The sequence below is a fragment of the Enterobacter sp. BIDMC93 genome (assembly GCF_001037805.1).
Taxonomy (GTDB): Bacteria; Pseudomonadota; Gammaproteobacteria; order Enterobacterales; family Enterobacteriaceae; genus Enterobacter; species Enterobacter hormaechei_C.
On sequence record NZ_KQ089962.1, the window covers coordinates 1,931,305 to 1,988,419 of the forward strand.

The 57,115-nt window shown below is 57.4% G+C and carries 53 protein-coding genes (2 of these 53 running past the window's edge); 39 read left to right on the top strand and 14 right to left on the bottom strand.

The features are described from left to right. A protein-coding gene (gene yfcG, locus SK58_RS09200) for a GSH-dependent disulfide bond oxidoreductase (protein ID WP_045338082.1) crosses the window boundary here: on the bottom strand, positions 1-539 show its 5' portion. The gene continues 91 nt to the left of window position 1, outside the view; the window shows 539 of its 630 coding nt (coding positions 1-539); it begins with the start codon at positions 537-539; its stop codon lies beyond the left edge, outside the window. Between the two features lie 140 nt (positions 540-679). On the opposite strand from yfcG, the gene yfcF reads away from it, so the two are divergent. From yfcF to yfcD, 3 genes are read left to right on the top strand one after another with little or no spacing between them, the layout of a single operon-like run. Then, positions 680-1,324: a glutathione transferase gene (gene yfcF, locus SK58_RS09205; protein ID WP_017692996.1), complete on the top strand. Its 645-nt coding sequence runs from the start codon at positions 680-682 to the stop codon at positions 1,322-1,324. A 56-nt stretch (positions 1,325-1,380) separates the two neighbouring features. Continuing rightward, on the top strand, positions 1,381-1,932 hold the full coding sequence (gene yfcE / locus SK58_RS09210) for a phosphodiesterase (protein WP_003861437.1): 552 nt from the start codon (positions 1,381-1,383) through the stop codon (positions 1,930-1,932). 55 nt (positions 1,933-1,987) lie between these two features. Next, entirely contained in the window at positions 1,988-2,554 is a 567-nt protein-coding gene (gene yfcD / locus SK58_RS09215) for an NUDIX hydrolase YfcD (RefSeq protein ID WP_006811396.1), read from the top strand. 3 nt (positions 2,555-2,557) lie between these two features. Here yfcD and SK58_RS09220 read toward each other — a convergent pair whose 3' ends face one another. Then, entirely contained in the window at positions 2,558-3,577 is a 1,020-nt protein-coding gene (locus SK58_RS09220; RefSeq protein ID WP_017692998.1) for a LacI family DNA-binding transcriptional regulator, read from the bottom strand. A 236-nt stretch (positions 3,578-3,813) separates the two neighbouring features. On the opposite strand from SK58_RS09220, the gene SK58_RS09225 reads away from it, so the two are divergent. The 5 genes from SK58_RS09225 (at position 3,814) to SK58_RS09245 (ending at position 7,795) form a co-directional block, all read left to right on the top strand. Next, positions 3,814-4,257 carry a PTS sugar transporter subunit IIA gene (locus SK58_RS09225; protein WP_017383438.1) on the top strand — a complete coding sequence of 148 codons (444 nt, stop codon included), beginning with the start codon at positions 3,814-3,816 and terminating at the stop codon, positions 4,255-4,257. A 79-nt stretch (positions 4,258-4,336) separates the two neighbouring features. Next, the gene (locus tag SK58_RS09230) at positions 4,337-4,609 is read left to right on the top strand and encodes a PTS sugar transporter subunit IIB (RefSeq protein WP_003861447.1); all 273 of its coding nucleotides are present in this window, start codon (positions 4,337-4,339) and stop codon (positions 4,607-4,609) included. A gap of 21 nt (positions 4,610-4,630) precedes the next feature. Then, positions 4,631-6,022 carry a PTS ascorbate transporter subunit IIC gene (locus SK58_RS09235; protein ID WP_048219727.1) on the top strand — a complete coding sequence of 464 codons (1,392 nt, stop codon included), beginning with the start codon at positions 4,631-4,633 and terminating at the stop codon, positions 6,020-6,022. Then, positions 6,019-6,849 carry a transketolase gene (locus SK58_RS09240; protein ID WP_048219729.1) on the top strand — a complete coding sequence of 277 codons (831 nt, stop codon included), beginning with the start codon at positions 6,019-6,021 and terminating at the stop codon, positions 6,847-6,849. The genes SK58_RS09235 and SK58_RS09240 overlap by 4 nt, the downstream gene beginning before the upstream one ends. Further along, complete coding sequence (locus SK58_RS09245; protein WP_015572265.1) at positions 6,842-7,795, top strand: transketolase family protein; 954 nt, start codon at positions 6,842-6,844, stop codon at positions 7,793-7,795. Before SK58_RS09240 ends, SK58_RS09245 begins: the two co-directional genes overlap by 8 nt. Positions 7,796-7,903: 108 nt before the next feature. Here the strand turns inward: SK58_RS09245 and pta are convergent, their stop codons facing one another. Beyond that, positions 7,904-10,045, bottom strand: a complete 2,142-nt coding sequence (pta, locus tag SK58_RS09250; RefSeq protein WP_045327763.1) for a phosphate acetyltransferase — start codon at positions 10,043-10,045, stop codon at positions 7,904-7,906. A gap of 75 nt (positions 10,046-10,120) precedes the next feature. Continuing rightward, on the bottom strand, positions 10,121-11,323 hold the full coding sequence (ackA, locus tag SK58_RS09255) for an acetate kinase (RefSeq protein WP_015572267.1): 1,203 nt from the start codon (positions 11,321-11,323) through the stop codon (positions 10,121-10,123). A 337-nt stretch (positions 11,324-11,660) separates the two neighbouring features. Between ackA and yfbV the strand changes: the two genes are divergently transcribed. From yfbV to SK58_RS09275, 4 genes are all read left to right on the top strand, one after another. Further along, positions 11,661-12,116: a terminus macrodomain insulation protein YfbV gene (yfbV, locus tag SK58_RS09260; protein ID WP_017383434.1), complete on the top strand. Its 456-nt coding sequence runs from the start codon at positions 11,661-11,663 to the stop codon at positions 12,114-12,116. A 92-nt stretch (positions 12,117-12,208) separates the two neighbouring features. After that, positions 12,209-12,703, top strand: a complete 495-nt coding sequence (locus tag SK58_RS09265; protein ID WP_003861461.1) for a YfbU family protein — start codon at positions 12,209-12,211, stop codon at positions 12,701-12,703. An 11-nt stretch (positions 12,704-12,714) separates the two neighbouring features. Next, positions 12,715-13,374, top strand: a complete 660-nt coding sequence (locus tag SK58_RS09270) for a sugar phosphatase (RefSeq protein ID WP_003861463.1) — start codon at positions 12,715-12,717, stop codon at positions 13,372-13,374. A 75-nt stretch (positions 13,375-13,449) separates the two neighbouring features. After that, positions 13,450-15,282, top strand: a complete 1,833-nt coding sequence (locus SK58_RS09275) for an SLC13 family permease (RefSeq protein ID WP_048219731.1) — start codon at positions 13,450-13,452, stop codon at positions 15,280-15,282. Positions 15,283-15,362: 80 nt separating this feature from the next. Here SK58_RS09275 and yfbR read toward each other — a convergent pair whose 3' ends face one another. Both yfbR and alaA read right to left on the bottom strand, forming a co-directional pair. After that, complete coding sequence (gene yfbR, locus SK58_RS09280) at positions 15,363-15,962, bottom strand: 5'-deoxynucleotidase (protein ID WP_003861468.1); 600 nt, start codon at positions 15,960-15,962, stop codon at positions 15,363-15,365. Positions 15,963-16,079: 117 nt separating this feature from the next. Further along, entirely contained in the window at positions 16,080-17,294 is a 1,215-nt protein-coding gene (alaA, locus tag SK58_RS09285) for an alanine transaminase AlaA (protein WP_003861471.1), read from the bottom strand. Between the two features lie 937 nt (positions 17,295-18,231). Between alaA and lrhA the strand changes: the two genes are divergently transcribed. The 14 genes from lrhA to nuoN all read left to right on the top strand — a co-directional run bounded on the left by lrhA (position 18,232) and on the right by nuoN (position 34,836). After that, entirely contained in the window at positions 18,232-19,170 is a 939-nt protein-coding gene (gene lrhA / locus SK58_RS09290; protein WP_017693002.1) for a transcriptional regulator LrhA, read from the top strand. A 631-nt stretch (positions 19,171-19,801) separates the two neighbouring features. After that, positions 19,802-20,242, top strand: coding sequence for an NADH-quinone oxidoreductase subunit NuoA (nuoA, locus tag SK58_RS09295; protein ID WP_003861475.1), 441 nt, complete (start codon positions 19,802-19,804; stop codon positions 20,240-20,242). 15 nt (positions 20,243-20,257) lie between these two features. Next, positions 20,258-20,932 carry an NADH-quinone oxidoreductase subunit NuoB gene (gene nuoB, locus SK58_RS09300; protein WP_003861482.1) on the top strand — a complete coding sequence of 225 codons (675 nt, stop codon included), beginning with the start codon at positions 20,258-20,260 and terminating at the stop codon, positions 20,930-20,932. Between the two features lie 89 nt (positions 20,933-21,021). After that, positions 21,022-22,824 (top strand): NADH-quinone oxidoreductase subunit C/D, encoded by a 1,803-nt coding sequence (gene nuoC / locus SK58_RS09305; protein ID WP_003861484.1) that lies wholly within the window; start codon positions 21,022-21,024, stop codon positions 22,822-22,824. Positions 22,825-22,826: 2 nt separating this feature from the next. Further along, a complete protein-coding gene (gene nuoE, locus SK58_RS09310; RefSeq protein ID WP_006176513.1) occupies positions 22,827-23,327 on the top strand; it encodes an NADH-quinone oxidoreductase subunit NuoE in 501 nt (166 codons plus the stop codon). Further along, positions 23,324-24,661 carry an NADH-quinone oxidoreductase subunit NuoF gene (nuoF, locus tag SK58_RS09315; RefSeq protein ID WP_003861487.1) on the top strand — a complete coding sequence of 446 codons (1,338 nt, stop codon included), beginning with the start codon at positions 23,324-23,326 and terminating at the stop codon, positions 24,659-24,661. The genes nuoE and nuoF overlap by 4 nt, the downstream gene beginning before the upstream one ends. Before the next feature lie 54 nt (positions 24,662-24,715). After that, positions 24,716-27,439: an NADH-quinone oxidoreductase subunit NuoG gene (nuoG, locus tag SK58_RS09320; RefSeq protein ID WP_048219733.1), complete on the top strand. Its 2,724-nt coding sequence runs from the start codon at positions 24,716-24,718 to the stop codon at positions 27,437-27,439. Then, positions 27,436-28,413 carry an NADH-quinone oxidoreductase subunit NuoH gene (nuoH, locus tag SK58_RS09325; RefSeq protein ID WP_048219735.1) on the top strand — a complete coding sequence of 326 codons (978 nt, stop codon included), beginning with the start codon at positions 27,436-27,438 and terminating at the stop codon, positions 28,411-28,413. The genes nuoG and nuoH overlap by 4 nt, the downstream gene beginning before the upstream one ends. Positions 28,414-28,427: 14 nt before the next feature. Continuing rightward, complete coding sequence (gene nuoI, locus SK58_RS09330; protein ID WP_003861491.1) at positions 28,428-28,970, top strand: NADH-quinone oxidoreductase subunit NuoI; 543 nt, start codon at positions 28,428-28,430, stop codon at positions 28,968-28,970. A 10-nt stretch (positions 28,971-28,980) separates the two neighbouring features. Continuing rightward, positions 28,981-29,535: an NADH-quinone oxidoreductase subunit J gene (gene nuoJ, locus SK58_RS09335; protein WP_006811379.1), complete on the top strand. Its 555-nt coding sequence runs from the start codon at positions 28,981-28,983 to the stop codon at positions 29,533-29,535. Next, a complete protein-coding gene (nuoK, locus tag SK58_RS09340; RefSeq protein WP_003861496.1) occupies positions 29,532-29,834 on the top strand; it encodes an NADH-quinone oxidoreductase subunit NuoK in 303 nt (100 codons plus the stop codon). Before nuoJ ends, nuoK begins: the two co-directional genes overlap by 4 nt. Further along, positions 29,831-31,672, top strand: a complete 1,842-nt coding sequence (gene nuoL / locus SK58_RS09345) for an NADH-quinone oxidoreductase subunit L (protein ID WP_003861497.1) — start codon at positions 29,831-29,833, stop codon at positions 31,670-31,672. The genes nuoK and nuoL overlap by 4 nt, the downstream gene beginning before the upstream one ends. 170 nt (positions 31,673-31,842) lie before the next feature. Continuing rightward, positions 31,843-33,372 carry an NADH-quinone oxidoreductase subunit M gene (nuoM, locus tag SK58_RS09350; RefSeq protein WP_017383429.1) on the top strand — a complete coding sequence of 510 codons (1,530 nt, stop codon included), beginning with the start codon at positions 31,843-31,845 and terminating at the stop codon, positions 33,370-33,372. Between the two features lie 6 nt (positions 33,373-33,378). Beyond that, positions 33,379-34,836: an NADH-quinone oxidoreductase subunit NuoN gene (nuoN, locus tag SK58_RS09355; protein WP_015572273.1), complete on the top strand. Its 1,458-nt coding sequence runs from the start codon at positions 33,379-33,381 to the stop codon at positions 34,834-34,836. Positions 34,837-34,941: 105 nt separating this feature from the next. On the opposite strand, the gene SK58_RS09360 is transcribed toward nuoN, so the two are convergent. Together SK58_RS09360 and rbn are read right to left on the bottom strand one after the other, a co-directional pair. Further along, positions 34,942-35,946, bottom strand: coding sequence for a chemotaxis protein (locus SK58_RS09360; RefSeq protein WP_015572274.1), 1,005 nt, complete (start codon positions 35,944-35,946; stop codon positions 34,942-34,944). Between the two features lie 64 nt (positions 35,947-36,010). After that, positions 36,011-36,928 (bottom strand): ribonuclease BN, encoded by a 918-nt coding sequence (rbn, locus tag SK58_RS09365; protein ID WP_015572275.1) that lies wholly within the window; start codon positions 36,926-36,928, stop codon positions 36,011-36,013. 71 nt (positions 36,929-36,999) lie between these two features. Between rbn and SK58_RS09370 the strand changes: the two genes are divergently transcribed. The 8 genes from SK58_RS09370 (at position 37,000) to menE (ending at position 44,911) form a co-directional block, all read left to right on the top strand. Next, on the top strand, positions 37,000-37,464 hold the full coding sequence (locus SK58_RS09370; protein WP_017693005.1) for a GNAT family N-acetyltransferase: 465 nt from the start codon (positions 37,000-37,002) through the stop codon (positions 37,462-37,464). Between the two features lie 50 nt (positions 37,465-37,514). After that, complete coding sequence (elaB, locus tag SK58_RS09375; protein WP_040117899.1) at positions 37,515-37,820, top strand: stress response protein ElaB; 306 nt, start codon at positions 37,515-37,517, stop codon at positions 37,818-37,820. Positions 37,821-37,906: 86 nt separating this feature from the next. Continuing rightward, positions 37,907-39,202, top strand: a complete 1,296-nt coding sequence (gene menF, locus SK58_RS09380) for an isochorismate synthase MenF (RefSeq protein ID WP_017693007.1) — start codon at positions 37,907-37,909, stop codon at positions 39,200-39,202. 88 nt (positions 39,203-39,290) lie between these two features. Then, positions 39,291-40,961, top strand: a complete 1,671-nt coding sequence (gene menD / locus SK58_RS09385; protein ID WP_048219737.1) for a 2-succinyl-5-enolpyruvyl-6-hydroxy-3-cyclohexene-1-carboxylic-acid synthase — start codon at positions 39,291-39,293, stop codon at positions 40,959-40,961. Beyond that, on the top strand, positions 40,958-41,734 hold the full coding sequence (gene menH, locus SK58_RS09390) for a 2-succinyl-6-hydroxy-2,4-cyclohexadiene-1-carboxylate synthase (RefSeq protein ID WP_048219739.1): 777 nt from the start codon (positions 40,958-40,960) through the stop codon (positions 41,732-41,734). Before menD ends, menH begins: the two co-directional genes overlap by 4 nt. Continuing rightward, a complete protein-coding gene (menB, locus tag SK58_RS09395) occupies positions 41,731-42,588 on the top strand; it encodes a 1,4-dihydroxy-2-naphthoyl-CoA synthase (protein ID WP_003859452.1) in 858 nt (285 codons plus the stop codon). The genes menH and menB overlap by 4 nt, the downstream gene beginning before the upstream one ends. Beyond that, positions 42,588-43,553 carry an o-succinylbenzoate synthase gene (gene menC, locus SK58_RS09400; protein ID WP_032102727.1) on the top strand — a complete coding sequence of 322 codons (966 nt, stop codon included), beginning with the start codon at positions 42,588-42,590 and terminating at the stop codon, positions 43,551-43,553. The genes menB and menC overlap by 1 nt, the downstream gene beginning before the upstream one ends. Continuing rightward, positions 43,550-44,911 (top strand): o-succinylbenzoate--CoA ligase, encoded by a 1,362-nt coding sequence (menE, locus tag SK58_RS09405; protein WP_048219740.1) that lies wholly within the window; start codon positions 43,550-43,552, stop codon positions 44,909-44,911. The genes menC and menE overlap by 4 nt, the downstream gene beginning before the upstream one ends. Here menE and SK58_RS09410 read toward each other — a convergent pair whose 3' ends face one another. The 3 genes from SK58_RS09410 to SK58_RS09420 are packed head-to-tail and all read right to left on the bottom strand — an operon-like array spanning position 44,912 to position 47,861. Next, positions 44,912-46,426, bottom strand: a complete 1,515-nt coding sequence (locus tag SK58_RS09410) for a tripartite tricarboxylate transporter permease (protein WP_015572280.1) — start codon at positions 46,424-46,426, stop codon at positions 44,912-44,914. A gap of 11 nt (positions 46,427-46,437) precedes the next feature. Further along, on the bottom strand, positions 46,438-46,869 hold the full coding sequence (locus tag SK58_RS09415; RefSeq protein WP_003859443.1) for a tripartite tricarboxylate transporter TctB family protein: 432 nt from the start codon (positions 46,867-46,869) through the stop codon (positions 46,438-46,440). Between the two features lie 11 nt (positions 46,870-46,880). Next, a complete protein-coding gene (locus tag SK58_RS09420) occupies positions 46,881-47,861 on the bottom strand; it encodes a Bug family tripartite tricarboxylate transporter substrate binding protein (protein ID WP_048219743.1) in 981 nt (326 codons plus the stop codon). Positions 47,862-48,013: 152 nt separating this feature from the next. Here SK58_RS09420 and tctD point away from each other — a divergent pair, with 152 nt between their 5' ends. The 4 genes from tctD (at position 48,014) to SK58_RS09440 (ending at position 52,050) form a co-directional block, all read left to right on the top strand. After that, the gene (tctD, locus tag SK58_RS09425) at positions 48,014-48,688 is read left to right on the top strand and encodes a transcriptional regulator TctD (protein ID WP_006811361.1); all 675 of its coding nucleotides are present in this window, start codon (positions 48,014-48,016) and stop codon (positions 48,686-48,688) included. Then, entirely contained in the window at positions 48,675-50,084 is a 1,410-nt protein-coding gene (locus SK58_RS09430; protein WP_015572281.1) for a sensor histidine kinase, read from the top strand. Before tctD ends, SK58_RS09430 begins: the two co-directional genes overlap by 14 nt. Positions 50,085-50,213: 129 nt before the next feature. Continuing rightward, positions 50,214-50,756: a YfaZ family outer membrane protein gene (locus SK58_RS09435; protein WP_003859436.1), complete on the top strand. Its 543-nt coding sequence runs from the start codon at positions 50,214-50,216 to the stop codon at positions 50,754-50,756. A gap of 94 nt (positions 50,757-50,850) precedes the next feature. Further along, entirely contained in the window at positions 50,851-52,050 is a 1,200-nt protein-coding gene (locus SK58_RS09440) for a nicotinamide mononucleotide deamidase-related protein YfaY (RefSeq protein WP_015572282.1), read from the top strand. Positions 52,051-52,081: 31 nt separating this feature from the next. Here the strand turns inward: SK58_RS09440 and glpC are convergent, their stop codons facing one another. From glpC to glpA, 3 genes are read right to left on the bottom strand one after another with little or no spacing between them, the layout of a single operon-like run. Next, a complete protein-coding gene (gene glpC / locus SK58_RS09445; RefSeq protein WP_015572283.1) occupies positions 52,082-53,272 on the bottom strand; it encodes an anaerobic glycerol-3-phosphate dehydrogenase subunit GlpC in 1,191 nt (396 codons plus the stop codon). Continuing rightward, positions 53,269-54,486, bottom strand: coding sequence for a glycerol-3-phosphate dehydrogenase subunit GlpB (gene glpB, locus SK58_RS09450; RefSeq protein ID WP_015572284.1), 1,218 nt, complete (start codon positions 54,484-54,486; stop codon positions 53,269-53,271). Before glpB ends, glpC begins: the two co-directional genes overlap by 4 nt. Further along, positions 54,476-56,104: an anaerobic glycerol-3-phosphate dehydrogenase subunit A gene (glpA, locus tag SK58_RS09455; RefSeq protein ID WP_015572285.1), complete on the bottom strand. Its 1,629-nt coding sequence runs from the start codon at positions 56,102-56,104 to the stop codon at positions 54,476-54,478. The genes glpB and glpA overlap by 11 nt, the downstream gene beginning before the upstream one ends. Before the next feature lie 250 nt (positions 56,105-56,354). On the opposite strand from glpA, the gene glpT reads away from it, so the two are divergent. Next, positions 56,355-57,115, top strand: the 5' portion of a protein-coding gene (gene glpT / locus SK58_RS09460; protein ID WP_003859423.1) for a glycerol-3-phosphate transporter. It continues 592 nt past the right edge of the window; 761 of the gene's 1,353 nt are visible here — the first part of the coding sequence; the start codon lies at positions 56,355-56,357; its stop codon lies off the right edge, out of view.

Genomic DNA, 57,115 nt, shown 5'->3' on the forward strand with positions numbered 1-57,115 from the left:
AGATCGATCCGGTGGCGTTCATGGGTGTTGATCCACGGCCAGCAGGCGATATCTGCAATGCTGTAATGCTCACCTCCCAGCCACGGTGATTTTTCCAGCCGACGGTTCAGGACACCGTACAGGCGCTGGGTTTCGACCTGATATCGCTCAATGGCGTAAGGGATCGTCTGCGGCGCATAGGCAGTAAAGTGATGATTCTGCCCCAGCATCGGCCCCAGGCCGCTCGACTGCCAGAATAACCATTGCAGCGTGTGATGACGCTCGCGCAACTCCCCGCTCAGGAGCTTGCCGGTTTTCTCTGCCAGATAGAGCAAAATCTCTCCAGACTCAAACAGGCTTAACGGTTTGCCGCCGTCAGAGGGCAGGTTATCAATGATGGCCGGAATTTTATTGTTGGGCGATATGGCCAGAAAAACGGGGCGGAACTGGTCGCCTTTACTGATATCCACGCGAATGATCCGGTAGTCCACTTCGGCTTCTTCAAGAAAGAGGGTGATCTTATGGCCATTAGGGGTGGGGGCATAATAGAGATCTATCATTCTCAACTCCTGTCAGTGCGAATAGTGTTGCCATGAAAAATCAGTATAGGTGCTTGTTGTAAATCGTGAGTTTTCATCAAGTGACAGCGAGGCAAAGAGATTATATGTTGAGTGAAAACCGATCAGCCGATGAGGATGTTATGAGCCAGCCTGTAATAACGTTGTGGTCCGATGCGAACTTTTTTTCTCCTTATGTCATGAGCGTTTATGTGGCGCTGGCAGAAAAGGGGCTTACTTTTAGTCTGAAAACCGTTGACCTGGACAGCGGCGAACATCTGAAGCCTCAGTGGCAGGGCTACGCGCTCACCCGCCGTGTCCCTGTGCTGGAGATCGACGGTTTTGAGTTGAGTGAATCCTCGGCGATTGACGAGTATCTTGAGGACCGCTTTGCCCCGCCAGAGTGGGAACGCATCTATCCTCACGATCTGCAAAAGCGCGCCCGCGCCCGCCAGATCCAGGCATGGCTGCGTAGCGACCTGGTGCCGATTCGCACAGAACGCTCTACGGATGTGGTGTTCGCTGGCGTCAAAAAGCCCGCCCTCAGCGAGGAAGGCTTATCCAGCGCCCGGAAGCTGATCGAAACTGCCTCATCGCTGCTGGCGCAGGGTAACCCCAACCTGTTTGGCGAGTGGTGTATTGCCGACACCGATCTGGCGCTGATGCTCAATCGCTTGATCCTTAATGGCGATGACGTCCCACAGCTGCTGGTGGATTACGCCACATTCCAGTGGCAACGCGCGTCGGTACAGCGCTATCTGGCACTCTCTGCTAAGCGCGCGGGCTGATAAGACGGGGCGCTTGAGGTATGATAGGGGCAGTCTGAATTCCTGAGGAGTAACTGATGAAACTGATGTTTGCGTCGGATATTCATGGATCGCTGCCCGCGACCGAACGCGTGCTTTCTCTGTTCGCCCAAAGCGGAGCGCAATGGCTGGTGATCCTGGGCGACGTGTTAAACCACGGCCCACGCAATGCGTTGCCGGAAGGCTACGCTCCCGCGCAGGTGGCGGAAAAACTTAATCATTTTGCCTCGCGCATTATCGCCGTTCGCGGCAACTGTGACAGCGAAGTTGACCAGATGCTGCTGAATTTTCCCATCACCGCTCCCTGGCAACAGGTGTTGATGGAAAACAGCCGTTTGTTCCTGACCCACGGGCACCTGTTCGGCCCGGATAACCTGCCGTCACTCGCCGCTGGCGATGTCCTGGTTTATGGTCATACTCATATTCCGGTGGCGGAAAAACGCGGGGCGTTTTATCACTTTAATCCCGGGTCTGTCAGCATTCCTAAAGGCGGCAATCCGGCAAGCTACGGCATGTATGAAGACGGGACATTAAGCGTTATCGCACTTAATGATCAGCAAGTTATTGCGCAGATAGCGATTAATCCGTAAGTTACACCACAACTGCAAACGCGCCAAAAGAGCGCTTAGACGAGAAGGTTTCCCGATGGTGGAGCAGAATCATTTGGCAAGTACTGAGTGGGTTGACATTGTCAGCGAAGAGAATGAAGTGATCGCGCAGGCCAGCCGCGAACAAATGCGTGCGGAGCGTCTGCGTCACCGCGCGACGTACATCGTTGTTCATGATGGCATGGGCAAGATTCTGGTCCAGCGTCGCACCGACACCAAAGATTTTCTTCCTGGTATGCTGGATGCCACAGCAGGTGGCGTTGTGCAGGCCGATGAAGTATTGCTGGATTCCGCGCGTCGTGAAGCGGAAGAAGAGTTAGGTATCGCTGGCGTGCCGTTTGCCGAGCACGGGCAATTTTATTTCGAAGATGAACATTGTCGCGTCTGGGGCGGGCTGTTTAGCTGCGTTTCCCACGGACCTTTCGCCTTGCAGGAAGAGGAAGTGAGCGAAGTGTGCTGGATGACGCCGGAAGAGATCACCGCGCGTTGCGACGAGTTCACGCCAGATTCCCTTAAAGCACTGGCGCTGTGGATGACCCGCAACGCCAAAAACGAATCCGCTAAACCGGAAAATAAGGCGGAAAAAGAGGAAGAGGCTGAGTAAGCCTTAACAGCTTTCCCGCATACACAGGCTGGACGCGATGGGTTTATGATCGCGCCAGTCTCCGTCATTCAGACGTTCCAGTAACGCTTTCCCGGCTTCAATCCCAATCTTGCGATGCGGTACTGCCATCGTTGTCAGCGGCGGCTGACAGACGCGGCTGACGTCGCTGTCACCAAAGCCCACGACCGCTAAATCGTCCGGCACTTTGATGCGTCGACGCTGGCACTCATACAGCGCGCCGCAGGCCAGTTCATCTGATACGCACACCAGCGCATCCAGTTCCGGCCACGCCAGCAGGAACTCTGGCAGTTGTGCCGCGCCGGTGGAGAAGTTCGGCGGCATGGCGGCATTAATCACTCTGTTCGGCGACAGGTGGTGGCGCAGCATCGCCTTGTACCAGCCCTGCAAATGCTGCTGAAAAATCCACTGCTCCTGGTTAGCGCACAGCAGGCCGATATTCTGGTAGCCACGCTGAATCACCATCTCGGTAAGTTCATACATGGCGGCGACGTTATCAATCCCGATATTCATATCAATCGGATCGGCACGCATTGCACCCATTTCCATCACCGGGATAGAGGCGTTTTTCAGCCAGTGGCGTACGGTATCGGAGTGCTCGACGCTGAGCAGTATCGCCGCGGCGATATTCGAGGCCAGCAGCGTTTCGAGCAGTTTCTCTTCCTGTTCAAGACGATGCTGAGATTCCGCCAGCATGATCTGATATCCGGCTGGCTGGAGCACCTGCTGTAGCCCGGCGAACATCTCGGAACAGCCAGCTTCGGAAAGATTGGGAACTACCATCGCGATCGTCCATGACGACGCCGATGCCAGTGCGCTGGCGGCAAGATTGGGCATATAACCCAGCTCCTGCACCGCGGCTTCAATTTTTTCACGCAGTTTATCGGAAACCTGTTCGGGCGTGCGGAGGGCACGGGAAACAGTCATCGTGCCTACGCCGGCAAGCTGTGCGACATCCGCGAGCGTTACTTTTCCGGTACTGCGCCGTTTTCGGGTTAAAGACATACATCTTCCTGCTGACAGGACGCGATTCAGTTTCATCCTTCATTTTACGTGACAGGCAGTATACGCCTTAAATCCCTTTTTTTGCTGTGATTTCGCACCATGATAGCAATTTGATAGCGCTATCACAGTTCTGCATGTTAGTCGTTGGTAGCGCTATCTTTGTGATCGCGATCGCAGTCATTGATTGATGGGTTGAATAGAGTTTGCCCATGTCTGGTCTTTAGCGGGAGTGAAAAATGCTCAAAAAGTGGATATATGATACAACCATCATCCTACAGGATAGCGTTGAAAGCTGGCCCCAGGCGCTGGAACTGTGCGCGAAACCGCTGCTGGATTTGCAGGTCATTGCGCCGGAATATGTCACGGCTATCATCGAGCAGCACCAGACGTTAGGTCCCTACTATGTGCTGGCTCCAGGGCTGGCAATGCCACATGCGCGACCGGAAGAAGGGGCGAAAGGACTTGGCCTGTCATTATTAAAACTAAAACAGGGCGTCTCTTTTGGTGCCGGTGAGTTTGACCCCGTCGATGTGATTGTGATGCTGGCGGCGCCGGACAAGCATAGCCATATCGAAATGATCTCAGCCTTAGCGGAATTATTTTCCAGCGACGAAGATATGGCTGAATTACATCGGGCGAATACGCTGGAGGAGATAAAAACCGTTATCGATCGCTTCTGATTTAATTATTTAATCCGATTCATCTCAACATTACGCGTCAGCGTGATGGGACGTACTCTACTCAAAAAAGGGGATAACAATGAAAATCATGGCTATTTGCGGCTCCGGCCTGGGCAGCAGTTTTATGGTCGAAATGAATATTAAAAAGGTGCTCAAAAAACTGGAAATTGAGGCCGAGGTTGAACACTCCGATCTCTCCTCGGCCACGCCGGGCGCGGCGGACCTGTTTGTAATGGCGAAAGACATTGCCGCCAGCGCCAGCGTGCCGGAAAGCCAGCTGGTGGTAATCAACAATATCATCGATATCAACGAACTCGAAGCGCAGCTGCGCGCCTGGTTCGAAAGACAATAATCCTGATAAGGCGAGGTGGATATGTTTATCCTTGAAACGCTGAATTTCGTTGTTGATATTTTAAAAGTCCCTTCAGTGCTGGTCGGGTTAATTGCTCTGTTTGGTCTTGTGGCGCAGAAAAAAGCCTTTTCGGATGTGGTAAAAGGCACAATTAAAACCATTCTCGGCTTTATTGTACTGGGCGGCGGCGCAACTGTGCTGGTGGGCTCTTTAAATCCGCTCGGCGGTATGTTTGAGCACGCCTTTAATATTCAGGGCATTATTCCCAACAATGAAGCTATTGTATCGATTGCCCTGGAGAAATATGGCGCTTCCACCGCGCTCATTATGGCCTTCGGGATGGTGGCGAATATTATTGTTGCGCGCTTTACCCGCCTGAAATACATCTTCCTCACCGGGCATCACACCTTCTACATGGCATGCATGATCGGCGTGATCCTGACGGTTGCAGGCTTCGAGGGGGTCGGGCTGGTCTTTACCGGTTCGTTGATCCTCGGCCTGATTATGGCCTTCTTCCCGGCGATTGCGCAGCGCTATATGAAGCGTATTACCGGCAACGATGAGATCGCCTTCGGTCATTTCGGCACGCTGGGCTACGTGCTGTCCGGCTGGATTGGCAGCAAGGTCGGGAAAGGCTCGCGCTCCACCGAAGAGATGAACCTGCCGAAGAACCTTAGCTTCCTGCGTGACAGTTCAATCTCCATCTCCCTGACCATGATGATTATCTACCTGATCATGGCGGTGAGCGCCGGACGTGAGTACGTGGAGGCCACCTTCAGCGGCGGCCAAAACTACCTGGTATACGCCATCATTATGGCCATCACCTTCGCGGCAGGCGTGTTCATCATCTTGCAGGGCGTGCGCCTGATTCTGGCGGAAATCGTCCCGGCCTTTACCGGCTTCTCGGAAAAACTGGTGCCCAATGCGCGGCCTGCGCTGGACTGCCCGGTAGTCTACCCGTATGCGCCAAACGCGGTGCTGATTGGCTTCCTGTTTAGCTTCCTCGGCGGGATTGTTGGGTTGTTCATCTGCGGTCAGTTTAGCTGGGTGCTGATCCTCCCGGGCGTTGTGCCGCACTTCTTCACCGGCGCAACGGCGGGCGTGTTCGGTAACGCCACCGGTGGACGCCGCGGGGCAATGATTGGCGCCTTTGCTAACGGCCTGCTGATCACCTTCCTGCCGGTCCTGCTGCTGCCTGTTCTGGGCGCAATTGGCTTTGCGAATACGACCTTCTCGGACGCTGATTTTGGTGCGGTCGGGATTGTGCTGGGCAACCTGGCACGCTTCCTGTCGCCGCTTGCCATCACCGGACTGGTTGTTGTGTTGTTCGCGCTGCTGGTGGCCTACAACGTCTTCGCTAAAAACAAACCTGCCAGCGGTAACGCGCAGGAAAACCCCGGAGCCAAATCATGAATGAGAATGAAATAACCGACCTGGCGCGTCAGATCCGCCTTGAGACGCTGAAATCCCTTACGCAGCTGGGTTTTGGTCACTACGGTGGCAGCATGTCAGTCGTTGAAACGCTGGCCGTTCTGTACGGCGCGGTGATGAAAATTGACCCGGCCGATCCGGACTGGCCAGAGCGCGATTACTTTGTGCTGTCGAAAGGCCATGCGGGGCCGGCGCTGTACAGCACGCTGGCGATTAAGGGCTACTTCCCGATTGAAGAGCTGAGCACGCTGAACCAGAACGGGACGCGTCTGCCAAGTCACCCGGATCGCCTGAAAACACGCGGCGTGGATGCCACCACCGGTTCACTGGGGCAGGGGATCTCCATCGCTGGCGGCATGGCGCTGTCGCACAAGCTGGCAGGAAGGCCAAACCGGGTGTTTTGCATCGTTGGCGACGGAGAACTGAATGAAGGACAGTGCTGGGAAGCCTTCCAGTTTATCGCTCACCATCGACTGAACAATCTGACGGTATTCGTGGACTGGAACAAACAGCAGCTCGACGGCGAGCTGGACGAAATCATCAGCGCCTTCGACCTGGAAGGCAAATTCCGCGCCTTTGGTTTTGACGTGGTGACGGTGAAAGGGGATGACATTCCGGCGCTGCTGGAGGTGACCGCGCCGATCCCTGCGGCCGATGCGCGTCCGCGGGTGGTGATCCTCGACAGCATCAAAGGGCAGGGGGTGCCATACCTGGAACAGCTCAGCAACTCGCACCACCTGCGATTAACCGAGGAGAGCAAAGCGGCGCTCAACGAGACGATTCGCCAACTGGAGACTTCACATGATTAAGGTTGCACCGACAGGACAGAAAGATGCCGTTGAGATGCGTAAGGTCTACGCGGGTTTTGTGGCAAAACAGATTGAGGCCGGGAGCGAGATCATTGCGCTCGAAGCGGATCTGATGAGTTCGATGGCGATGGACGGCGTAGCGCGTGATTATCCACAGCACGTCATCAACTGCGGCATTATGGAGGCCAACGTGATTGGGACGGCCGCCGGGCTGTCGCTCACCGGACGGAAGCCGTTCGTTCATACCTTTACCGCCTTTGCCAGCCGTCGCTGCTTTGACCAGCTGTTTATGTCCCTGGACTACCAGCGCAATAACGTGAAGGTGATTGCCTCGGATGCGGGCGTGACGGCCTGCCACAACGGTGGGACACATATGTCGTTCGAGGACATGGGCATCGTGCGCGGTCTGGCGCATTCAGTGGTGCTGGAGGTGACCGATGCGGTGATGTTCGAAGATGTGCTGCGTCAGCTCATCGACCTGGAAGGCTTCTACTGGGTAAGAACCATCCGTAAACAGGCCCCGAGCGTGTATGCCCCGGGGTCAACCTTCACCATCGGCAAGGGCAACGTGCTGCGCGAGGGAACCGATATTACCCTGATTGCTAACGGCATTATGGTGGCGGAAGCGCTGGAGGCGGCGCGCCAGCTGGAGCAGGAGGGGGTAAGCGCAGCGGTCATCGACATGTTTACCCTGAAGCCTATCGATCGGATGCTGGTGAAAAACTATGCCGAGAAAACCGGGCGTATTGTGACCTGCGAAAACCACAGCATTCACAACGGGCTGGGGTCGGCGGTGGCGGAAGTGCTGGTGGAAACCTGTCCGGTGCCTATGCGGCGGGTGGGGGTGAAGGAACGATATGGTCAGGTGGGCACGCAGGACTTCTTGCAAAAGGAGTATGGCCTGACGGCACATGACATTGTGTCGGCGGCGCGAGAGTTGCTGTAATAAAAAAGGCGACCATTTGTGGTCGCCTCTCTTGCCGGATGGCGCTTCGCTTATCCGGCCTACAAAACCGTAGGCCCGGTAAGCGCTAGCGCCACCGGGCTTTTTAGCTTACTGCTGCTGCGAAGACTGGATCGCGGTCAGCGCGATGGTGTAGACGATATCGTCAACCAGCGCACCACGGGACAGGTCGTTCACAGGTTTGCGCATGCCTTGCAGCATTGGCCCGATGGAGATCAGGTCTGCTGAACGCTGTACCGCTTTATAGGTAGTGTTACCGGTGTTCAGATCCGGGAAGATGAACACGGTAGCGCGACCTGCAACCGGCGAGTTCGGCGCTTTGGATTTCGCCACGTCAGCCATTACCGCGGCATCGTACTGGAGCGGGCCGTCGATCATCAGATCCGGACGTTTTTCCTGTGCAATGCGGGTTGCTTCACGGACTTTCTCTACGTCACTACCTGCACCAGAGGTACCGGTGGAGTAGGAGAGCATCGCGACGCGTGGTTCAATACCGAAGGCAGTTGCGGAGTCCGCAGACTGGATAGCGATTTCTGCCAGCTGCTCTGCGGTTGGGTCCGGGTTGATCGCGCAGTCGCCGTAAACGTAAACCTGTTCAGGCAGCAGCATGAAGAACACGGAGGAGACCAGAGAGCTGCCCGGTGCGGTTTTGATCAGCTGCAACGGTGGGCGGATGGTGTTCGCGGTGGTGTGAACCGCACCGGAAACCAGACCGTCAACTTCGTCCTGCTCCAGCATCAGCGTACCCAGCACCACGTTGTCTTCCAGCTGCTCACGCGCAACGGCTTCGGTCATGCCTTTGTTCTTACGCAGCTCAACCAGACGGGCAACGTAGCTTTCGCGGACCACGTCAGGATCAACGATTTCGATGCCCGCGCCAAGCTCAACGCCCTGCGACGCCGCAACGCGGTTGATCTCATCCGGGTTACCCAGCAGCACACAGGTCGCGATACCGCGCTCTGCACAGATGGCCGCCGCTTTAACGGTACGTGGTTCGTCGCCTTCTGGCAGAACCACGCGTTTGCCCGCTTTACGCGCCAGCTCGGTCAGCTGGTAACGGAAGGCTGGAGGAGACAGACGACGGCTGCGCTCGGAAGTCGCCGTCAGGGATTCGATCCAGTCTGCGTTGATGTAGCCCGCAACGTATTCCTGAACTTTCTCGATACGCTCGTGGTCATCAACCGGCACTTCGAGGTTGAAGCTTTGCAGGCTCAGGGAGGTCTGCCAGGTGTTGGTGTTCACCATGAAGACTGGCAGGCCAGTGGCGAACGCACGTTCGCACAGCTTGCTGATACGCGCGTCCATTTCGTAGCCGCCGGTCAGCAGAATGGCACCGATTTCCACGCCGTTCATCGCCGCCAGGCAGGCAGCGACCAGCACGTCCGGACGGTCTGCGGAGGTCACCAGCAGGGAACCTGCGCGGAAGTGCTCCAGCATGTGCGGAATGCTGCGCGCACAGAAGGTCACGGACTTCACGCGGCGGGTGTTGATATCGCCTTCGTTGATCACGGTGGCGTTCAGGTGACGCGCCATATCGATTGCACGGGTGGCAATCAGATCGAAGCTCCATGGCACCGCGCCCAGAACAGGCAGCGGGCTGGAATCCTGCAACTTAGCCGGGTCAACTTTGATGACTTTCGCTTTGGAAGAGTCGTCAAAAATTTCGGACAGGTCAGGACGCGTACGGCCCTGCTCATCTACTGGCGCGTTCAGCTTGTTAACAATCACGCCGGTGATGCTGGTGTTTTTCGCACCGCCGAAGCTGCTGCGCGTCAGTTCGATACGCTCTTTCAGCTGCTCTGGGGTATCCGTGCCCTGAGACATCACGAAAACGATCTCTGCGTTCAGGGTTTTCGCGATTTCAAAGTTCAGAGACTGGGCAAACTGGTGTTTACGGGTCGGGACCAGGCCTTCAACCAGCACCACTTCCGCGTCCTGCGCGTTTGCGTGGTAGTTGGCAATGATCTCTTCCATCAGCACGTCTTTCTGGTTGCTGGAGAGCAGAGATTCAACGTGGCTCATCTTCAGCGGTTCAGCCGCTGGCAGATTGGAGTTCTTGCGAACGATGGTGGTGGTCTGGTCTGGCGCATCGCCACCGGCACGTGGCTGGGCGATAGGCTTAAAGACGCTCAGACGAACGCCTTTGCGTTCCATAGCGCGGATCACGCCGAGGCTGACGCTGGTCAGGCCGACGCTGGTTCCGGTAGGGATCAGCATAATAGTACGGGACACGGTTTATCCTCTTTCGTTACCGCCGCGTTGGGCGGGTTACAAAACAGCACCGCCAGCATTGCTGGCGGTGTGGAATCAGGCAGTCAGGCGGTGCGCGTCTTGCGCGATGACCAGCTCTTCGTTAGTTGGGATAACGATAGCAGGGCGGGTGCCTTCTTTGTTGATGAAGCCAGACTTGCCGAAGCGGGCAGCCAGGTTACGCTCATGATCAACTTCGAAGCCCAGAACGCCCAGTTTGCCCAGGGACAGTTCACGTACCATTGCCGCGTTCTCACCGATACCGCCGGTGAAGATAACAGCATCCAGACGGCCTTCCATCAGCGCGGTGTAAGAACCGATGTACTTCGCCAGACGGTGGCAATAAACGTCCATTGCACGTTTAGCGTCAGCTTTTTCTGCGTAGTTGTCTTCAACGTAACGGCAGTCGCTGGTGACCTCGGTCAGGCCCAGCAGGCCAGACTCTTTGGTCAGCATTTTGTTGATGTCGTCAACGCTCATGCCCAGGGTGTCGTGCAGGTGGAAGATGATCGCCGGGTCGATATCACCGGAACGGGTACCCATCACCAGACCTTCCAGCGGGGTCAGACCCATAGAGGTGTCAACACACTTACCGTTGCGGATAGCGGAAACAGAACCACCGTTGCCCAGGTGGCAGGTGATAATGTTGACTTCTTCAACCGGCTTGTTCAGCACTTTTGCGGCTTCCTGAGTCACATAGAAGTGGCTGGTGCCGTGTGCGCCGTAACGACGGACGCCGTGCTCTTTGTACAGGCTGTATGGCAGGGCATAGAGGTAAGACTCTTCCGGCATGGTCTGATGGAACGCGGTATCGAACACGGCCACGTTTTTGTCTTTCAGACTCGGGAAGGATTTCAGTGCTTCAGCGATACCGATCAGGTGCGCCGGGTTATGCAGCGGTGCGAAAGACGCAGAGTCTTTGATACCCTGGATCACGGAGTCGTCGATTACCACGGAACTGGTGTATTTTTCGCCGCCGTGGACGATACGGTGACCAATTGCGGTCAGCTGAGCAGACAGTTCTGGTTTTTGTGCCAGAATAGTGTTAACGATAAAGTTCAGCGCTTCACTGTGAGCGGCGCCTGCACCTAAAGCCGCTTCTTGTTTGCTGCCGTCCATCTTCCACTTGATACGTGCTTCAGGCAGATGGAAACATTCGGCCAAACCAGAGAGGTACTCGTCACCGTTGAGCGCATCGATGATGGCGAATTTCAGTGAGGAGCTACCGCAGTTCAGAACCAGTACTAACTTACTCGACATGGAAGTACCTATTATTGATACGTGGCTAAAAAAACGTCAGTGAGTCTAAAAGCGTAACGCATGCTGACCCAGACATTTATGATTAACATCATGCCAAACAAACATTCTGGCAGGATGGAAGAAATACCTATGATTTTAAGCCATTTTGAACATTTTTCAGACAATGGCATAATATGCGATAATTTGACGAGTTAACGCTTATCGTCTACGGCCCTATCAGGCTGGCACAGGATACCCGATACGGGGTAGCGATGACAAAATATTTTGAACGTTGTCATAGCCTGTTGTGGTTTTGCACGAAAATTTTAATTTTTATATGTGAAGTTGAGGTACAGCCATGTCGACACCCGAAATCCCGTCCGTGAACTTTTTTAGTCTGTTTCGTCGGGGACAGCATTACGCAAAGACATGGCCGATGGAAAAGCGCCTCGCGCCCATGTTTATTGAAAATCGCACTATTCGCGCCACGCGCTATGCGATTCGCTTTATGCCCCCGATTGCCGTTTTTACCCTGTGCTGGCAGATAGCGTTAGGTGGACAGCTTGGCCCTGCCGTCGCGACGGCGCTTTTTGCGTTAAGCCTGCCGATGCAGGGGCTATGGTGGTTAGGCAAACGTTCCGTCACGCCACTTCCGCCTTCTGTTTTACACTGGTTTTATGAAGTGCGTGGAAAACTGGAGGAGGCGGGCCAGGCGCTGGCACCGGTTGAAGGCAAGCCAGACTATCAGGCGCTGGCGGATACCCTCAAGCGTGCGTTTAAACAGCTTGATAAAACATTCCTCGATGACTTGTGATTGATCATCGAAACGACGACCAAAAGAAGGCACAGTAACAATCAGTTACCGTGTCTTTTTTTTACAGTGCAATGCGCTACAGGAGTCGAAAGATGGAAATGACCCATGCTCAACGTCTGATTTTGTCTAACCAGTACAAGATGATGACTATGCTTGATCCCGATAACGCTGCGCGCTACAGCCGCCTGCAAACCATTGTTGAACGTGGTTTTGGCTTGCAGATGCGCGAACTGGATCGCGAATTTGGCGAACTGAAAGAGGAAACCTGCCGTATCGTTATCGACATCATGGAGATGTACCATGCGCTGCATGTGTCCTGGACCAATCTGAAGGACCAGCAGACCATTGACGAGCGCCGCGTGACGTTCCTGGGCTTTGATGCTGCGACGGAAGCGCGCTATCTGAGCTATGTACGCTTTATGGTGAATACCGAAGGGCGTTACACCCATTTTGATGCGGGTACGCACGGCTTCAACGCCCAGACCCCGATGTGGGATAAGTATCAACGTATGCTGAGCGCGTGGCACGCCTGTCCGCGTCAGTACCATTTAAGCAGCAACGAAATTCAACAAATCATTAATGCCTGACGGAGGTGTGTGTGCAGTGTAAAGGTTTTCTGTTTGATCTGGACGGTACGCTGGTGGATTCGCTACCGGTGGTGGAGCGCTCGTGGTGCCACTGGGCCGACCGGCATGGCATCGACCATCAGGACGTACTGAATTTCATCCATGGCAAACAGGCCATTACCTCATTGCGGCACTTCCTTGCGGGACGTTCTGAGGAAGAGATTCAGGCGGAGTTCCGCTATCTTGAGCAGATTGAAGCTACCGATACCGAAGGCATCACCGCGCTGCCCGGTGCGCGTGAACTGCTTGAGCACCTGAATGAAGCGCAGATCCCGTGGGCTATCGTCACCTCCGGCTCGGTTCCCGTCGCGCATGCCCGTCATAAGGCGGCAGGTTTACCGACGCCGGACGTCTTCATTACCGCTGAGCGCGTGAAGCGCGGCAAGCCTGAACCGGATGCGTTTCTGCTCGGCGCAGAACTGCTTGGCCTTGCGCCAGCGGAGTGCGTGGTGGTGGAAGACGCGGCGGCAGGCGTGCTGGCCGGGCTGAACGCCGGAAGCCACGTCATTGCCGTTAACGTCCCGGCGGGTTCCCCCCGGCTGGAAGAGGCGGATTTCGTGCTTAACACCCTGACCGCCATCGACGTCTCGAAGGCGTCAGACGGAGTTGTAACCGTCTCGCTAAAAATGTAATCCCATGATATAGCCCCGCATTACCGGGGCTTTTTTATGGCAGAATTGCTTCTCCTCCACTGACAAGGACATGTTGTGAACGGTGAACTGATTTGGGTCCTGAGCCTGCTGTTAATCGCCATCATTCTTTTTGCCACGGGCAAGGTGCGCATGGATGCCGTCGCCCTGTTTGTGATTGTCGCATTCGTTCTGAGCGGTACCCTTTCCCTGCCGGAAGCCTTTTCCGGGTTTAGCGATCCCAACGTTATTTTGATTGCCGCCCTGTTTATTATTGGCGACGGGCTGGTACGCACCGGCGTGGCGACGATGATGGGGTCGTGGTTGGTTAAGGTGGCGGGCAGCAGCGAAACCAAAATGCTGATTTACCTGATGCTGACGGTCGCCGGGCTGGGCGCGTTTATGAGCTCTACGGGCGTCGTGGCCATCTTTATTCCGGTCGTGCTGAGCGTCTGCATGAGGATGCAGATCTCCCCGTCGCGGCTGATGATGCCGTTGAGCTTCGCCGGGCTCATCAGCGGCATGATGACGCTGGTCGCAACGCCGCCGAACCTCGTCGTGAACAGCGAACTGATCCGTGAGGGGCTTGAGGGGGTTAGCTTTTTCAGCGTTACGCCGATCGGGCTGGTGGTACTGGTGATGGGCATTATCTATATGCTATTGACCCGTTTCGCGCTGAAAGGGGAGAAGCAGGATAAAGCCAAAGAGGGCTGGAAGCGGCGCTCTTTCCGCGATCTGATTAAAGAGTATCGTCTGACCGGGCGTGCCCGACGTCTGGCTATCCGCCCGGGATCGCCTATGGTGGGGCAGCGGCTGGATGACCTTAAGCTACGCGAACGCTATGGCGCGAACGTCATCGGGGTTGAGCGCTGGCGTCGTTTTCGCCGGGTGATCGTTAACGTGAACGGGGTGTCAGAGTTTCGCGCGCGTGACGTCCTGCTGATTGATATGTCCACCGCGGACGTGGATCTGCGCGAGTTTTGTAGCGAACAGCTGCTGGAGCCGATGGTGCTGCGCGGTGAGTATTTCTCCGACCAGGCGCTGGATGTGGGAATGGCCGAGGTGTCCCTGATCCCGGAATCGGAGTTATTGGGTAAAACCGTGCGTGAAATCGGCTTTCGTACCCGCTATGGCCTCAACGTGGTGGGCCTGAAGCGCGATGGCGTAGCCCTTGAAGGGGCGGTGGTGGATGAGCCGATCCTGCTGGGGGATATCTTCCTCGTGGTCGGCAACTGGAAACTGATTAGCCAGCTCGGGCAGAAAGGCCGCGATTTTGTGGTGCTGAATATGCCGATTGAAGAGAACGATGCATCACCGGCGCACAGCCAGGCGCCCCATGCGATTTTTTGCCTGGTATTGATGGTCGCGCTGATGCTGACGGACGAGATCCCTAACCCGGTGGCGGCGATAATCGCCTGTCTGTTAATGGGCAAATTCCGCTGTATTGACGCCGAAAGCGCTTACAAAGCGATTCACTGGCCGAGCATCATTCTCATCGTCGGGATGATGCCCTTCGCCCTGGCGCTACAGAAAACCGGCGGGGTGGATTTGATCGTGAAAGGCCTAATGGACGCGGGCGGGGGATATGGTCCGTACCTGATGATGGTTTGCCTGTTCGTCATGTGTGCCACCATCGGTTTGTTCATCTCCAATACCGCAACGGCGGTGCTGATGGCGCCCATTGCGCTGGCGATGGCAAAATCGATGGGCGTTTCGCCGTATCCGTTTGCGATGATCGTTGCGATGGCGGCGTCCGCGGCATTTATGACGCCGGTCTCTTCCCCGGTCAATACGCTGGTGCTGGGGCCCGGGAATTATAGGTTCAGTGATTTCGTGAAGCTGGGTGTGCCGTTCACCGTGCTGGTGATGGTGGTGTGCGTGGTATTGATACCGGTCCTGTTTCCGTTCTGAGCATTTTGCCGGGTGGCGGCTACGCCTTACCCGGCCTACAACCCCGTAGGCCCTGCAAGCGCAGCGCCGCTGGGCGAAAATCAGAGTGGCGAATCCTGGCTAATCTCATCCAGCGACAAATGGAAGCTCGGCACAAACACGCGCATAAAGTAGTCCATCTCTTCGCTGCGACGAGATTCCAGCGTTTTTTCCAGACGCGTTTTTGCCAGTAAAAATTCGTTATTCCCGGCGGACAGTTCTTCCAGACACTTCAGGTAGGCGCACAGCGCATCGGCCTGCTTAACCAGGGATTTCTCCTCTTCCGTATACTGATGCTCATCGATCAGCGGCCCGAAGATATCGCGCAGCTCTTCAGGCACCATATCGATCAGCTTCTGCTGGGCAATCTTCTCAATGGCCTTATATTCCTGGGCAATCTGCGAGTTGAAATATTTCACCGGCGTAGGCAGATCCCCGGTCAGCACTTCCGATGCATCGTGATACATCGCCAGCAGGGCGATACGTTCGGCATTCACCTGCCCGTTGAATTTGCGGTTTTTAATCGCGGCCAGCGCGTGCGCGACCATGGCAACCTGCAAACTGTGCTCAGACACATTTTCAGTACGCACATTGCGCATCAGCGGCCAGCGGTTGATGAGTTTCAGGCGGGAGAGGTGGGCAAAGAAATGACTCTGACTCATAGGTTACCTTATGTCTTCACTGCGACAGACTTCATTGTGCGGGGAGGGGAGGGAAGATGCAAATTTGCGGATGTTGCAGGCCGGGTAAGCGCAGCGCTACCCGGCGGAAAGTCAGCGTTACTGATGGTACCCGGAGAGGAAGCGCCCGAAGCGGCTGATGGCCATCTCGAGATCGTCTTCGCGCGGCAGGGTGACGATACGCACGTGATCCGGCCACGGCCAGTTAAACGCCGTCCCCTGAACCAGCAGCACTTTTTCCTGCAACAGGAAGTCGAGCACCATTTTCTGGTCGTCGTGAATATTGAAGCGCTTCGCGTCGATTTTCGGGAACATGTACAGCGCGCCGTTAGGCTTCACGCAGGAGACGCCCGGAATATCATTAATCAATTCCCATGCGCGGTTGCGCTGTTCATACAGGCGGCCGCCTGGAACGATAAACTCGCTGATGCTTTGATAGCCGCCGAGTGCTGTCTGGATCGCATGTTGCGCCGGTACGTTGGCGCACAGACGCATGGATGCCAGCATCTCCAGCCCTTCAATGTAGCCTTTCGCATGTTTTTTCGGACCGTTCAGTACCATCCAGCCCTGACGGAAACCGGCAACGCGGTAAGTTTTAGACAGTCCGTTAAAGGTGACCGTCAGCAGATCGGGCGCCAGCGCGGCGATAGAGTGGTGCTGCGCCGCGTCGTACAGGATCTTGTCGTAAATCTCGTCGGCAAAGATGATCAGGTTGTGCTGGCGGGCGATCTCGACGATCTCCATCAGCAGCTCTTTTGAATAGACCGCACCCGTCGGGTTATTCGGGTTAATGATCACGATACCCCGGGTGCGCGGGGTAATTTTGGCGCGAATATCATCCAGATCCGGGAACCAGTCAGAGGATTCGTCGCACAGGTAGTGCACCGCTTTACCGCTGGACAGGGACACCGCAGCCGTCCACAGCGGATAATCCGGGGCAGGAACCAGCATTTCATCGCCGCTGTTCAGGAGCGCCTGCATCGCCTGAACGATCAGCTCCGAGACACCGTTGCCAATGTAGATATCTTCAACGGTGACGTCGCGCATACCGCGAGCCTGATAGTGCTGCATGATGGCTTTACGGGCGGAATAAAGCCCTTTTGAATCGCAGTAGCCTTGTGCAGTGGGCAGGTTACGGATCACATCCACCAGGATCTCATCCGGCGCTTCAAAACCAAATGGCGCGGGGTTGCCGATGTTGAGTTTCAGAACCTTATTGCCTTCCTCTTCAAGGCGTTTTGCCTCTTTGAGTACCGGGCCACGGATGTCGTAACAGACGTTGTCGAGCTTGCTGGATTTTTCGATAGGGGACATGAACCTTTAACCTTTTCGCTATTATTGCAACTTCCTGCCGTGGAAGTGAGCACGGAACAATGTACTCCCACCGCGCTTCGTTTTGAAGGGCGCACAGAAGAAGATTTCGTCCAACCGGGCAATGCCGCGGTGATCGCTTACTCTAACGACGGAGTGATTTTGTGCCTGAATTTATCGTGATAAAGAGGGGTTCTGGGTGGTTTATGCTAAAAATTTCATATAAGGATGAATATTATTCTGGAATAAATAAAAAGACGATTCGGGCTGATGCATTAGTCCCCCTGAGTGACCATTCGCAAAACCTGAATGCTAAGATACCGATTGCCATATTAGCAAAGCCAGGTTAAAAGTTACTCATGTGAAATTAATGTTAAGGGTTATTAATGAATGGCCTGAATCTAAATTAAACTTTATTTATTATTAACGACGAAAATGCAACTTTCGTTAATTTTAATAAAAAGAGTGTAGTTGCTTATCATTGGCGGTAAATCCTTAATATTGCAATAAGACTTATAAATATAGTGGATTTGGGTTAAGATGTGTTTCGGGAATGCAGCATAGCGATAGGCCTGTTACGTATATCGGATACTGCTTTCCTGTATTAATCGATTGTTATTGTTAAAATTATCTCTGGCTGATTGGGTAAGTCACATCTTGCTACGTTGCCAACGCTGCGATATAGATGGCAGAAAACATGTCTTACTCTTTATGGTATTAACATCGACCTGCAAACAACGAAATATCCTGGACGCAAGAGAATAAAAATAACGTCATGAAACGTGATTTCTGACTGGTGATATACCGCAGTACAATAACTATCTGTCAGGCAGTCTGCCGGGCCGGGATGCGAGGGAAACTCTTCAGAAGGAATTGCTTAACTGTTACACACAGCTTCAACCCGGGCAGCTCCGCACGAGCAACCTGAAAGTGAAAAGATATGATAAATGCAAATCGTCCGATAATGAATCTCGACCTCGATCTGCTGAGAACGTTTGTTGCGGTCGCCGATCTCAACACTTTTGCAGCAGCTGCTGCCGCCGTTTGCCGTACCCAGTCCGCCGTGAGTCAGCAAATGCAGCGGCTGGAACAACTGGTTGGTAAAGAGCTTTTTGCGCGTCATGGACGTAATAAGCTTTTAACAGAACATGGTATTCAGCTTCTGGGTTATGCCAGAAAGATACTGCGCTTTAATGATGAAGCCTGTATGTCATTAATGTTTAGCAACCTTCAGGGAGTGTTAACATTAGGGGCGTCAGATGAATCAGCAGATACCATTTTACCCTTCCTTCTCAACCGAATTAGCTCGGTTTATCCGAAGCTTGCCCTGGACGTTAGCGTTAAACGCAATGCTTTCATGGTTGAGATGCTGAAAGAAAACGAGGTTGACCTGGTGGTCACGACGCATCGACCTGGCCAGTTTGACAGCCTGACGCTGCGTACTTCTCCAACGCACTGGTACTGTGCCGCGGAGTATGTATTGCAGAAAGGTGAGCCGATACCCCTGGTCCTGCTGGACGATCCGAGTCCGTTCCGCGATATGGTGCTGGCTGCGCTCAACGAAGCCGGTATTCCATGGCGCCTGGCGTACGTGGCGTCAACCTTGCCCGCAGTGCGAGCGGCGGTGAAGGCCGGGCTTGGCGTAACGGCCCGTCCGGTGGAGATGATGAGCCCCGATCTGCGTGTGCTGGGTCAATCCGAGGGACTCCCGTCGTTGCCGGATACGGAGTACCTGCTGTGCCATAACGCCGCCAGCAACAACGAGCTGGCAAAAGTGGTGTTCGAGGCAATGGAAAACTACCACAATCCATGGCAGTACGCGCCTGTTACTCCCGAAGGAGGGGACGACTCCCTGATCGTGGAAGGGGATTTTGAGTGATCATTCCCTCAAAATTCTCGTAACAAAATGTAAGTGCAAAAAAGAGCCACTCGCATGATTTTTTCCTGCGAGTGGTTTTTTTTGTTATTCATAACCGTGAACGGAGCAGGGATAAAGCAAATACCGCTTATTTATCAATGCAGTAAATGTTTTTGGTTGAGATGTAAACAATACCTGTTCTAACTTACCTCATACCCCGCCGATGTTAAAAAAACAGGAAGTATGTTGCTGTTTTTTTGATTGAATTAACAAAAGCGTGTCTCAGATCAAGAAAATACTCCCATTTGGGGGGAGGAATCGTTGGCAAATCCTGTCAAAATAGGAGGGTTATTTTTTTTACTTCCAAAACGGACACGATTCAACAAGATGCATTTGACGGAAAGTCATGTACCCACCAGGGTTAAAGGGCACCAAATGTTAATGAGAATCGCACGTTGTAATTTAATGTGAAGAAACCTTTGTTAAAGTTGACAAAAGGTTATAGAAAGGAGTAAAAAACCCCATCATTTTGCTGTCTATGTCTCATTTCTGACAGTTAGTGTAAGGTTATTTTGTTCCTCCCCATGAATCGATGTGATGCCCATCTGCCAGCAAGAGCAGTGTCGTCGGTATCACTTTTGATGAGTAAGCAATGAGTATGTCAACATCCACAGAAGTCATCGCTCATCACTGGGCATTCGCAATCTTTCTTATTGTAGCCATTGGCCTGTGCTGCCTGATGTTAGTCGGCGGCTGGTTCCTGGGCGGTCGCGCCCGCGCAAGGCACAAAAACACACCTTTCGAATCAGGTATTGATTCAGTAGGTACCGCTCGCTTACGCCTGTCTGCCAAGTTCTACCTGGTAGCCATGTTCTTCGTCATTTTTGACGTGGAAGCGCTTTACCTCTTCGCGTGGTCTACCTCCATTCGCGAAAGTGGTTGGGTGGGCTTTGTCGAGGCCGCAATTTTCATTTTAGTGTTACTGGCCGGTCTGGTTTATCTGGTGCGTATTGGCGCGCTGGACTGGACACCTGTGCGTTCACGCCGTGAACACATCAACCCGGAAAACAGTATCTCTAATCGTCAGCAGTAACAGCGAGGCAATAAGATGGATTATACGCTCACCCGCATAGATCCTAACGGTGAGAATGACCGTTACCCCCTGCAAAAACAGGAGATCGTAACCGACCCCCTGGAGCAAGAAGTCAACAAAAGCGTGTACATGGGCAAGCTCGAACATGCCATGCACGACATGGTCAACTGGGGTCGTAAGAACTCCATCTGGCCATACAACTTTGGCCTTTCTTGCTGCTACGTTGAAATGGTGACGTCATTCACTGCGGTGCATGACGTTGCGCGTTTTGGGGCCGAGGTACTGCGTGCTTCTCCACGTCAGGCTGACCTGATGGTGGTGGCCGGGACCTGCTTTACCAAGATGGCACCGGTTATTCAGCGTCTTTATGACCAGATGCTGGAGCCAAAATGGGTTATCTCCATGGGCGCATGTGCAAACTCCGGCGGTATGTACGACATTTATTCCGTTGTGCAGGGCGTTGATAAGTTCATTCCGGTGGATGTGTACATCCCGGGCTGCCCGCCGCGTCCAGAGGCCTATATGCAGGCGCTGATGCTGCTCCAGGAGTCAATTGGTAAAGAACGCCGCCCGCTTTCATGGGTTGTTGGCGATCAGGGTGTCTATCGCGCGAACATGCAGTCTGAGCGCGAGCGTAAACGTGGTGAACGTATTGCCGTCACCAACCTGCGTACGCCTGACGAAATTTAATTTGCGCCTGTGGGCCTGGAGAACACCTTCGCATATCACTACTCAAATAGCGCGAAGCCAGGCTTAACAGTCACCACGGACCATTTGCAATGGTGAACAATATGACCGACTTAACCGCGCAAGAAGCCGCCTGGCAGACCCGGGATCATCTCGATGACCCCGTCATTGGCGAACTGCGCAACCGTTTTGGGCCGGATGCCTTTACTGTTCAGGCCACCCGCACCGGGGTACCCGTTGTTTGGGTGAAGCGTGAGCAATTACTGGAAGTTGTCGATTTCCTCAAGAAATTGCCAAAACCTTACGTCATGCTGTTTGACTTACACGGCATGGACGAACGTCTGAGAACGCACCGCCAGGGTCTCCCTGCTGCGGATTTTTCCGTTTTCTACCACCTGATCTCAATAGACCGCAACACGGATATCATGCTCAAGGTGGCATTGTCTGAAAACGACATGCATCTGCCGACGATCACCAAACTTTTCCCGAACGCCAACTGGTACGAGCGTGAAACCTGGGAAATGTTCGGCATGACCTTCGACGGTCACCCGCATCTGACGCGCATCATGATGCCGCAGACCTGGACCGGCCACCCGCTGCGTAAAGACTACCCGGCACGCGCCACCGAATTTGACCCGTTTGAGCTGACCAAAGCCAAGCAGGATCTGGAGATGGAAGCGCTGACCTTCAAGCCGGAAGACTGGGGCATGAAGCGCGGCACCGAAAACGAGGACTTCATGTTCCTCAACCTCGGTCCAAACCACCCGTCTGCGCACGGTGCATTCCGTATTATTCTTCAGCTTGATGGCGAAGAGATTGTCGACTGCGTGCCTGACATCGGCTACCACCACCGTGGTGCCGAGAAGATGGGCGAGCGTCAGTCCTGGCACAGCTACATTCCGTACACCGACCGTATCGAATACCTCGGCGGCTGCGTGAACGAAATGCCATACGTGCTGGCCGTTGAGAAACTGGCAGGCATCACCGTCCCGGATCGCGTTAACGTGATTCGCGTGATGCTGTCTGAACTGTTCCGTATTAACAGCCACCTGCTGTACATCTCCACGTTCATTCAGGACGTCGGCGCGATGACGCCGGTCTTCTTCGCCTTTACCGACCGTCAGAAAATCTACGATCTGGTGGAAGCGATTACCGGTTTCCGTATGCACCCGGCCTGGTTCCGCATCGGCGGTGTGGCGCATGATCTGCCGCGCGGCTGGGACCGCCTGCTGCGTGAATTCCTCGACTGGATGCCGAAACGTCTGGCGTCTTACGAGAAAGCCGCGCTGCGTAACTCCATCCTGAAAGGCCGTTCTCAGGGCGTTGCTGCCTACGGCGCGAAAGAAGCGCTGGAGTGGGGAACCACAGGTGCAGGTCTGCGTGCGACGGGTATTGATTTCGACGTGCGTAAAGCCCGTCCTTACTCTGGTTACGAGAACTTCGACTTTGAAGTCCCGGTTGGCGGCGGCGTATCCGACTGCTACACCCGCGTGATGCTGAAAGTGGAAGAGCTGCGCCAGAGCCTGCGCATCCTTGAGCAGTGCCTCAACAACATGCCGGAAGGCCCGTTCAAGGCGGATCACCCGCTGACGACGCCGCCACCGAAAGAGCGCACGCTGCAACATATCGAAACCCTGATCACCCACTTCCTGCAAGTTTCCTGGGGCCCGGTCATGCCGGCACAGGAATCCTTCCAGATGATTGAAGCGACCAAGGGTATCAACAGTTACTACCTCACCAGCGACGGCAGCACCATGAGCTACCGCACCCGCGTGCGTACGCCAAGCTTCGCACACTTGCAGCAGATCCCGGCCGCCATTCGCGGCAGTCTGGTCTCCGACCTGATTGTGTATCTGGGTAGTATCGATTTTGTTATGTCAGATGTGGACCGCTAATTATGCACGAGAATCAACAACCACAAACCGAGGCTTTTGAGCTGAGTGAAGCAGAGCGTGCCGCCATTGAGCACGAGATGCACCACTACGAAGACCCGCGTGCGGCGTCCATTGAAGCGCTGAAAATCGTACAGAAACAGCGTGGTTGGGTGCCGGATGGGGCGATCTACGAGATCGCAAAAGTGCTGGGCATTCCGGCAAGTGACGTAGAAGGCGTAGCCACGTTCTACAGCCAGATCTTCCGTCAGCCGGTAGGCCGCCATGTGATCCGCTACTGTGACAGCGTGGTCTGCCACATCACCGGTTATCAGGGCATTCAGGCTGCGATTGAGAAGAAACTCAATATCAAGCCGGGCCAGACCACCTTCGACGGACGCTTTACTCTGCTGCCAACCTGCTGCCTGGGTAACTGCGACAAGGGGCCGACCATGATGATTGATGAGGACACTCACAGCCATCTGACGCCGGAAGCGATTCCTGACCTGCTGGAGCAGTACAAATGAAAACTGTAATTCGTACTGCTGAGACGCATCCGCTGACCTGGCGTCTGCGTGATGACAAACAGCCGGTCTGGCTCGACGAATATCAGAGCAAAAACGGCTATGCCGGCGCGCGTAAAGCCCTCGGCGGCATGGCGCCGGACGACATCGTTAACGCGGTGAAAGAGTCTGGCCTGAAAGGCCGCGGGGGCGCGGGCTTCTCCACCGGTCTGAAGTGGAGCCTGATGCCGAAAGACGAATCCATGAACATCCGTTACCTGCTGTGTAACGCCGATGAAATGGAGCCGGGTACCTATAAAGACCGCCTGCTGATGGAACAGCTGCCGCACCTGCTGGTTGAAGGCATGCTGATCTCCGCGTTCGCGCTGAAAGCGTACCGTGGCTATATCTTCCTGCGCGGTGAATACATCGAAGCGGCTGAAAACCTGCGTCGCGCGATTGCCGAAGCCACTGAAGCCGGTCTGCTGGGTAAAAACATCCTGGGCACCGGGTTTGACTTCGAGCTGTTCGTGCACACCGGTGCCGGGCGTTATATCTGCGGTGAAGAAACCGCGCTGATTAACTCCCTGGAAGGCCGCCGCGCGAACCCGCGCTCCAAGCCACCGTTCCCGGCAAGCTCCGGCGTGTGGGGTAAACCGACCTGCGTCAACAACGTCGAAACCCTGTGCAACGTCCCGGCGATCCTCGCGAACGGCGTGGAGTGGTATCAGGGCATCTCCTCAAGCAAAGATGCCGGTACCAAGCTGATGGGCTTCTCCGGTCGCGTGAAGAACCCTGGCGTCTGGGAGCTGCCGTTCGGCACCACCGCACGCGAAATTCTTGAAGACTACGCCGGCGGCATGCGCGATGGCCTGAAATTCAAAGCCTGGCAGCCGGGTGGGGCAGGGACGGACTTCCTGACCGAAGCCCACCTTGACCTGCCAATGGAGTTCGAAAGCATTGGTAAAGCAGGCAGCCGTCTGGGTACGGCGCTGGCGATGGCCGTCGACCATGAGATCGGCATGGTATCCCTGGTGCGTAACCTGGAAGAGTTCTTCGCCCGCGAGTCCTGCGGCTGGTGTACACCGTGCCGTGATGGTCTGCCGTGGAGCGTGAAGATCCTGCGTGCTATCGAACGTGGCGAAGGCCAGCCTGGCGATATCGAGACACTTGAGCAACTGTGTCGATTCTTAGGGCCGGGTAAAACCTTCTGTGCCCACGCACCGGGCGCCGTCGAGCCGCTGCAAAGCGCGATTAAATATTTCCGCGACGAATTCGAAGCAGGCATCAAGCAGCCGTTCAGCAATACCCATTCGATCAATGGTATTCAGCCGAACCTGCTGAAAGCGCGCTGGTAAAAACAGAATTTTGATTAACGCTCGGTTTCGGCCGAGCCAACTGGAAGCATGCTAATGGCTACGATTCATGTAGACGGCAAAGAATACGAAGTCAACGGGGCGGACAACCTGCTGGAAGCTTGTCTGTCTCTTGGCCTCGATATTCCGTACTTTTGCTGGCATCCGGCGCTGGGCAGCGTCGGTGCTTGCCGCCAGTGTGCGGTGAAGCAATATCAAAACGCGGAAGACACGCGTGGTCGCCTGGTGATGTCCTGTATGACGCCAGCCGCCGAAGGCACCTTTATTTCGATTGATGACGAAGAAGCCAAACAGTTCCGTGAAAGCGTGGTGGAGTGGTTGATGACCAACCACCCGCACGACTGTCCGGTGTGTGAGGAGGGCGGTAACTGCCACCTTCAGGATATGACCGTCATGACCGGTCACAGCTTCCGTCGCTATCGCTTTACCAAGCGTACCCACCGTAACCAGGATCTGGGGCCGTTCATCTCTCACGAAATGAACCGCTGCATCGCCTGCTACCGCTGCGTGCGTTACTACAAAGATTATGCAGACGGACAGGATCTGGGCGTATATGGCGCGCATGACAACGTCTACTTCGGTCGTCCGGAAGACGGTACGCTGGAAAGCGAATTCTCCGGTAACCTGGTAGAAATCTGTCCGACCGGCGTATTCACGGATAAAACCCACTCTGAACGTTACAACCGTAAATGGGACATGCAGTTTGCGCCAAGCATCTGCCAGCAGTGCTCCCTCGGCTGTAACACCAGCCCGGGTGAACGTTACGGCGAACTGCGTCGTATCGAAAACCGTTACAACGGTACCGTTAACCACTACTTCCTCTGCGACCGCGGTCGTTTCGGCTATGGCTATGTGAACCTGAAAGACCGTCCGCGTCAGCCGGTACAGCGCCGTGGCGATGACGTCATTACCCTCAACGCCGAGCAGGCGATGCAGGGCGCGGCGGATATTCTGCGTCAGTCGAAGAAAGTGATCGGCATCGGCTCCCCGCGCGCCAGCATCGAAAGCAACTTCGCGCTGCGCGAGCTGGTTGGGGCGGAAAACTTCTACACCGGTATCGCCCAGGGCGAGCAGGAACGTCTCCAGCTGGTGCTGAAAGTGCTGCGTGAAGGCGGCATTCATACGCCTGCGCTGCGCGAAATCGAATCCTATGATGCGGTTCTGGTGCTGGGTGAAGACCTGACGCAGACCGGCGCACGCGCGGCTCTGGCGGTTCGTCAGGCGGTGAAAGGTAAAGCACGTGAAATGGCAGCGGCGCAGAAAGTGGCTGACTGGCAGATTGCGGCCATTCTCAACATCGGTCAGCGCGCGAAGCATCCTCTGTTTGTGACTAACGTCGACAACACTCGTCTGGACGATATCGCCGCGTGGACCTACTGCGCGCCGGTTGAAGATCAGGCGCGTCTCGGCTTTGCCATTGCCCACGCGCTGGACAGCAACTCGCCGGCCGTTGAACTGGATCGCGACCTGCAAAACAAGGTCGATGTGATTGTTCAGGCACTGGCGGGGGCGAAGAAACCTCTGATTATTTCCGGTACCAACGCCGGTAGCGCTGAAATCATTCAGGCCGCAGCGAACGTTGCCAAAGCCCTGAAGGGCCGCGGCGCTGACGTCGGAGTTACCATGATTGCCCGTGCGGTGAACAGCATCGGTCTGGGTATGATTGGCGGCGGCTCGCTGGAAGACGCGTTAAGCGAACTGGAATCCGGTGCCGCTGACGCCGTTGTGGTGCTGGAAAACGACCTGCATCGCCATGCTTCTGCCGCTCGCGTTGACGCCGCGCTCTCCAGAGCGCCGCTGGTGATGGTTATCGACCATCAGCGCACCGCGATCATGGACAAAGCGCACCTGGTGCTCTCTGCGGCAAGCTTCGCAGAAAGCGACGGGACGGTGATCAACAACGAAGGCCGCGCCCAGCGTTTCTTCCAGGTTTATGACCCGGCCTACTACGACAGCAAAACCGTGATGCTGGAAAGCTGGCGCTGGCTGCACTCTCTGCACAGCACCGTGCAGAGCCGTGAAGTGGACTGGACGCAGCTCGACCACGTTATTGACGCGGTTGTTGAGAAACTGCCTCAGCTGGCGGGCATTAAAGACGCCGCGCCTGACGCAAGCTTCCGCATTCGCGGCCAGAAACTGGCGCGTGAGCCGCACCGCTACAGCGGTCGTACCGCGATGCGCGCCAACATCAGCGTGCACGAACCGCGTCAGCCGCAGGATAAAGACACCATGTTTGCCTTCTCGATGGAAGGGAACAACCAGCCGTCTGCGCCGCGTTCGCAAATCCCGTTTGCATGGGCACCGGGCTGGAACTCCCCGCAGGCATGGAACAAGTTCCAGGCTGAAGTGGGTGGCCACCTGCGCCACGGCGATCCGGGTGTACGTCTGATTGAAGCCTCCGAAACCGGTCTGGACTTCTTCACCACCGTTCCGGCGAGCTTCCAGGCGCAGGAAGGTCAGTGGCGTATTGCGCCGTACTACCACCTGTTCGGTAGCGATGAAATGTCTCAGCGTTCTCCGGTATTCCAGCAGCGTATGCCGCAGCCGTACATCAAGCTCAACCCGGCGGATGCTGCGAAGCTTGGCGTGAACGCGGGTGCGAACATTGCCTTTAGCTACGACGGCCAGACCATCAGCCTGCCGCTGATTATCTCTGAACGTTTGTCAGCAGGGCAGGTGGGTCTGCCGATGGGGATGCCTGGCATCGCGCCGGTTCTGGCGGGTGCGCATCTTGATAACCTTCAGGAGGCAAAAGCATGAGTTGGTTAACGCCGGATCTTATCGATATCCTGCTGAGCATTCTGAAAGCGGTTGTGATTCTGCTGGTAGTCGTCACCTGCGGCGCGTTCATGAGCTTTGGTGAACGTCGTCTGCTTGGTCTGTTCCAGAACCGTTACGGACCGAACCGCGTGGGCTGGGGTGGTTCACTCCAGCTAGTGGCGGACATGATCAAGATGTTCTTCAAAGAGGACTGGGTTCCGCGCTTCTCGGACCGCGTGATCTTTACGCTGGCACCGATGATCGCCTTCACCTCGCTGCTGCTGGCGTTTGCTATTGTTCCCGTCAGCCCGACCTGGGTTGTCGCTGACCTGAACATCGGCATTCTGTTCTTCCTGATGATGGCAGGCCTCGCGGTTTACGCGGTGCTGTTTGCAGGCTGGTCCAGTAACAACAAATACTCGCTGCTGGGCGCGATGCGTGCTTCCGCGCAGACGCTGAGCTACGAAGTGTTCCTGGGGCTCTCCCTGATGGGCGTGGTGGCGCAGGCCGGTTCATTTAACATGACCGACATCGTCAACAACCAGGCCGACATCTGGAACGTTATCCCGCAGTTCTTTGGTTTTGTGACCTTTGCCATCGCGGGCGTGGCGGTGTGTCACCGTCACCCGTTTGACCAGCCAGAAGCCGAACAGGAACTGGCAGACGGTTACCACATTGAATATTCCGGTATGAAGTTCGGTCTGTTCTTCGTGGGCGAGTACATCGGTATCGTCACCATTTCCGCGTTGATGGTAACGCTGTTCTTTGGTGGCTGGCATGGCCCGTTCTTACCGCCGTTCATCTGGTTCGCGCTGAAAACCGCGTTCTTCATGATGATGTTCATTTTGATTCGCGCAGCGTTACCGCGTCCGCGTTATGACCAGGTAATGTCCTTCGGCTGGAAAGTGTGCCTGCCGCTGACGCTCGTCAACTTGTTGGTAACGGCGGCTGTCATTCTCTGGCAGCAGCCATAAGGGGCTTTGAGATCATGACCTTAAAAGAATTATTGGTAGGTTTCGGCACTCAGGTACGCAGTATCTGGATGATCGGCCTGCATGCGTTTGCCAAACGCGAAACCCGGATGTACCCGGAAGAGCCGGTATATCTGCCGCCGCGCTACCGTGGACGTATCGTGCTGACGCGCGACCCGGACGGTTCCGAGCGTTGCGTTGCCTGTAACCTGTGTGCGGTAGCGTGTCCGGTGGGCTGTATCTCTCTGCAAAAAGCAGAGACGGTAGACGGCCGCTGGTACCCTGAGTTCTTCCGCATCAACTTCTCACGCTGCATTTTCTGCGGTCTGTGTGAAGAAGCGTGCCCAACCACGGCGATTCAGCTGACTCCAGACTTCGAGCTGGGTGAGTACAAGCGTCAGGATCTGGTGTACGAGAAAGAGGATCTGCTGATTTCCGGTCCGGGCAAATACCCGGAATATAACTTCTACCGGATGGCGGGTATGGCAATCGACGGCAAAGATAAAGGCGAAGCAGAGAACGAAGCTAAGCCTATCGACGTCAAGAGCCTGTTACCGTAAGGAGAGGGCAATGGAATTCGCTTTTTATATCTGTGGCCTTATCGCCATCCTGGCTACGCTGCGAGTGATCACGCACACCAATCCGGTGCATGCGCTGCTGTATTTAATCATCTCGCTGCTGGCTATTTCCGGGGTGTTCTTTGCGCTGGGCGCGCACTTCGCCGGTGCGCTGGAAATCATCGTCTACGCCGGGGCCATCATGGTGCTGTTCGTGTTCGTGGTGATGATGCTCAACCTGGGCGGCTCTGAAATTGAGCAGGAACGTCAGTGGTTAAAACCGCAGGTGTGGATTGGTCCGGCAATTCTGTCGGCCATCATGCTGGCGGTGATTGTTTACGCCATTCTGGGCGTCAACGACCAGGGTATCGACGGGACGCCAATCAGCGCGAAAGCCGTGGGTATTACCCTGTTTGGTCCGTACGTTCTGGCGGTTGAGCTGGCCTCAATGCTGCTGCTGGCGGGTCTGGTTGTGGCCTTCCACGTTGGCCGCGAAGAGCGTGCTGGCGAGGTGCTGAGCAACCGCACTGACGACCGCGCGAAAAGAAAAACGGAGGAACGCGCATGATCCCCTTAACACATGGACTGATCCTCGCTGCGATTTTATTCGTTCTGGGCTTAACCGGTCTGGTTATCCGCCGCAATCTGCTGTTTATGCTGATCGGTCTGGAAATCATGATCAACGCTTCCGCGCTGGCCTTTGTGGTCGCCGGTAGCTACTGGGGCCAGACCGATGGTCAGGTGATGTACATTCTCGCCATCAGCCTCGCGGCTGCTGAAGCGAGTATTGGCCTGGCGCTGTTGCTACAGCTCCATCGTCGCCGCCAGAACCTGAACATCGATTCAGTAAGTGAGTTGCGTGGATGAACATGCTTGCCTTAACCATTATTTTTCCGCTGATTGGCTTCGTGCTGCTGGCGTTTTCTCGCGGCCGCTGGTCTGAGAATCTGTCTGCCACCGTGGGCATTGGCTCTATCGGCCTGGCTGCGCTGGTCACAGCGTATGCGGGTATCGACTTCTTTAACAATGGACGTCAGGCCTACAGCGTACCGCTGTGGAACTGGATGTCGGTCGGTAACTTCAACATCGGTTTCAACCTGGTGCTGGATGGTCTGTCTCTGACCATGCTCTCCGTAGTTACCGGCGTCGGCTTCCTGATCCACATGTTCGCCTCCTGGTACATGCGCGGTGAAGAGGGATACTCCCGCTTCTTCGCCTACACCAACCTGTTTATCGCCAGCATGGTGGTTCTGGTGCTGGCCGATAACCTGCTGCTGATGTATCTGGGCTGGGAAGGCGTGGGTCTGTGTTCTTACCTGCTGATCGGTTTCTACTACACCGATCCGAAGAATGGCGCAGCGGCCATGAAAGCGTTCGTCGTGACCCGTGTGGGTGACGTGTTCCTCGCTTTCGCGCTGTTCATTCTTTACAACGAACTGGGCACGCTAAACTTCCGCGAAATGGTGGAACTGGCGCCGGCGCACTTCGAAGCAGGCAACAACATGCTGTGGTGGGCAACGCTGATGCTGCTGGGTGGCGCTGTGGGTAAATCCGCGCAGCTGCCGTTGCAGACATGGCTGGCCGACGCGATGGCGGGTCCAACCCCTGTCTCCGCGTTGATCCACGCCGCAACCATGGTTACCGCCGGTGTCTACCTGATTGCGCGTACCCATGGCCTGTTCCTGATGACCCCGGAAATTCTGCATCTGGTGGGTATCGTCGGTGCGGTTACGCTGGTGCTGGCTGGCTTTGCCGCGCTGGTGCAGACCGACATCAAACGCGTTCTCGCGTACTCCACCATGAGCCAGATTGGTTACATGTTCCTGGCGCTGGGCGTTCAGGCGTGGGACGCGGCCATTTTCCACCTGATGACGCACGCGTTCTTTAAAGCGCTGCTGTTCCTCTCATCCGGTTCGGTGATTCTGGCCTGCCACCACGAGCAGAACATCTTCAAAATGGGCGGACTGCGTAAGTCTATCCCGCTGGTGTATGTCTGCTTCCTGGTAGGCGGCGCGGCGCTGGCGGCACTGCCGCTGATCACCGCAGGCTTCTTCAGTAAGGACGAAATCCTGGCGGGCGCCATGGCGAATGGTCATATCAATCTGATGGTTGCGGGTCTGGTCGGTGCGTTTATGACCTCCCTGTATACCTTCCGTATGATTTTCATCGTCTTCCACGGTAAAGAACAAATTCACGCTCACGCAGGGAAGGGGATTACCCACCACCTGCCGCTGATTGTGCTGCTGGTCCTGTCCACCTTCGTTGGCGCGATGATTGTGCCACCGTTGCAGGGCGTACTGCCGGCGACAACCGAGCTTGAGCACGGTCGCGTTCTGACGCTTGAAATCACCTCCGGCGTAGTGGCTATCGCGGGCATCCTGATTGCCGCATGGCTGTGGCTGGGCAAACGCACGCTGGTGACTGCCGTTGCCAACAGCGCGCCGGGCCGTCTGCTGGGCACCTGGTGGTACAACGCATGGGGCTTCGACTGGCTGTACGACATGATCTTCGTGAAGCCGTTCCTGGGCATTGCATGGCTGCTGAAGCGCGATCCACTGAACAGCCTGATGAATATCCCGGCGATCCTCTCTCGCTTTGCAGGTAAAGGCCTGCTGTTCAGCGAGAACGGTTATCTGCGCTGGTATGTGGCGTCCATGAGCATCGGTGCAGTTGTCGTACTGGCGCTGCTGATGGTGTTGCGTTGATTTTGAGTTAGCGGGGATTGTCGGGTGGCGCTAGCGCTTACCCGACCTACGGACCGTAGGCCCGGTAAGCGAAGCGCCACCGGGCAAAAGGCCCCGCACTCAAACGTGAATTTTGTCGAATTCGTTGAAAATCGGTCCCTGAGGGACTTTAACAAGGAATAAAAATCGCCATGTTACTACCCTGGCTAATATTAATTCCCTTCATCGGCGGCTTCCTGTGCTGGCAGACTGAACGCTTTGGCGTGAAGATGCCGCGCTGGATCGCGCTGATCACCATGGGATTGACGCTCGCGCTTGGTCTGCAACTCTGGTTGCAGGGTGGCTACTCACTGACCCAGTCCGCGGGCCTTCCGCAGTGGCAGTCTGAGTTCATTCTGCCGTGGATCCCACGTTTCGGTATTACGATCCACCTCGCGATTGACGGTCTGTCGCTGCTGATGGTGGTGCTGACCGGTCTGCTCGGCGTTCTGGCGGTACTCTGCTCCTGGCGAGAAATCGAAAAATACCAGGGCTTCTTCCACCTGAACCTGATGTGGATCCTGGGCGGCGTGATCGGCGTGTTCCTGGCCATCGACATGTTCCTGTTCTTCTTCTTCTGGGAGATGATGCTGGTGCCGATGTACTTCCTGATCGCGCTGTGGGGCCACAAGGCATCCGACGGTAAAACGCGTATCACGGCGGCCACCAAGTTCTTCATCTACACCCAGGCGAGTGGTCTGGTGATGCTGATTGCCATCCTGGCGCTGGTATTCGTGCATTACAATGCGACCGGCGTCTGGACCTTCAACTATGAAGATCTGCTGAAGACCCCGATGTCCCACGGCGTGGAATACCTGCTGATGCTCGGCTTCTTCATCGCCTTCGCGGTGAAAATGCCGGTCGTACCGCTGCACGGCTGGCTGCCGGACGCGCACTCTCAGGCGCCAACGGCGGGTTCCGTTGACCTGGCGGGTATCTTGCTGAAAACGGCGGCCTACGGTCTGCTGCGTTTCTCCCTGCCGCTGTTCCCGAACGCCTCCGCAGAGTTCGCGCCGATTGCCATGTGGCTTGGCGTGATCGGTATCTTCTACGGTGCGTGGATGGCCTTCACGCAGTACGACATCAAACGTCTGATTGCTTACACCTCCGTTTCCCACATGGGCTTCGTGCTGATTGCCATCTACACCGGCAGCCAGCTGGCATACCAGGGCGCGGTGATCCAGATGATTGCGCACGGCCTGTCTGCTGCCGGTCTCTTCATCCTGTGTGGTCAGCTGTACGAACGTCTGCATACCCGCGACATGCGTATGATGGGCGGCCTGTGGGGCAAAATGAAATGGCTGCCGGCGCTCTCCATGTTCTTCGCGGTGGCGACTCTGGGTATGCCGGGTACCGGTAACTTCGTCGGCGAGTTTATGATCCTGTTCGGCAGCTTCAACGTGGTACCGACAATCACCATCATCTCCACCTTTGGTCTGGTATTTGCCTCCGTGTACTCGCTGGCGATGCTGCACCGCGCTTACTTCGGTAAAGCGAAGAGTGAAATTGCTGCACAAGAACTGCCGGGGATGTCGCTGCGTGAGCTGTTCATCATCCTGCTGCTGGTCGTACTGCTGGTGCTGTTGGGCTTCTATCCGCAGCCGATTCTGGATACCTCGCACTCCGCGATGGGTAACATCCAGCAGTGGTTTGTTAATTCTGCTTCTACTACAAGGCCGTAATTCGCCATGACAATAACTCCACAACAACTGATCGCGCTGCTACCGCTGCTGATCGTCGGATTGACGGTGGTGGTTGTGATGCTCTCCATTGCGTGGCGACGCAATCACTTCCTGAATGCGACCCTGTCCGTTCTGGGTCTGAACGCTGCGTTAGTTTCCCTCTGGTTTGTTGGCCAGGCGGGAGCGATGGACGTCACGCCGCTGATGCGCGTTGACGGTTACGCCATGCTCTACACCGGTCTGGTGCTGCTGGCGAGCCTGGCAACCTGTACCTTTGCGTACCCGTGGCTCGAAGGGTACAACGACAACAAAGAAGAGTTTTACCTGCTGGTACTGATTGCCGCACTGGGCGGTATTCTGCTGGCGAACGCGAACCACCTGGCCGCGCTGTTCCTCGGTATTGAGCTGATCTCACTCCCGCTGTTCGGCCTGATTGGTTACGCTTTCCGCCAGAAGCGCTCTCTGGAAGCGGCAATCAAGTACACGATCCTGTCTGCTGCCGCGTCGTCGTTCCTGCTGTTTGGTATCGCGCTGCTGTACGCACAGACGGGTAATCTCTCCTTCATGGCGCTCGGTAAGAGCCTTGGCGACGGCATGATGCATGAGCCGCTGCTGCTGGCGGGTCTGGGCATGATGATTGTTGGCCTTGGCTTTAAACTCTCACTGGTTCCGTTCCACCTGTGGACGCCAGACGTATACCAGGGTGCCCCTGCACCGGTCTCGACCTTCCTGGCGACGGCGAGCAAAATCGCTATCTTCGGTGTGGTCATGCGTCTGTTCCTGTACGCCCCGGTGGGCGACAGCGAAGCGGTCCGCGTGGTGCTGGGCATTATCGCGTTCGTGTCCATCATCTTCGGTAACCTGATGGCGCTGAGCCAGACCAACATCAAGCGTCTGCTGGGCTACTCCTCTATCTCCCATCTGGGTTACCTGCTGGTGGCGCTGATTGCGCTGCAAAGCGGTGAGATGTCGATGGAAACTGTGGGCGTCTATCTGGCCGGTTACCTGTTTAGCAGCCTCGGCGCGTTCGGCGTGGTGAGCCTGATGTCCAGCCCGTACCGTGGCCCGGATGCGGATTCCCTGTTCTCCTACCGTGGTCTGTTCTGGCACCGTCCGATTCTGTCTGCGGTAATGACCGTGATGATGCTCTCTCTGGCGGGTATCCCGATGACGCTGGGCTTTATCGGTAAGTTCTACGTGCTGGCCGTCGGTGTGCAGGCGGGTCTGTGGTGGCTGACGGCGGGTGTCGTTATCGGCTCCGCGATTGGTCTCTACTACTACCTGCGCGTTGCCGTGAGCCTGTACCTGAGCGCGCCTCAGCAGCTCAACCGCGATGCGCCGTCCAACTGGCAGTATAGCGCCGGCGGTATCGTGGTGCTGATCTCCGCGCTGCTGGTGCTGATCTTCGGTATCTATCCGCAGCCGCTGATTGATATCGTGCAGCGCGCGATGCCGCTGATGTAAGGTGAAAGCAAAAAGGCAACGAAAGTTGCCTTTTTTATTGCCCAGCGGCGCTACGCTTGCAGGGCCTACGGGTTTTGTAGGTCGGGTAAGCGTAGCGCCACCCGACTAAGCCAGCTGCTTGCGGCTAATCAACGGCCCTTCAATCTTCTTCATCGAGCGGTCCAGCACCTCTTCAATTACCGACGACAGCTCGTTCAGCTCAAACTTCGCCACATAGCCGTCCGCCTTCACTTTGCGAATATGATCTTCGTTCGCGTTGCCGGAAAGAGACGAGTGGATCACCACCGGAATATCTTTCAGTACCGGGTCGGATTTGATTTTTCGCGTCAGCGTAAATCCGTCCATCTCCGGCATTTCGAGGTCGGTTAATACCAGGGCAATCTTATCGGTAACGGGAACGCCCTCGGCCTGTGCCTGCGCGGCCAGCTGAGTGATTTTCTCCCACGCGTCTTTGCCGGTGATATGCAGCTGGGCCGGGATCTCCATCGCCTGCAATCCCTTCTCCAGCATTGAGCGCGCTACTTTTGAATCTTCTGCAACAATCGCGACAGAGCCAGGCTTGATGTTGAATTTGGTGGTTTCCAGATGGGTGGCGTGCAGATCGTGGTTCGCCGGGGTGATGTCGTACAGGATCTGCTCCACGTCCAGCACCATCGCCAGATCGTTGGTATCGGTCTTCTCGTCCAGACAGGCAATGCTGGTGATGTAGCGACCGCTGACGGCGGTTTCCGCGGCGTGCACCTGCTTCCAGTCCAGACGCATGATGTTTTCCACCGATTCCACGGCAAACGCCTGCACGCTGCGGGCATATTCGGTGATCAGCAGGATGTTCAGCCCGGTGGCTGGTTTGCAGCCGGCGACGGCGGCCAGATCGATCACCGGGATCACCTGGTCACGAATGTTCACCATCCCCATCAGCGGAGACTTCATTCCCGCCGGTTTGGTGAAGGTCGGCATCGGCACAATTTCGCGCAATTTGAATACGTTGATGCCGAACAGCTCGGATTTATTTTCGTTCAGAGAGGTGCCAAGACGGAACAGCAACAGTTCAAAACGGTTGGACAGGGTCAGGTTTGCCCTGTCATCAATATCTTTCTGGAAATTATCCATTCTACCCTCAAGAGAAATGCTGGCCTTTTAATCGTTATCGGCACGCTGAGGGAAAAATGAAGGACTAAACGCTGACCTGAGCAAAATCTTCCGCCAGCTCGCATGCCGGAAATACTTCCCGGCACTCTGCCAGCAGGCTTTCAGCGCCGCGGACGTCATAGCGTGAGCTGACGTGAGTAACAATCAGTTTCCGGACGCCAGCCTCACGTGCCAGCTGCGCCGCCTGACGCGTAGAGCTGTGCCCCCGGCTGTTGGCTTTTTCTTCCATCGCCGCTTCCAGCGTCGCCTCATGCACCATCACATCTACACCTCTGGCAAGCCTGAGCGCCGAAGGGCAGGGGGCGGTATCCCCAAAAATAGCCAGTTTTTTGCCCGGCTGCGGTGGGGCGAGGTAATCCTGACCGTTGATGACGCGCCCGTCTTCCAGCGTGACGGTCTCGCCGTGCTTCAGACGCTGGAACAGCGGGCCTGGTTTCACCCCATCAGCCTGCAACGCGGCGGCGTTCAGCGCCCCGGGCTTGTCATGCTCCTCAACGCGATAGCCGTAGCATTCCACCGGATGGTTAAGCGGGTAAGCGCGCACCAGGTAATCTCCGTCATCGAACACCAGACCCTCGCCGATCTCTAACACCTCCAGCGGATAATCGGTCCACGAGCCGCTCAGGCGCAGCGTGGTTTCAACGAATTCCTGAATACCCGCGGGGCCATAAATGGTCAGCGGGTTAGCGTTACCGGCCATCGAACGGCTGCACAGCAGGCCCGGCAGGCCAAACAGATGGTCGCCGTGCAGATGGGTGATAAATATTTTATCCACTTTCCCCGGGTGGTATGAGGTATGCAGCAGCTGATGTTGCGTACCCTCGCCGCAGTCAAACAGCCACAGCCCACCGCGGGTAGGATGCTTAAGATCCAGCAGAATCGCCGTCACGTTTCGTGAGCGGGTTGGCACCCCGGCGGACGTACCCAGAAAAATCAGTTCCATAACGCAATCAGCCCTTTGCCGAATGGGAAGGGGTTTAGTATAACGTGATGAACACCAGGAAGGAGAAACACATGATCCAGTGGCAAGATCTACACCACAGCGAACTGACCGTGCATTCACTCTACGCCCTGCTCAAGCTGCGCTGCGAAGTCTTTGTGGTTGAACAAACCTGCCCGTATCAGGATATCGACGGCGATGACCTGATCGGCGAGAACCGGCACATCCTCGGCTGGCGCGATAACGAGCTGGTGGCGTATGCGAGGATTCTGAAAAGCGAAGAGGATTTTGACCCTGTCGTCATTGGCCGCGTCATTATCAGCGGCCGCGCGCGCGGTGAAAAGCTGGGCTATCAGCTGATGGAAAAAACGCTGGGCGCATGCCAGAAACAGTGGCCGGACAAGGCGTTATACCTGGGCGCGCAGGCGCATTTGCAATCATTCTATGGCCATTTTGGTTTTACCCCGGTCACGGACATTTACGACGAAGACGGCATCCCACACATCGGCATGGCACGCGAAGCGAAACAGGCGCAATAGCAATACGTTGTCTATAGTTACCGGACTGGTGTACTAACATGGAGAAAAATATGTCATTTCAATCCTGGGATACCCGAGTCGACGACGACCTGACGCTGCTAAGCGAAACGCTGGAAGAAGTGCTGCGCTCTTCAGGCGATCCTGCCGATCAGAAGTACATTGAGCTCAAAGCCCGCGCCGAGCAGGCGCTGCATGACGTGAAAAACCGCGTCAGTAACGCATCCGACAATTACTACTACCGCGCCAAGCAGGCGGTTTATCGTGCCGACGATTATGTGCATGAAAAACCGTGGCAGGGCATTGGGGTCGGTGCGGCCGTAGGGCTGGTGCTGGGTCTGATGTTAGCCCGTCGTTAAGCCGGTAAACCACTCCCTACACGTGGGTACTGCTATTTATCGTCAGTACCCCGTATAATATAAGGCTTTAACAGGGAGAGGTTCGCGTGCACTCGATTTTCCTCGCGCTGCAAAGCCTGCGTACTCAGCTTGCGCAAGCATTGCCAGCTACACCCGGTTTACGCCATTTCGATGTCTCTTTCCCGTTAAACGACGCCTTCGATCCGCTGGCCTGGCTCGGTGTGCAGCGATGCTATCCTCAGTTTTACTGGCAACAGCGCAGCGGTGATGAAGAACTTGCCGCGCTCGGAAGCCTCGCCCATTTCGATTCTCTGGCCTCGGCCTCGCGGTTTTTGCACACCCACGACGTAGCCAATGACACCCGTATCTGCGGCCTGAACGCCTTCAACCCGGCGCAGGGCAAGCTGTTTTTACCGCGCCTTCTCTGGCGACGGTCTGGCGGGGTCGCTACGCTGCGTCTGCAACTGTGGAGCGAAACGTCGCTGCGGGAAGATGCCCGTGAGGCGCTGAATTTTGTCGATAACCTGCGCGACGCCGCGCCGATCCGCCCGTTGTCCGTGCAGATTGTGCAGGAAACCCATCATCCGGAAAAACCGGAATGGCTGGCGTTGATTCGTCAGGCGACGGATACCCTTGCTCGCGGCGATTTTGAGAAAGTGGTCCTCGCACGTGCTACAGACGTGCATTGCCAGCAGCCCGTGAACGCCATCGCGCTGATGGCTGCCAGCCGCGCGCTAAACCTCAACTGCTATCATTTTTGTATGGTCTTTGACGCCAGCAACGCGTTCCTCGGCTCGACGCCTGAACGCCTGTGGCGGCGACGCGGCACGCTGCTGCGCACTGAAGCGCTGGCAGGCACCGTCGCCAGCCATTCTGACGATAAGCAGGCCCAGCGTCTGGGCGACTGGCTGATGAATGACGACAAAAATCAGCGGGAAAATATGCTGGTGGTGGAAGATATCTGCCAGCGTCTTCAGCACCATACCCGGACGCTGGAGATCCTGCCTGCGCAGGTGCTGCGTCTGCGCAAGGTGCAGCATTTACGCCGCTGTATCTGGACCGAACTTAAACAGCCTGACGACGAGCAGTGCCTGCATATTCTGCAACCGACGGCGGCGGTGGCCGGGCTGCCGCGACAGGCGGCGCGAGAATTTATTGCGAAAGTGGAGCCGTTTGACCGGGAGTGGTACGCCGGGTCGGCGGGCTATTTATCGCGCGATCAAAGCGAATTCTGTGTGGCATTACGCTCCGCCCGCGTTCACGACGCTGCGCTGCGTCTTTATGCGGGGGCGGGCATCGTCAGCGGCTCCGATCCGGAGCAGGAGTGGCAGGAGATCGAAAACAAGGCCGCCGGGCTGCGTTCCCTTCTCCTAAGGGATTAATACTGATTCGTGCAATCCCGATTCATATCAAAATTCTGACTTTTTCTATTATTTATACTGTGTCGCATTCTTGATACTGGACAATCTCATGTCAGTAAGTTCTTTTAACCGACGCTGGGCGGCGGTGATCCTTGAAGCCCTGACCCGTCATGGTGTCAGGCATGTGTGTATTGCCCCGGGCTCTCGCTCCACGCCGCTCACCCTTGCTGCCGCGGAAAACCGGGCTTTTATTCACCACACCCATTTTGATGAGCGGGGTCTGGGCCATCTGGCGCTCGGGCTGGCGAAAGTCAGCAAAGCGCCCGTGGCGGTGATAGTCACCTCCGGCACGGCGGTGGCGAACCTCTATCCGGCGCTGATAGAAGCGGGATTAACCGGCGAAAAGCTGATTTTACTCACTGCCGACCGTCCCCCGGAACTTATTGACTGCGGTGCTAATCAGGCGATTCGTCAGCCTGGCATTTTTGCCTCGCATCCTTCACAGACGGTCTCGTTGCCGCGCCCCACCCAGGATATTCCCGCCAGCTGGCTGGTCTCAACCCTCGACCACGCCATGAACGCACTGCGCAGCGGCGGGCTGCACATTAACTGCCCGTTTGCCGAGCCGCTGTACGGTGAAATGAACGATACTGGCCTCGTCTGGCAACAGCAGCTGGGAGACTGGTGGAAGAGCGAAAAACCCTGGCTGCGCGAGCAGACGCATCTGGAAAGCGCAAAACAGCGCGACTGGTTCTTCTGGCGCCAGAAGCGCGGCGTGGTGATTGCCGGGCGGATGAGTGCGGCGGAAGGCAAGCTGGCGGCGGAGTGGGCACAAACGCTTGGCTGGCCGCTGATTGGTGACGTGCTTTCCCAGACGGGCCAGCCGCTGCCCTGCGCCGACCTCTGGCTGGGTAACGCGAAAGCGGTTACCGAGCTGGCGCAGGCGCAGATTGTCGTCCAGCTGGGATCGAGCCTGACGGGGAAGCGTCTGCTCCAGTGGCAGGCCACCTGTACCCCAGAAGAGTACTGGCTGGTGGATCCGCTCGAAGGACGCCTTGACCCGGCGCACCATCGCGGCCGCCGCCTGGTGAGCAACATTGACAGCTGGCTGGAATTGCATCCGGCGGAAAAACGCAAACCCTGGGCGGTGGAGATCCCGGCGCTGTCACGTCAGGCGTGGGAACTCACCAAAACGCAGTGCGAGGCGTTCAGTGAAGCCGGGCTTGCGCACCGTATCCGCAAATATCTTCCCGAGCAGGGACAACTTTTTGTCGGTAACAGCCTGGTGGTGCGCCTGATTGACGCCTTTTCGCAGCTGCCGGCGGGTTATCCGGTGTACAGCAACCGGGGCGCGAGCGGCATTGACGGCCTGATCTCCACCGCCGCTGGCGTACAGCGGGCCAGCGCGAAATCCACGCTGGCGATTGTGGGGGATCTCTCAGCCCTCTACGATCTCAACGCGCTGGCGCTCCTGCGTCAGGCGTCGGCCCCGTTCGTGCTGATTGTTGTGAACAATAACGGCGGGCAGATTTTCTCGTTGCTGCCGACGCCGCAAAGCGAGCGTGAGCGCTTCTATCTGATGCCGCAAAACGTGCAGTTCGAACACGCCGCTGCCATGTTCAGCCTGAAGTACCATCGCCCGGAAAACTGGGACGCGCTGGAGACGGCGCTGAACACCGCCTGGCGGCAGCCTGGCGCGACGCTGATTGAGCTGGTGGTAAACGATGCTGACGGCGCGCAGAAGCTGCAACATCTGCTTGCGCAGGTGAGTCACCTGTGATCCTCGCAGGCCTCTCCCAGCCAGGAAAACCAGGCTACCCCTGGCTGGTTTTCCTGCACGGTTTTTCCGGCGACTGTCGCGAGTGGCAGGCTGTTGGGGCGTCGCTGCATGACTACCCCCGGCTCTACCTTGACCTGCCCGGGCACGGTGGTTCAGCAGATACGGGCGTGACGGGGTTTGCAGAGGTAAATGAATTGCTCTCGCATACCCTTATTAGTTACAACATACTAAGATACTGGCTCGTGGGGTACTCCCTCGGCGGCCGCATTGCGATGTTCCATGCCTGCCAGCATCCTGCGGGGTTAGACGGGGTGATTGTGGAAGGTGGACACCCGGGCCTGCAAGACGCCGATGCGCGCCAGGCCCGGCTGATCTCTGACCGCCGCTGGGCGTCACGGTTTTGCAGTGAGCCGCTGGAGGCCGTCTTTGCCGACTGGTATCAACAGCCGGTCTTTGCCTCACTTACGGATGATCAGCGCAGGGCGCTGATCGCGCTGCGCAGCCGGAACAACGGCCCGAGGCTGGCAGAGATGCTGGAGTCCACCTCGCTTGCCGTTCAGCCTGATTTACGTCCCGCGCTCATCGCGCGTGATTTTTCTTTTGACTATCTCTATGGCGAACGTGACGGGAAGTTTGCAGCTATCGCCGCTGAACTTAACGCCACGCGTCATGCTATCCCTCACGCCGGACACAACGCCCACCGGGACAACCCGGACGCGGTTGCCGCGAGTCTGGCTCAGATACTGCGTTATCGAACAAAGGACACGCTATGATCTATCCTGATGAACACATGCTTTACGCGCCGGTTGAATGGCAGGACTGCTCCGAAGGCTACACCGACATTCGTTACCACAAATCCGCCGATGGTATCGCCAAAATCACCATCAACCGTCCACAGGTGCGCAACGCGTTTCGTCCACTGACCGTAAAAGAGATGATCCAGGCGCTGGCGGATGCCCGCTACGATGACACTATCGGCGTCATCATCCTCACCGGGGAAGGGGAGAAAGCCTTCTGCTCCGGCGGCGATCAGAAAGTCCGCGGTGACTACGGCGGATACCAGGATGATGCGGGCACGCACCACCTGAACGTGCTGGATTTCCAGCGCCAGATCCGCACCTGTCCAAAACCGGTGGTCGCGATGGTGGCAGGGTATTCCATCGGCGGCGGTCACGTGCTGCACATGATGTGTGACCTGACGATCGCGGCGGAAAATGCCATTTTCGGTCAGACTGGCCCGAAAGTCGGCTCTTTCGACGGCGGCTGGGGCGCGTCCTATATGGCGCGCATTGTCGGTCAGAAAAAAGCCCGCGAAATCTGGTTCCTGTGCCGTCAGTACAACGCCCAGGAAGCGCTGGATATGGGGCTGGTTAACACCGTGGTGCCGATCGCCGATCTGGAAAAAGAGACCGTGCGCTGGTGTCGCGAAATGCTGCAAAACAGCCCAATGGCGCTGCGCTGCCTGAAAGCGGCCCTCAACGCCGACTGTGACGGTCAGGCGGGCCTTCAGGAGCTGGCAGGTAACGCCACCATGCTGTTCTATATGACCGAAGAGGGTCAGGAAGGGCGCAACGCGTTCAACGAAAAACGCCAGCCGGACTTCAGCAAATACAAACGGAACCCGTAATGCGTTGCGCGCAGGTTTACCGCTGGCAGATACCGATGGACGCGGGCGTGGTGCTGCGTGAACGGCGGTTAAAAACCCGTGACGGCTTTTTCGTGCATCTCCGGCAGGGCGAGCGGGAAGGGTGGGGCGAAATCGCCCCGCTTCCGGGCTTTAGCCTGGAAACGCCGGACGAGGCGCAGGCTGCGCTGATGGCCTGGACGTACGAATGGCGTGAGGGAGCAGTTCCGGCGCTGCCGGACGTTCCTTCCGCCGCGTTCGGCATCAGCTGTGCGCTGGCAGAGCTGGACGGCAGTTTACCGGACGCGGCGAACTATTGCGCCGCGCCGCTCTGTACCGGCGATCCGGATGAACTTTTCGCGCTCCTTTCCGCGATGCCTGGCGAGAAGGTGGCGAAAATAAAGGTTGGCCTGTACGAAGCAGTGCGCGACGGAATGGTGGTTAATCTGTTACTGGAGGCCATTCCCGATCTACACCTGCGCCTGGACGCCAACCGCGCCTGGACGCCGCTCAGGGCGCAACAGTTTGCGAAGTACGTCAACCCGGCGTACCGCAGCCGCATCGCGTTTCTCGAAGAGCCGTGCAAAACGCGCGACGACTCGCGCGCCTTTGCCCGGGAAACCGGCATTGCCATTGCCTGGGATGAGAGCCTGCGCGAAGCCGATTTCGCGTTTGCCGCCGAGCCGGGCGTCAGGGCCGTGGTGATTAAGCCAACGCTGACCGGCAGCCTCGACAAGGTGCGCGAGCAGGTTGCGGCGGCCCATGCCGCAGGGCTGACGGCGGTGATCAGTTCATCCATCGAATCCAGCCTCGGCCTGACGCAGCTGGCGCGCATCGCTGCATGGTTAACGCCGGACACCGTTCCCGGTCTCGATACGCTAAACCTGATGCAGGCCCAGTTGATTCGTCAGTGGCCTGGCAGCACCTTGCCGTGCCTCGACGTCGGGGCGCTGGAGCCACTGCGATGAGTTTTACCGACTGGCCGTGGCGGCACTGGCGCACCCGGAGTGCCAATAAACCCGCGCTGCGTTTAGACGATGTAACGCTCAGCTGGTCTCAGCTGGGCAAGCGTATCGATCGTCTCGCAGCCGGTTTTCAGTCTCAGGGCGTTACGAACGGTGACGGCGTCATGCTGCTCGCCCACAACCACCCGCAGACCCTGCTGGCCTGGCTGGCGCTGCTTCAGTGCGGCGCCCGCATTTTGCCGGTGAACCCTCAGCTTCCCCGTCCGCTGCTGGACGTCCTCCTGCCGCAGATGACCCTGCGCTTTGCGCTGGTGCTTAACGGTGAGTATGACGGTCTGCCCGGTCTGGTATTAAGAGAGGGCGAGGGGCAGGGCTGCGTGACGTGGCGGGCAGAACGGCTGGCCTCAATGACGCTCACCTCTGGCTCCACCGGCTTGCCGAAAGCGGCGGTGCACACCTGTGCCGCCCACCTTGCCAGCGCAAAGGGCGTGCTGGCGCTGATGCCTTACGGCGGTAGCGATGACTGGCTGCTCTCTCTGCCGCTGTTTCACGTCTCCGGTCAGGGGATTTTGTGGCGCTGGTTGCAGGGCGGAGGCCGTCTCACCGTGCGTGAAAAACAGCCGCTGGAGCAGGCGCTACAGGGCTGTACCCACGCCTCGCTGGTGCCAACGCAGCTGTGGCGGCTGCTTAATTCACACCATCCCGTCGCGCTGAAAGCCGTGCTGCTCGGCGGGGCGGAAATCCCCGTTGCGCTGACCGAACAGGCGCGCGAGCAGGGGATCCGTACGTTCTGCGGTTACGGTCTGACCGAGTTCGCCTCCACCGTCTGCGCCAAAGAGGCCGACGGCGCGCCGGACGTGGGCAGCGCGCTGCCGGGCAGAGACGTTCAGGTGGTGAACGGTGAAGTCTGGATCCGGGCGGAAAGCATGGCGGCGGGCTACTGGCGAGACGGCGCATTATTGCCGCTGGTCAATGAGCAGGGCTGGTTCGCCACCCGCGATCGCGGCGAGTGGCATGACGGACGCCTGACCATTCTGGGCCGAATGGACAATCTCTTTTTCAGCGGCGGAGAAGGGATCCAGCCCGAAGCGCTGGAGCGCGTTATCGCCACGCATCCGCAGGTAAGCCAGGCGTTTGTCGTTCCGCTGGATGATGCCGAGTACGGGCAACGTCCGGTGGCGGTAGTTGAATGCGAGCCGGGCACGGATATCACGCTGCTGCCGGAGTGGGTTCAGGGCAGGCTGGCGCGCTTTGAGCAGCCGGTACACTGGCTGGCGCTGCCGTCAGAACTGAAAAATGGCGGGATTAAAATCTCCCGCCAGGCGTTAAAGCAGTGGGTCAATGCCCTGTTGAGGGGCTAATCAGCCGATATCCGGCTGCGGTTTGTGCTGGCGTCGGCGGATCCAGCGCAGCACCGGCGGCACGACAATCACCATAATCGCCATTGCCAGCAGGATCTTCGTCACGCTGCTCTCCCACAGGATCCCCATGTTGCCATTGCTGATGGAGAGGGCGCGGCGCAGGTTCTGCTCCAGCATTTCCCCCAGCACAAACCCTAAAATCAGCGGCGACATTGGGAAGTGCATCTTGCGCAGAATGTAGCCCAGCACGCCGAGCAGCACCATCAACACCAGGTCGAAGGTGGTGCTGTGCACCGCGTACACCCCAACCGCAGAGACGGCGGCGATGGCCGGGACCAGGAACCACAGGGGAATGGTCAGCATGCGGGTGAACAGGCCGATCAGCGGGATGTTCATTACCAGCAACATCACGTTGGCGATCAGCAGGGCGGCAATTAAACCCCAGACGATATCGGGCTGCTCGGTAAACATCGCCGGACCCGGGGTGATGTTATAGAGCGTCAGCGCGCCCATCATTACCGCCGTGGTGCCGGAGCCCGGCACGCCGAGGGTCAGCATCGGGATAAACGAGCCGCAGGCCGAGGCGTTATTCGCCGCCTCCGGCGCCGCCACGCCGCGGATATCGCCTTTGCCGAAGCTGTCGCTGTTACCGCTCAGCTTTTTCTCGGTCATGTAGGTGATAGCGCTGGCGATAGTAGCCCCCGCGCCGGGCAGAATGCCGACGAAGAAACCGATCACCGACGAACGCAGGGTGGCGCCAATACACTGCGCCCCCTCTTTGGCATTAAAGAGCATACGTCCGGTTTTACGCACCAGCGTCTGCCCGCTGCTGGTATGCTCCAGCATCAGTAAGATTTCTGAGACAGAGAACAGACCAATCACCACGACGATAAACTGCACGCCGTCGGAGAGATGAACGCTGTCGAAGGTAAAACGATAAACCCCGGTGTTGGCATCCACGCCGACGGTGGCCAGACTGAGGCCAATCAACGCAGACAAAAACGACTTCAGCGGATTCTGCGCCATCATGCTGCCGAGACAGGCGATGGCGAACACCATCAGGGCAAAATACTCGGCCGGACCAAACGCCAGCGACCACTGGGCCAGCGCCGGGGCGAAGAGGATGATGCCGCCAATGGCGATCATGGAGCCAAAGAACGAGCTGACGGCAGAAATAGAGAGCGCCACGCCGCCGCGCCCCTGCTGCGCCATCGGGTAGCCATCCAGCGCGGTCATAATGGCGGCGGCATCGCCGGGCACGTTAAGCAGAATCGAGGAAATACGCCCCCCGTATTCGCAGCCGATATAAACCGTCGCCAGCAGGATCAGCGCCGATTCCGCAGGCAGGTGTAGCGCAAAGGCCAGCGGCAGTAAAATCGCCACGCCGTTGATAGGGCCAAGGCCCGGCAGCAGGCCGACGATGGTCCCGACGAAACAGCCGATCAGGGCGATCACCAGGTTTTCCGGGGTCATCGCTACCGCGAACCCCTGAGAGAGATAGATCCAGGTATCCATAGCGTGCTCCGTTAGTTAAACCATGCGCCGAGCGGCAGGGTCACGTCCAGCAGGCGGTCGAAGGCGTACCAGAGTAAAATGCCCAGTACGACCCCGGAGATCCCCGCCGCAGGCAGCGAGGCGTTAAACAGTATGCCAATCACCATCGTCAGCAGGGCGGTGGCAATCGGGAAGCCGAGCCACTCAAAGCCCCACGCATACATCAGCAGGACAATTACCATTACCAGCAGACGTTGCAGCGTACGGCGTGGCGGCCACTCCACGGTATCCGGATGGCGCAGCAGCAGCGCCACCGAGCAGAGCAGCATCAGGCCGACTATGCCGACGGGGAAGGGGCGTGGCCCCACGGGTTCATAGCTGTATTCGCTGTGGATCTGCCAGGCGACGAACATGCCGCCAATGCAGAGCAGCAGCCATATCCCGGCAAAAATGCGATCGCTCATAGCGCCTCCGGTTATTTCGCCAGACCAAAGGCTTTCGCCTGTTCGCGGTAGTCATTCACCTGTTTTTTGACATACTCGTCCAGCTGCTTGCCGTTCAGGTTGAACTCAAACAGCCCGCGCAGATCGCGTTGTTTTTTGAACTCCTCGGTTTGCTGAAGTTTTGCGAAGGTATCCACCCACCACTGGTATTCGGCGTCGGTCACTTTTGGCCCGACGAAGAAGCCGCGGATGATCGGCCAGACCAGGTTATAACCCTGCTCTTTAGCGGTTGGGACGTCTGCCAGCTGGCCCGGCAGACGGTTTTCCGAGAAGACCGCCAGCACGCGGATCTTATCCCCGCTCAGGTAGGGCACCATTTCGCTGAGATCGCCCGATACCGCCTGGACGTGATTGCCCATCAGCGCCGTCACCGGCTCGCCGCCGCCTTCAAAGGCCACGTAACGCATCTTGTGCGGATCCACTTTGGCCTGCTGCGCCAGCAGCGCGGCTTTCATCCAGTCCTGGCTGCCGATAGAGGCGCCCGCGCCAATGACCACGCTGTTCGGATCTTTTTCCATGGCGGTCAGCAGATCTTTCAGGGATTTCAACGGGGAGTCCGCGCGCACGGCGATCATGCCGTAATCGGTGCCTACGGTGGCGAGCCAGCGCACGTCATTCACGTCATAACGACCAAATTTCCCCTGCGACAGGTTTAGCAGCGAACCGCCGGAGAAGGCCACCACGGTGCCCGCTTCGGCAGGGCGCTGCGCGACGATGGCGTTATAGGCTACCGCGCCCACGCCGCCGGGCATGTAGGTGACGCGCATCGGTTTTTCAATGGCCTTCGTCTTCAGCAGGCTGACCTGAATCAGCTTGCAGGTCAGGTCGAAGCCGCCGCCGGGTTTGGCCGGGGCGATACATTCGGTACGGGATGGCGCGTCCTGCGCCTGGACGACAGAGGCACTCAACAGCAATACGCTTGCAGCAAGGGTAGAAAGTAATTGTTTTTTCATCGTTTATCCTCACGCCGGAGAACCGGGAGTACGGGTACGGGTGTATTTTTTCTGATTATGTGAACCACCTTGTAGCGGTTCCGTTGCGTGATTGTTAAAACAATAACCTTTCATTTCCCTTTCACTGCGACACCAACTTTACAGGATGTGATATGCGTCTCTTACTCGCGGAAGATAATCGTGAGCTGGCTCACTGGCTGGAAAAAGCGCTGGTACAAAACGGATTTGCCGTGGATTGCGTCAACGATGGACGGGCGGCCGATCATCTTTTGCAGGGAGAAAACTATGCCGTCGCGATCCTTGATATCGGCATGCCCGGCTTCGACGGGCTGGAGGTGGTGCATCGCCTGAGAAAGCGCGGGCAGACGCTGCCGGTGCTGTTTCTTACCGCCCGCAGCAACGTGGCAGACAGGGTGAAGGGGCTGAATGCCGGGGCGGATGACTACCTGCCGAAACCGTTCGAGCTGGAGGAGCTTGATGCCCGCCTGCGCGCGCTGCTGCGCCGCAGCGAAGGACGAACCCAGGAGCGCCAGCGGCTGGGAGAGCTGGAGTACGATGATGAAGGCTTTTTTCTGCTGCGCGATGAACCCCTTTCCCTCACGCCGCGCGAACTCTCTTTGCTGAAGGTGCTGATGCACCGCCGGACCCGTCCCGTCTCCCGGCAACAGCTTTTCGACCAGGTATTCAGCCTGAACGACGACGTCAGCCCCGAGAGCATCGATCTCTATATTCACCGCCTGCGTAAGAAGCTGACCGGCAGCGGGGTGCGGATCATTACCCTCCGGGGGCTGGGCTACGTGCTGGAGTGCGGCGATGAGGTGGGTTAAGCCGCAGTCGCTTTACCTGCAACTTTTGCTTTTTCTGGGTTTGCCGCTGCTGCTGTTATGGGGGCTGTCAGCCTTTAACAGCTATGTTAGCGCGTTACAGGCGGCGACGCAGGCCTATGACCGCACGCTGTTATCCTCGGCGCGCACGGTGTCAGAGCGGCTGGTGGTGCACAACGGCAAGCTCCAGGTGAACGTGCCCTGGGTCGTGCTGGACAGTTTCGAGCTGAACATGAACGATCGCCTCTATTACAAGGTCGTGGACCCCGACGGGCGGGTGATCTCCGGCTACGACGATCTGCCGAATATGCCTCCCTCCACGTCGCGCACTACACACTATCCGGCGCTGGCGTGGTTTTATCATACCGAGTATCGCGGGCAGGCGATCCGTGTGGCGAAGCTGCTCCAGCCGGTTAACGAGGACAGTGTGTTCGGGATGGCGGAGATCTACGTCGCCGAAACGTTGCAGTCGCGGCGCTATCTGGCCACTCAGCTGCTGTTTTCCTCGCTCGTGTCGCAGGGGCTGCTGGTGCTGCTGACGCTGGTCCTGACCGCGTGGCTGCTGCGTCGTGTGCTGCGCCCGATGCGGCAGCTCTCGTCCCTGATGGTGCGCCGTGAGCCCGGGCTGCTGGCTCCGCTGCCGGAGCTGCTGCCCTGGTCGGAAACGCGGCTGCTGATTGTGGCATTTAACCGCTATATCGACAGGTTGCGCGGCGTACTTTCGCGGCAGGCGCGCTTTAACGCCGACGCCTCACACCAGCTCAAAACGCCGCTGGCGGTGCTGAAAACCCAGGTATCGGTTGCCCTGACGCGTAACGATCCGGCGCTGTGGCAGGAGAGCTTACGGGCGATGAACGTCACGCTGGATAACACCATCGTGCTGACGGAAAGGCTGTTGCAGCTTTCGGCGGTGAAGCGAAAAGAGCAGGGGGAGCGACAGTTTGCGCCTGTCGATCTGGTACAGGTGGTGCAAAACTGCTGCTTTTCCCGGCTGGCGCAGGCGCGCAGCAAGGGTATCGATCTCGGTTATGACGGCGTACAGCAGCCGGTAATGATTGAGGGGGATGACGTGTTGCTGGGCGAACTTTGCGCCAACCTGCTGGAGAACGCGATCAAATACACACCGGAGCAGGGCGTCGTGACGGTGTACCTGCGCACGGCTAACGATGCCGTTGAGCTGAGCGTGGAGGACAGCGGACCGGGCATTGCTGAAGACCAGATCTCCCAGGCCATGCTGCCGTTTCATCGGCTGGATAACGTGGGCGATGCCGCCGGGTCCGGCATTGGCCTGGCGCTGGCTAACGATATTGCCCGCCTGCACCGCAGCCATCTTCAGCTGATGCCCAGTGAAAATCTGGGTGGGCTGAGCGTGAAAATGCGTTTTCTGATGCTGGTATAAATGCCGATATTATCAAATCGTTACAAACTAATTGCCCGCCGCACGCGGAGTCCATTGATCACACAGGCAGTCAGGTTAAAATCTCGCGGTTTTTGGACATCTCTGAATAAATTGTGCGGGATCACGACAATGAAAAAAGTGGCATTAATGGGCTTAAGCGGCCTGATGTTTGTTTCAGCAGCGGCAAACGCAATTTCCTTCAACGGCTCGGCGGGACAAGATTATACCCATCTGGGCTTTGGTCTTGGCACGGATAGCGCAGGCCTGGCAATGACCGGCGGCTGGACGCACAACGACGACGATGGGGATGCGGCAAGCCTGGGCCTCGGCTTCAACGTGCCGTTGGGTCCCTTCCTGGCGACCGTCGGCGGTAAAGGCATTTACACCAACCCGAACGACGGCGACGAAGGCTACGCGGCGGCAGTGGGCGGCGGCTTGCAGTGGAAAATTGGCGACAGCTTTGGCCTGTTCGGTGAGTACTACTACTCCCCGGATTCCCTCTCCAGCGGTATCGACAGCTATCAGGAAGCTAATGCCGGCGCGCGCTGGACCATCATGCGTCCGATCACCATCGAAGCGGGCTATCGCTATCTGAACCTGGCCGGTAAAGACGGCAACCGCGACAACGCCCTGGCAGACGGTCCGTACGTCGGCGTGAGCGCCGGTTTCTAATCCTCTCGGCGCGGCGTTCAGTCGCGCCAGTTTCTCTCTTCCCCCGGTCCTCGATTGCGCTATAGTGTTTTGACCATTGAAATGGGAGAACACAATGATAAATGTGGAAATGTTATCCACTGGCGACGAAGTGCTGCATGGGCAAATCATTGATACCAATGCCGCCTGGCTCGCCGATCTCTTCTTTGAGCAAGGATTACCGTTAACGCGCCGCAACACCGTAGGTGACAATCTTGAGTCGCTGGTCAACGTTCTGCGCGAGCGCAGCGAACGCTGCGACGTGCTGATTGTGAACGGCGGGCTGGGACCCACCAGCGACGATCTCAGCGCGCTGGCCGCCGCCACGGCCAAAGGCGAAGGCCTGGTTCTGCACGAGGCGTGGCTGGCACAGATGGAGCGCTTTTTCTCCGGGCGTGGCCGCGTGATGGCCCCCAGCAACCGCAAGCAGGCTGAAATTCCCGCCAGCGCGGAACTGATTGATAACCCGGTCGGCACCGCCTGCGGGTTTGCCGTTCAGCTGAACCGCTGCCTGATGTTCTTCACCCCGGGCGTCCCGTCGGAATTTAAAGTGATGGTCGAGCAGCAGATCCTGCCGCGCCTGCGCGCGCGCTTCACGCTGCCTGAACCGCCGCTGTGCCTGCGTCTGACCACCTTTGGTCGCTCGGAAAGCGATCTGGCCCAGAGCCTCGAACAACTGCAACTGCCTCCCGGCGTGTCGATGGGCTATCGCTCCTCCATGCCGATTATTGAACTGAAGCTGACCGGACCGGCGTCAGAGAAAGCCGCCATGCTGGCGCTGTGGCCGGAAGTGCAGCGCGTCGCCGGGGAAAGCCTGATTTTCGAAGGAACGGAAGGGCTGCCGGCGCAGATCGCAGCGCATTTGCAGTCCCGCCAGTTGAGCGTGACGTTAAGCGAGCAGTTTACCGGTGGGCTTCTGGCGCTTCAGCTTACCCGGGCGGGTGCGCCGCTGCTGGCCAGTGAAGTGGTGCCGTTCCAGCAGGAGACGCTGGCGCAGACCGCGCGCTGGGCGTCCGAGCGCAGAGTGAAGCATTTCGCCGGGCTGGCGCTGTTTGTGGGCGGGCTGGATGAGGAGCACCTCAACTTTGCCCTGGCAACGCCGGAAGGGACGCACGCCCTGCGGGTCAGAATGAGCATTACCCGCCACAGCCTGGCCGTGCGTCAGGAGGTGTGCGCGATGATGGCGCTGAACATGCTGCGCCGCTGGCTGAACGGGAAAGAGGTCGCCAGCGAGCACGGCTGGATCAACGTCGTCGAATCGCTGTTCGTGGAGTGAGAGTGTGCCGGGGCCGTGTCCCCGGCAACGGTTACGCCAGCGCTTTTGCCAGCAAGGTAATGGGATGTTCACAGCGTTTGCTGGTGGACATCTCGATCTGCCACTTGCAAGTTTCGCAGTCCGTCACCACGATATCTGCGCCGCTCTCTTCAATCTGCCGGAACAGCGGCGCGCCAATGGCCTGTGACGTTGGGTAGTTTTCACGCTTGAAGCCGTACGTGCCTGCGATGCCGCAGCAGCGTGAGTCCAGCACCGTCAGCTCCAGCCCGGGGATCAGCCGCAGCAGCTCAAGCGTATAGATCGACCAGCCCATCTTCTCCATATGACATGGCGTGTGATACACCACCTTCAGCGGCAATTTGCCCAGCGGTAACGTCTGACCGCTGTCCAGTTTGCGCCAGAGAAAACGGGTCGCCAGCTCAATGTGCTCGCGCAGGCCGGTGTTATCCACATCCAGCAGATGCGGATATTCATCGCGCAGCGTGAAGGTACAGGTTGAAGACGTCGCCAGTACCGGTATCCCTTTGTCGACGATCGCCTCGCGTAAAGAGGTGACGTTGCTGCTCGCCTGCTTGCGCGCTTTGTCGATGAAGCCGTTGGCAATCAGCGGAACGCCGCAGCACTTTTCTTTGTTCAGCAGCTGAACGCCCGTTCCCATGGCGTTCAGGACTTTCAGCAGGTCTTTTCCCAGCTGCGGATGGTTGTAGTTCACGTAGCAGCCGTGGAAGAAGGCGACCTGCTCAGTGAACTGCGCCTGTTCTGCCGCCACGGATTTAAACCAGCGGCGGAAGGTGCCGTGAGAATATTTCGGCAGACTGCGGTGATGGTCGATTTTGAGCGTCGCATCCAGCAGCCTGCGCACCGGCTTCAGGGCGGTGGCGGCATTGACGACCGGCGCGAAAGGCGTCGAGAGGCTACCCATCAGATCGGTGTGGCTCAGTATCGCGTCACGCAGCGTCGGTTTTTGCGTACTGTAGCGGGCGCGGGCGCGCTGGATGATATCGCCTATTTTCACGTCCGACGGGCAGGCAACTTCGCAGCGTTTGCAGTTGATGCAGTATTTCAGCGCCTCGTCGTAGAGCGCGCCATCCTTCAGGCGCAGACGCTCCCCGTCGGGACCGGCCTGTTTCGGGCCGGGATAGCGCGGATCGACGCCGCTGACCGGGCAAACCGTGGTGCAGACCGTGCATTTGATACAGCTTTCAAATCGGGTGTCGTTCATTGTGCTCCCTCCCTGCGCTGGATAATCTGCTCCGCGACATGCAGCGCAGTGACGGCGCAGACGCCGCCACCGCAGCCCTGCGCCACGGGATCGTACCCGCCCAGAACCGAGCCGATGGCGTAAAGATTTTCAACCGGTTCCCCGCCCAGCCGCGGGCGCAGTTGGCTGTCGACGATCACGCCGAACTGCTGCCAGGGCTGCGGGGTGAAGAAATCGCTTTGATACCAGTCCGCGCGGGAAGCGCTTTGCCGGACGTCCAGACCGAGGATCGCCTCACGCACGCCATCCCGGCTGCTCAGCAGACCGTTACTGAAGAAACTGCCGCTTGCCAGCACCGTAAAGCGTGCGCGAAGCGGGATGTCGCCGTGGTTGCGGGTCCAGATTTCGCTTACCGCGCCCTCAGCCAGGGTGATTTTTTTCACCTCGTCGCCTGCCATCCAGACGCCACCCTGGGCAACAAACTGACGCTGAAGCTGGGTGTGCAGACGAATGCCGGGCACGGAAGGGGGGAGCGTCGGCAGTAAACCGAGCGTACAGGGCAGGCGCGCCGAGAGCCAGCGCCAGAGCCGGTTGTCCGTTAAGCCAAAACAGGCGGGCATAAACAGGGCGTCGCAGGTCTCGCCGAGCGGTTGAAGCGCCGCGTACAGCTGCGGCCAGTAACTTTCATTATCCAGCAGGCGGGCAATGTTCACCGCACGAAACTCGCTGGGGTTTTCGCGCAGCACGTCGAGTTCGGGGAGATCAATCTCCGCCGTATCCACCTGAACACCCTGCTGTCTGAGAGACGCGGCGGCCAGATGCGGCTGGAAATCGAGGAAGCCGCTGATCCCCACCACCCGCACGCGCTCGGCAGCGATGGGGGCGACAGGCACCTCTTCCGGGCTAAGCCAGGCGGCGCGCAGGGTGCCGAGCGGCGTGACGCGCTGATGATTATGCTCGGCGTCACCCTGCATGCGTGCGCCGCAGGTGGTGAGCAGGTGTTCGGTTTCGCAGGCAAAGCGGGCCATATTCTCTGCGCCCGTCAGGCGGTAGGGATGTTCAGGCGGCAGATCGGCGAACGATAGCGCGCCCAGTAAATCCAGCGAGCCGGAAGAGAAGTGCAGGGCACTCTGACCGCGAGTGACAATGGCGCAGCGCAGACCCCGCTGCGTCAGTTTGAGGCCGCACAGCAGGCCCGCCAGTCCCCCACCCACAATCACGGTATCAAATTTCATGGTTGTGCTCCTTCTCCAGACCGCAAAGCCCCTGATAGACCCAGCGGGTAAACTCGCTTTCGCGCAGGGCATCGCCCCAGGCGACGGGCTGAATGCCTTTCCAGCGCTCGTTTAAAAAATCGCTGAGCTGGGCAAGCGACTGGGTTGACGTGGTGGCGTGAAAACGTTGCAGCAGCCCGGCGGCACGGCAGGCGCACAGCTCCCCCTGACAGGTGCCCATCCCGACGCGCGTGCGGCGGCGTAAATCGAGCAGGTTGTTCACCGTCAGATTTTCCACGGCATACTGCACCTCGCCTGCGGTCACGGCTTCGCATTCGCACACCAGGCTGCGGCTGAGTCGCCCTTCACCGAGCCAGGTTGGGGTGCGGTCGCCGTGGCGGTAAATCGCTGAACCGCGAAGCGGGGCAGGGAGTGAAATGATCTTGTGCAGCGTTTTTTCTGTCGATTGCTGCGAGCCGGGCAGAGCCTGTTCCGCCGTCACGCACGGTGCGGTGTTGCCGAGCTTACGGCAGACGGCATCGGTGGCCCACTGGGCCATCAGCCGGTAGGTCATCAGCTTGCCGCCGGTAATGGTGATAAACCCGTCCATGCCGTCGCGTTCGGCGTGATCGAGCAGCACGATGCCGCGGCTGACGTTACGCCCGCTCGGATCGTTATCGCTGGCGACGAGGGGACGCACGCCCGCGTAGGCACGCAGAATACGCGTCTGCGCCATCACCGGGGCCAGCTTTTCCCCTTCGCGCAGCAGGATATCCACCTCTTCAGCGGTGACGCGGTTGTAATCAATTTCGCTGTAGTCCACATGCATTGAGGTCGTGCCGATTAACGAAATGGTGTCCCCCGGCACGAGGATATCGGCGTCAGACGGTTTACGGCAGCGGTTGATGACATGGTTATTGATGCGGTGGTCGAGGATCAGCAGCGAGCCTTTCGCCGGGAACATGCGCACCGACAGGTCCGCGTATTCCGCGATGCGCTGGCCCCAGATCCCCGCCGCGTTGACCACGACGGCGGCATACAGCTCGCGGTGTTCGTTGTACTGCGCATCAAACACGCGCACTCCGCGCACGGTATTACCTTCACGAATAAGCCCGGTGACGTGATGCCCGGTCAGGATCTGGGCGCCATGTTCCCGCGCGTCGAGCATATTGGCGGCGGTCAGGCGGAAAGGATCAACGGTTCCGTCCGGTACTTTTACCGCGCCCAGTAACGCCGGGTTTACCGAGGGTTCAAGACGGCGCGCCTGCGCAGGATCGATCGCCTCGGCCTGAATGCCTGCCGCCGTGCAGGCGGTGATAAAGGTTTGCTGAAAGCCGAGGTCATCTTCTGGAAGGGTGATAAAAAGACCGTTGGTCGGTTCAACGCAGTGGCGGGCGATGCGCCTGAGGATCTGGTTTTCAGCGATACACTCGCGTGCTGACTCAGCGTCAGTGACCGCATAGCGGGCGCCGCTGTGCAACAGACCGTGGTTACGTCCCGTCGCGCCGGTGGCGATATCGTGGCGTTCCAGAAGCGTGACGCTCAATCCCCGCAGGGCGCAGTCGCGTGCGATGCCGGCACCCGTCGCGCCACCGCCAATGATAATCACATCGCTGAAGCGTGGATCGTGAATTGTCATTGCCTTTCCTCTATGTTCGTTTTTTAGCATTTAGCCACATTGATCGTGTGGTTTGTTTGATTTCGAACATAAACGCGCGAAATTCGAAAGTGAAACGTGATTTCATGCGCTTTTTTGCGCATTCTGTCATATTTCTGTAACAATCTGTGCGTTGATTCACAGTAACATTCACCGTGATTTCTTAACATCGCCGCCTCTGTAGCCGGGCGCGAGATGCCCGGTCATTTTTTGAAAGGCCACGGAGGCTGTTATGCTCAGTATCTTTAAACCTGCGCCACATCGGGCGCGACTGCCAGAGGCAGAGATTGATCCTCTCTACCGCCGTCTGCGTTGGCAAATCTTCCTCGGGATCTTCTTCGGGTATGCGGCGTACTATCTGGTACGTAAAAACTTTGCGCTCGCCATGCCGTACCTGGTGGAGCAGGGCTTCTCTCGCGGCGATCTGGGATTTGCGCTGTCGGGGATCTCCATCGCGTACGGTTTTTCGAAGTTCATTATGGGGTCGGTGTCGGATCGTTCGAATCCGCGCGTGTTCCTGCCCGCCGGTCTGATCCTCGCGGCAGCGGTGATGCTGTTCATGGGCTTTGTGCCGTGGGCGACCTCCAGCATTGCCATCATGTTCGTGCTGCTGTTCCTCTGCGGCTGGTTCCAGGGGATGGGATGGCCGCCATGCGGACGCACCATGGTTCACTGGTGGTCACAGAAAGAGCGTGGTGGAATTGTATCTGTGTGGAACTGCGCACATAACGTCGGGGGCGGGCTTCCGCCGCTGCTGTTCCTGCTGGGGATGGCCTGGTTCAACGACTGGCATGCCGCGCTCTATATGCCAGCCTTTGGCGCCATTCTGGTGGCGATTATCGCCTTCGCTCTGATGCGCGACACCCCACAGTCCTGCGGCCTGCCGCCGATTGAAGAGTACAAAAACGACTACCCGGATGATTACAGCGAGAAGCACGAAGAAGAGCTGACGGCAAAGCAGATCTTCATGAAGTACGTGCTGCCGAACAAGCT

What these genes read in the sequence shown, in the direction of transcription:
- yfcF (WP_017692996.1), top strand. Translation starts at nt 680, where the DNA reads ATGAGCCAGCCTGTAATAACGTTGTGGTCCGATGCGAACTTTTTTTCT.
- yfcE (WP_003861437.1), top strand. Translation starts at nt 1,381, where the DNA reads ATGAAACTGATGTTTGCGTCGGATATTCATGGATCGCTGCCCGCGACC.
- yfcD (WP_006811396.1), top strand. Translation starts at nt 1,988, where the DNA reads ATGGTGGAGCAGAATCATTTGGCAAGTACTGAGTGGGTTGACATTGTC.
- SK58_RS09220 (WP_017692998.1), bottom strand. Translation starts at nt 3,577, where the DNA reads ATGTCTTTAACCCGAAAACGGCGCAGTACCGGAAAAGTAACGCTCGCG.
- SK58_RS09225 (WP_017383438.1), top strand. Translation starts at nt 3,814, where the DNA reads ATGCTCAAAAAGTGGATATATGATACAACCATCATCCTACAGGATAGC.
- SK58_RS09230 (WP_003861447.1), top strand. Translation starts at nt 4,337, where the DNA reads ATGAAAATCATGGCTATTTGCGGCTCCGGCCTGGGCAGCAGTTTTATG.
- SK58_RS09235 (WP_048219727.1), top strand. Translation starts at nt 4,631, where the DNA reads ATGTTTATCCTTGAAACGCTGAATTTCGTTGTTGATATTTTAAAAGTC.
- SK58_RS09240 (WP_048219729.1), top strand. Translation starts at nt 6,019, where the DNA reads ATGAATGAGAATGAAATAACCGACCTGGCGCGTCAGATCCGCCTTGAG.
- SK58_RS09245 (WP_015572265.1), top strand. Translation starts at nt 6,842, where the DNA reads ATGATTAAGGTTGCACCGACAGGACAGAAAGATGCCGTTGAGATGCGT.
- ackA (WP_015572267.1), bottom strand. Translation starts at nt 11,323, where the DNA reads ATGTCGAGTAAGTTAGTACTGGTTCTGAACTGCGGTAGCTCCTCACTG.
- yfbV (WP_017383434.1), top strand. Translation starts at nt 11,661, where the DNA reads ATGTCGACACCCGAAATCCCGTCCGTGAACTTTTTTAGTCTGTTTCGT.
- SK58_RS09265 (WP_003861461.1), top strand. Translation starts at nt 12,209, where the DNA reads ATGGAAATGACCCATGCTCAACGTCTGATTTTGTCTAACCAGTACAAG.
- yfbR (WP_003861468.1), bottom strand. Translation starts at nt 15,962, where the DNA reads ATGAGTCAGAGTCATTTCTTTGCCCACCTCTCCCGCCTGAAACTCATC.
- alaA (WP_003861471.1), bottom strand. Translation starts at nt 17,294, where the DNA reads ATGTCCCCTATCGAAAAATCCAGCAAGCTCGACAACGTCTGTTACGAC.
- lrhA (WP_017693002.1), top strand. Translation starts at nt 18,232, where the DNA reads ATGATAAATGCAAATCGTCCGATAATGAATCTCGACCTCGATCTGCTG.
- nuoA (WP_003861475.1), top strand. Translation starts at nt 19,802, where the DNA reads ATGAGTATGTCAACATCCACAGAAGTCATCGCTCATCACTGGGCATTC.
- nuoB (WP_003861482.1), top strand. Translation starts at nt 20,258, where the DNA reads ATGGATTATACGCTCACCCGCATAGATCCTAACGGTGAGAATGACCGT.
- nuoC (WP_003861484.1), top strand. Translation starts at nt 21,022, where the DNA reads ATGGTGAACAATATGACCGACTTAACCGCGCAAGAAGCCGCCTGGCAG.
- nuoE (WP_006176513.1), top strand. Translation starts at nt 22,827, where the DNA reads ATGCACGAGAATCAACAACCACAAACCGAGGCTTTTGAGCTGAGTGAA.
- nuoF (WP_003861487.1), top strand. Translation starts at nt 23,324, where the DNA reads ATGAAAACTGTAATTCGTACTGCTGAGACGCATCCGCTGACCTGGCGT.
- nuoG (WP_048219733.1), top strand. Translation starts at nt 24,716, where the DNA reads ATGGCTACGATTCATGTAGACGGCAAAGAATACGAAGTCAACGGGGCG.
- nuoH (WP_048219735.1), top strand. Translation starts at nt 27,436, where the DNA reads ATGAGTTGGTTAACGCCGGATCTTATCGATATCCTGCTGAGCATTCTG.
- nuoI (WP_003861491.1), top strand. Translation starts at nt 28,428, where the DNA reads ATGACCTTAAAAGAATTATTGGTAGGTTTCGGCACTCAGGTACGCAGT.
- nuoJ (WP_006811379.1), top strand. Translation starts at nt 28,981, where the DNA reads ATGGAATTCGCTTTTTATATCTGTGGCCTTATCGCCATCCTGGCTACG.
- nuoK (WP_003861496.1), top strand. Translation starts at nt 29,532, where the DNA reads ATGATCCCCTTAACACATGGACTGATCCTCGCTGCGATTTTATTCGTT.
- nuoL (WP_003861497.1), top strand. Translation starts at nt 29,831, where the DNA reads ATGAACATGCTTGCCTTAACCATTATTTTTCCGCTGATTGGCTTCGTG.
- nuoM (WP_017383429.1), top strand. Translation starts at nt 31,843, where the DNA reads ATGTTACTACCCTGGCTAATATTAATTCCCTTCATCGGCGGCTTCCTG.
- nuoN (WP_015572273.1), top strand. Translation starts at nt 33,379, where the DNA reads ATGACAATAACTCCACAACAACTGATCGCGCTGCTACCGCTGCTGATC.
- SK58_RS09360 (WP_015572274.1), bottom strand. Translation starts at nt 35,946, where the DNA reads ATGGATAATTTCCAGAAAGATATTGATGACAGGGCAAACCTGACCCTG.
- rbn (WP_015572275.1), bottom strand. Translation starts at nt 36,928, where the DNA reads ATGGAACTGATTTTTCTGGGTACGTCCGCCGGGGTGCCAACCCGCTCA.
- SK58_RS09370 (WP_017693005.1), top strand. Translation starts at nt 37,000, where the DNA reads ATGATCCAGTGGCAAGATCTACACCACAGCGAACTGACCGTGCATTCA.
- elaB (WP_040117899.1), top strand. Translation starts at nt 37,515, where the DNA reads ATGTCATTTCAATCCTGGGATACCCGAGTCGACGACGACCTGACGCTG.
- menD (WP_048219737.1), top strand. Translation starts at nt 39,291, where the DNA reads ATGTCAGTAAGTTCTTTTAACCGACGCTGGGCGGCGGTGATCCTTGAA.
- menB (WP_003859452.1), top strand. Translation starts at nt 41,731, where the DNA reads ATGATCTATCCTGATGAACACATGCTTTACGCGCCGGTTGAATGGCAG.
- menC (WP_032102727.1), top strand. Translation starts at nt 42,588, where the DNA reads ATGCGTTGCGCGCAGGTTTACCGCTGGCAGATACCGATGGACGCGGGC.
- menE (WP_048219740.1), top strand. Translation starts at nt 43,550, where the DNA reads ATGAGTTTTACCGACTGGCCGTGGCGGCACTGGCGCACCCGGAGTGCC.
- SK58_RS09410 (WP_015572280.1), bottom strand. Translation starts at nt 46,426, where the DNA reads ATGGATACCTGGATCTATCTCTCTCAGGGGTTCGCGGTAGCGATGACC.
- SK58_RS09415 (WP_003859443.1), bottom strand. Translation starts at nt 46,869, where the DNA reads ATGAGCGATCGCATTTTTGCCGGGATATGGCTGCTGCTCTGCATTGGC.
- SK58_RS09420 (WP_048219743.1), bottom strand. Translation starts at nt 47,861, where the DNA reads ATGAAAAAACAATTACTTTCTACCCTTGCTGCAAGCGTATTGCTGTTG.
- tctD (WP_006811361.1), top strand. Translation starts at nt 48,014, where the DNA reads ATGCGTCTCTTACTCGCGGAAGATAATCGTGAGCTGGCTCACTGGCTG.
- SK58_RS09430 (WP_015572281.1), top strand. Translation starts at nt 48,675, where the DNA reads ATGAGGTGGGTTAAGCCGCAGTCGCTTTACCTGCAACTTTTGCTTTTT.
- SK58_RS09435 (WP_003859436.1), top strand. Translation starts at nt 50,214, where the DNA reads ATGAAAAAAGTGGCATTAATGGGCTTAAGCGGCCTGATGTTTGTTTCA.
- SK58_RS09440 (WP_015572282.1), top strand. Translation starts at nt 50,851, where the DNA reads ATGATAAATGTGGAAATGTTATCCACTGGCGACGAAGTGCTGCATGGG.
- glpC (WP_015572283.1), bottom strand. Translation starts at nt 53,272, where the DNA reads ATGAACGACACCCGATTTGAAAGCTGTATCAAATGCACGGTCTGCACC.
- glpB (WP_015572284.1), bottom strand. Translation starts at nt 54,486, where the DNA reads ATGAAATTTGATACCGTGATTGTGGGTGGGGGACTGGCGGGCCTGCTG.
- glpA (WP_015572285.1), bottom strand. Translation starts at nt 56,104, where the DNA reads ATGACAATTCACGATCCACGCTTCAGCGATGTGATTATCATTGGCGGT.